47 protein-coding genes and 2 riboswitches (2 of these 49 cut by a window edge) are annotated in these 57,671 nt (G+C 64.9%); of the genes, 25 read left to right on the top strand and 22 right to left on the bottom strand.

Annotated features, from left to right (window positions below; all coding sequences use genetic code 11):
- The 3 genes from ACFZAI_RS03625 to ACFZAI_RS03615 all read left to right on the top strand — a co-directional run.
- On the top strand, positions 1-966 hold the 3' portion of the coding sequence (locus tag ACFZAI_RS03625; RefSeq protein WP_391565625.1) for an amidase. It extends 441 nt beyond the left edge of the window; the window shows 966 of its 1,407 coding nt (coding positions 442-1,407); the start codon falls outside the window, past its left edge; it ends in the stop codon at positions 964-966.
- Between the two features lie 28 nt (positions 967-994).
- Positions 995-2,470: a M81 family metallopeptidase gene (locus ACFZAI_RS03620; protein ID WP_391565623.1), complete on the top strand. Its 1,476-nt coding sequence runs from the start codon at positions 995-997 to the stop codon at positions 2,468-2,470.
- Between the two features lie 244 nt (positions 2,471-2,714).
- Positions 2,715-4,682 carry a DUF945 family protein gene (locus ACFZAI_RS03615; protein WP_391565621.1) on the top strand — a complete coding sequence of 656 codons (1,968 nt, stop codon included), beginning with the start codon at positions 2,715-2,717 and terminating at the stop codon, positions 4,680-4,682.
- A gap of 122 nt (positions 4,683-4,804) precedes the next feature.
- Here the strand turns inward: ACFZAI_RS03615 and gcvP are convergent, their stop codons facing one another.
- The 8 genes from gcvP to ACFZAI_RS03575 all read right to left on the bottom strand — a co-directional run bounded on the left by gcvP (position 4,805) and on the right by ACFZAI_RS03575 (position 15,638).
- Complete coding sequence (gcvP, locus tag ACFZAI_RS03610; protein ID WP_391565620.1) at positions 4,805-7,678, bottom strand: aminomethyl-transferring glycine dehydrogenase; 2,874 nt, start codon at positions 7,676-7,678, stop codon at positions 4,805-4,807.
- Between the two features lie 75 nt (positions 7,679-7,753).
- Complete coding sequence (gene gcvH, locus ACFZAI_RS03605; RefSeq protein ID WP_391565618.1) at positions 7,754-8,131, bottom strand: glycine cleavage system protein GcvH; 378 nt, start codon at positions 8,129-8,131, stop codon at positions 7,754-7,756.
- 100 nt (positions 8,132-8,231) lie between these two features.
- Entirely contained in the window at positions 8,232-9,332 is a 1,101-nt protein-coding gene (gene gcvT, locus ACFZAI_RS03600) for a glycine cleavage system aminomethyltransferase GcvT (protein WP_391565617.1), read from the bottom strand.
- 91 nt (positions 9,333-9,423) lie between these two features.
- A riboswitch (glycine riboswitch) is annotated at positions 9,424-9,546 on the bottom strand.
- Between the two features lie 33 nt (positions 9,547-9,579).
- Positions 9,580-9,679: riboswitch (glycine riboswitch) on the bottom strand.
- A gap of 59 nt (positions 9,680-9,738) precedes the next feature.
- Complete coding sequence (locus ACFZAI_RS03595) at positions 9,739-10,632, bottom strand: ZIP family metal transporter (RefSeq protein WP_391565616.1); 894 nt, start codon at positions 10,630-10,632, stop codon at positions 9,739-9,741.
- Positions 10,633-10,663: 31 nt separating this feature from the next.
- Positions 10,664-11,278 carry a superoxide dismutase gene (locus ACFZAI_RS03590; protein WP_391565615.1) on the bottom strand — a complete coding sequence of 205 codons (615 nt, stop codon included), beginning with the start codon at positions 11,276-11,278 and terminating at the stop codon, positions 10,664-10,666.
- A 179-nt stretch (positions 11,279-11,457) separates the two neighbouring features.
- Positions 11,458-12,660 carry an NAD(P)/FAD-dependent oxidoreductase gene (locus ACFZAI_RS03585; protein WP_391565614.1) on the bottom strand — a complete coding sequence of 401 codons (1,203 nt, stop codon included), beginning with the start codon at positions 12,658-12,660 and terminating at the stop codon, positions 11,458-11,460.
- 23 nt (positions 12,661-12,683) lie between these two features.
- Complete coding sequence (locus ACFZAI_RS03580) at positions 12,684-14,945, bottom strand: Orn/Lys/Arg decarboxylase N-terminal domain-containing protein (RefSeq protein ID WP_391565613.1); 2,262 nt, start codon at positions 14,943-14,945, stop codon at positions 12,684-12,686.
- 240 nt (positions 14,946-15,185) lie between these two features.
- On the bottom strand, positions 15,186-15,638 hold the full coding sequence (locus ACFZAI_RS03575; RefSeq protein ID WP_391565612.1) for a hypothetical protein: 453 nt from the start codon (positions 15,636-15,638) through the stop codon (positions 15,186-15,188).
- Positions 15,639-15,751: 113 nt separating this feature from the next.
- On the opposite strand from ACFZAI_RS03575, the gene ACFZAI_RS03570 reads away from it, so the two are divergent.
- Positions 15,752-16,270 (top strand): GNAT family N-acetyltransferase, encoded by a 519-nt coding sequence (locus tag ACFZAI_RS03570; protein WP_391565611.1) that lies wholly within the window; start codon positions 15,752-15,754, stop codon positions 16,268-16,270.
- Between the two features lie 9 nt (positions 16,271-16,279).
- Here ACFZAI_RS03570 and ACFZAI_RS03565 read toward each other — a convergent pair whose 3' ends face one another.
- A complete protein-coding gene (locus tag ACFZAI_RS03565; RefSeq protein WP_391565610.1) occupies positions 16,280-17,521 on the bottom strand; it encodes a diguanylate cyclase in 1,242 nt (413 codons plus the stop codon).
- Positions 17,522-17,688: 167 nt separating this feature from the next.
- On the opposite strand from ACFZAI_RS03565, the gene ACFZAI_RS03560 reads away from it, so the two are divergent.
- Positions 17,689-18,540 (top strand): GNAT family N-acetyltransferase, encoded by an 852-nt coding sequence (locus tag ACFZAI_RS03560; RefSeq protein ID WP_391565609.1) that lies wholly within the window; start codon positions 17,689-17,691, stop codon positions 18,538-18,540.
- A gap of 4 nt (positions 18,541-18,544) precedes the next feature.
- On the opposite strand, the gene dcd is transcribed toward ACFZAI_RS03560, so the two are convergent.
- The 4 genes from dcd to apbC are packed head-to-tail and all read right to left on the bottom strand — an operon-like array spanning position 18,545 to position 26,107.
- The gene (gene dcd, locus ACFZAI_RS03555) at positions 18,545-19,108 is read right to left on the bottom strand and encodes a dCTP deaminase (RefSeq protein ID WP_054423202.1); all 564 of its coding nucleotides are present in this window, start codon (positions 19,106-19,108) and stop codon (positions 18,545-18,547) included.
- A gap of 43 nt (positions 19,109-19,151) precedes the next feature.
- The gene (locus ACFZAI_RS03550; RefSeq protein ID WP_391565608.1) at positions 19,152-23,123 is read right to left on the bottom strand and encodes a translocation/assembly module TamB domain-containing protein; all 3,972 of its coding nucleotides are present in this window, start codon (positions 23,121-23,123) and stop codon (positions 19,152-19,154) included.
- Positions 23,120-25,015, bottom strand: a complete 1,896-nt coding sequence (locus ACFZAI_RS03545) for an autotransporter assembly complex family protein (protein WP_391565607.1) — start codon at positions 25,013-25,015, stop codon at positions 23,120-23,122. Before ACFZAI_RS03545 ends, ACFZAI_RS03550 begins: the two co-directional genes overlap by 4 nt.
- A 3-nt stretch (positions 25,016-25,018) precedes the next feature.
- Complete coding sequence (gene apbC, locus ACFZAI_RS03540) at positions 25,019-26,107, bottom strand: iron-sulfur cluster carrier protein ApbC (protein WP_391565606.1); 1,089 nt, start codon at positions 26,105-26,107, stop codon at positions 25,019-25,021.
- A 101-nt stretch (positions 26,108-26,208) separates the two neighbouring features.
- Here apbC and ACFZAI_RS03535 point away from each other — a divergent pair, with 101 nt between their 5' ends.
- Positions 26,209-26,484, top strand: a complete 276-nt coding sequence (locus ACFZAI_RS03535; protein ID WP_054423363.1) for a hypothetical protein — start codon at positions 26,209-26,211, stop codon at positions 26,482-26,484.
- Positions 26,485-26,742: 258 nt separating this feature from the next.
- The gene (metG, locus tag ACFZAI_RS03530) at positions 26,743-28,809 is read left to right on the top strand and encodes a methionine--tRNA ligase (protein WP_342066214.1); all 2,067 of its coding nucleotides are present in this window, start codon (positions 26,743-26,745) and stop codon (positions 28,807-28,809) included.
- A gap of 61 nt (positions 28,810-28,870) precedes the next feature.
- On the opposite strand, the gene ACFZAI_RS03525 is transcribed toward metG, so the two are convergent.
- From ACFZAI_RS03525 to ACFZAI_RS03510, 4 genes are all read right to left on the bottom strand, one after another.
- Complete coding sequence (locus tag ACFZAI_RS03525; RefSeq protein ID WP_391565605.1) at positions 28,871-29,317, bottom strand: type II toxin-antitoxin system VapC family toxin; 447 nt, start codon at positions 29,315-29,317, stop codon at positions 28,871-28,873.
- 322 nt (positions 29,318-29,639) lie between these two features.
- Entirely contained in the window at positions 29,640-30,374 is a 735-nt protein-coding gene (locus ACFZAI_RS03520) for a sulfurtransferase (protein ID WP_391565604.1), read from the bottom strand.
- Between the two features lie 85 nt (positions 30,375-30,459).
- The gene (locus ACFZAI_RS03515) at positions 30,460-31,299 is read right to left on the bottom strand and encodes a DUF4377 domain-containing protein (protein ID WP_391565603.1); all 840 of its coding nucleotides are present in this window, start codon (positions 31,297-31,299) and stop codon (positions 30,460-30,462) included.
- A 134-nt stretch (positions 31,300-31,433) separates the two neighbouring features.
- Positions 31,434-31,964 (bottom strand): META domain-containing protein, encoded by a 531-nt coding sequence (locus ACFZAI_RS03510; protein WP_391565602.1) that lies wholly within the window; start codon positions 31,962-31,964, stop codon positions 31,434-31,436.
- Positions 31,965-32,267: 303 nt separating this feature from the next.
- On the opposite strand from ACFZAI_RS03510, the gene ACFZAI_RS03505 reads away from it, so the two are divergent.
- The gene (locus ACFZAI_RS03505) at positions 32,268-33,425 is read left to right on the top strand and encodes an acyltransferase family protein (RefSeq protein ID WP_391565601.1); all 1,158 of its coding nucleotides are present in this window, start codon (positions 32,268-32,270) and stop codon (positions 33,423-33,425) included.
- Here the strand turns inward: ACFZAI_RS03505 and ACFZAI_RS03500 are convergent.
- A complete protein-coding gene (locus ACFZAI_RS03500) occupies positions 33,406-33,804 on the bottom strand; it encodes a helix-turn-helix domain-containing protein (protein WP_391565600.1) in 399 nt (132 codons plus the stop codon). The two genes, ACFZAI_RS03505 and ACFZAI_RS03500, sit on opposite strands and share 20 nt — an antisense overlap.
- Positions 33,805-34,469: 665 nt before the next feature.
- Here ACFZAI_RS03500 and ACFZAI_RS03495 point away from each other — a divergent pair.
- Positions 34,470-35,282, top strand: a complete 813-nt coding sequence (locus ACFZAI_RS03495; protein WP_391565599.1) for a response regulator transcription factor — start codon at positions 34,470-34,472, stop codon at positions 35,280-35,282.
- 486 nt (positions 35,283-35,768) lie between these two features.
- On the top strand, positions 35,769-36,995 hold the full coding sequence (gene kch / locus ACFZAI_RS03490) for a voltage-gated potassium channel protein (protein ID WP_391565598.1): 1,227 nt from the start codon (positions 35,769-35,771) through the stop codon (positions 36,993-36,995).
- A 42-nt stretch (positions 36,996-37,037) separates the two neighbouring features.
- On the opposite strand, the gene ACFZAI_RS03485 is transcribed toward kch, so the two are convergent.
- Together ACFZAI_RS03485 and ACFZAI_RS03480 are read right to left on the bottom strand one after the other, a co-directional pair.
- A complete protein-coding gene (locus ACFZAI_RS03485) occupies positions 37,038-38,594 on the bottom strand; it encodes an EAL domain-containing protein (RefSeq protein ID WP_391566261.1) in 1,557 nt (518 codons plus the stop codon).
- A 261-nt stretch (positions 38,595-38,855) separates the two neighbouring features.
- Entirely contained in the window at positions 38,856-39,470 is a 615-nt protein-coding gene (locus ACFZAI_RS03480; protein WP_391565597.1) for a TetR/AcrR family transcriptional regulator, read from the bottom strand.
- A 191-nt stretch (positions 39,471-39,661) separates the two neighbouring features.
- Between ACFZAI_RS03480 and ACFZAI_RS03475 the strand changes: the two genes are divergently transcribed.
- From ACFZAI_RS03475 to ACFZAI_RS03425, 11 genes are all read left to right on the top strand, one after another.
- Positions 39,662-41,203, top strand: coding sequence for an efflux transporter outer membrane subunit (locus ACFZAI_RS03475; protein ID WP_391565596.1), 1,542 nt, complete (start codon positions 39,662-39,664; stop codon positions 41,201-41,203).
- Positions 41,204-41,217: 14 nt separating this feature from the next.
- Positions 41,218-42,285, top strand: a complete 1,068-nt coding sequence (locus ACFZAI_RS03470; protein ID WP_391565595.1) for an HlyD family secretion protein — start codon at positions 41,218-41,220, stop codon at positions 42,283-42,285.
- Positions 42,285-45,026, top strand: coding sequence for a ribosome-associated ATPase/putative transporter RbbA (rbbA, locus tag ACFZAI_RS03465; protein ID WP_391565594.1), 2,742 nt, complete (start codon positions 42,285-42,287; stop codon positions 45,024-45,026). The genes ACFZAI_RS03470 and rbbA overlap by 1 nt, the downstream gene beginning before the upstream one ends.
- Position 45,027: 1 nt before the next feature.
- Positions 45,028-46,152, top strand: a complete 1,125-nt coding sequence (locus ACFZAI_RS03460) for an ABC transporter permease (protein WP_391565593.1) — start codon at positions 45,028-45,030, stop codon at positions 46,150-46,152.
- 45 nt (positions 46,153-46,197) lie between these two features.
- Positions 46,198-46,665 (top strand): hypothetical protein, encoded by a 468-nt coding sequence (locus tag ACFZAI_RS03455; RefSeq protein ID WP_391565592.1) that lies wholly within the window; start codon positions 46,198-46,200, stop codon positions 46,663-46,665.
- On the top strand, positions 46,655-47,398 hold the full coding sequence (gene phbB, locus ACFZAI_RS03450) for an acetoacetyl-CoA reductase (protein WP_391565591.1): 744 nt from the start codon (positions 46,655-46,657) through the stop codon (positions 47,396-47,398). Before ACFZAI_RS03455 ends, phbB begins: the two co-directional genes overlap by 11 nt.
- A gap of 349 nt (positions 47,399-47,747) precedes the next feature.
- Positions 47,748-48,863, top strand: a complete 1,116-nt coding sequence (locus tag ACFZAI_RS03445) for an ABC transporter substrate-binding protein (protein WP_391565590.1) — start codon at positions 47,748-47,750, stop codon at positions 48,861-48,863.
- 93 nt (positions 48,864-48,956) lie between these two features.
- Positions 48,957-49,850, top strand: coding sequence for a branched-chain amino acid ABC transporter permease (locus tag ACFZAI_RS03440; RefSeq protein ID WP_391565589.1), 894 nt, complete (start codon positions 48,957-48,959; stop codon positions 49,848-49,850).
- Positions 49,843-50,730, top strand: a complete 888-nt coding sequence (locus tag ACFZAI_RS03435; RefSeq protein WP_391565588.1) for a branched-chain amino acid ABC transporter permease — start codon at positions 49,843-49,845, stop codon at positions 50,728-50,730. The genes ACFZAI_RS03440 and ACFZAI_RS03435 overlap by 8 nt, the downstream gene beginning before the upstream one ends.
- Positions 50,727-51,545 carry an ABC transporter ATP-binding protein gene (locus ACFZAI_RS03430; protein WP_391565587.1) on the top strand — a complete coding sequence of 273 codons (819 nt, stop codon included), beginning with the start codon at positions 50,727-50,729 and terminating at the stop codon, positions 51,543-51,545. The genes ACFZAI_RS03435 and ACFZAI_RS03430 overlap by 4 nt, the downstream gene beginning before the upstream one ends.
- Before the next feature lie 11 nt (positions 51,546-51,556).
- Positions 51,557-52,276 (top strand): ABC transporter ATP-binding protein, encoded by a 720-nt coding sequence (locus ACFZAI_RS03425; protein WP_391566260.1) that lies wholly within the window; start codon positions 51,557-51,559, stop codon positions 52,274-52,276.
- 57 nt (positions 52,277-52,333) lie between these two features.
- Here ACFZAI_RS03425 and ACFZAI_RS03420 read toward each other — a convergent pair whose 3' ends face one another.
- Positions 52,334-53,008, bottom strand: coding sequence for a GntR family transcriptional regulator (locus ACFZAI_RS03420; RefSeq protein ID WP_391565586.1), 675 nt, complete (start codon positions 53,006-53,008; stop codon positions 52,334-52,336).
- 350 nt (positions 53,009-53,358) lie between these two features.
- On the opposite strand from ACFZAI_RS03420, the gene ACFZAI_RS03415 reads away from it, so the two are divergent.
- The 4 genes from ACFZAI_RS03415 to ACFZAI_RS03400 all read left to right on the top strand — a co-directional run bounded on the left by ACFZAI_RS03415 (position 53,359) and on the right by ACFZAI_RS03400 (position 57,476).
- Positions 53,359-54,795, top strand: coding sequence for a cytochrome ubiquinol oxidase subunit I (locus ACFZAI_RS03415; protein ID WP_391566259.1), 1,437 nt, complete (start codon positions 53,359-53,361; stop codon positions 54,793-54,795).
- Between the two features lie 4 nt (positions 54,796-54,799).
- On the top strand, positions 54,800-55,807 hold the full coding sequence (gene cydB, locus ACFZAI_RS03410) for a cytochrome d ubiquinol oxidase subunit II (protein WP_391565585.1): 1,008 nt from the start codon (positions 54,800-54,802) through the stop codon (positions 55,805-55,807).
- Positions 55,808-55,911: 104 nt separating this feature from the next.
- Positions 55,912-56,034, top strand: a complete 123-nt coding sequence (locus tag ACFZAI_RS03405; protein WP_391566258.1) for a DUF2474 family protein — start codon at positions 55,912-55,914, stop codon at positions 56,032-56,034.
- Between the two features lie 29 nt (positions 56,035-56,063).
- On the top strand, positions 56,064-57,476 hold the full coding sequence (locus tag ACFZAI_RS03400; RefSeq protein WP_391565584.1) for a PLP-dependent aminotransferase family protein: 1,413 nt from the start codon (positions 56,064-56,066) through the stop codon (positions 57,474-57,476).
- Between the two features lie 84 nt (positions 57,477-57,560).
- On the opposite strand, the gene ACFZAI_RS03395 is transcribed toward ACFZAI_RS03400, so the two are convergent.
- Positions 57,561-57,671, bottom strand: partial view of a Bug family tripartite tricarboxylate transporter substrate binding protein gene (locus ACFZAI_RS03395; protein ID WP_391565583.1) — the final stretch only. It continues 867 nt past the right edge of the window; the window shows 111 of its 978 coding nt (coding positions 868-978); its start codon lies beyond the right edge, outside the window; the stop codon is at positions 57,561-57,563.

The raw sequence follows: 57,671 nt of genomic DNA, 5'->3' as shown, positions 1-57,671 counted from the left end.
AACCCCTGGGACCTGACGAAGAACCCGGGCGGCTCCAGCGCGGGCGCGGGCGCCGCGGCCGCCGCAGGTTACGGCCCGCTGCACATCGGCACCGACATCGGCGGCTCGGTCCGTCTGCCGGCCGCCTGGTGCGGCATCGCCACGCTCAAGCCCAGCCTGGGCCGCATTCCCATCGACCCGCCCTTCATGGGCCGCTGCGCCGGCCCCATGACGCGCACCATCACCGACGCCGCATTGATGATGGGCGTGCTGTCGCAGCCCGACGCGCGCGACCACATGAGCCTGCCCTTCCAGGACTTCGACTGGCTGAACCTGAACCAGGACGTGCGCGGCTTGCGCATCGGCCTGTTGATGGACGCGGGCTGCGGCCTGACGCTGGACCCGGAAGTGCGCGACGCCGTGCAGGCGGCCGCCCGCGCCTTCGAGGCGGCCGGCGCCATCGTGACGCCGATGCTGCCGTGGATGACTCCCGACATGCTCGAAGGCGTTGACCGCTTCTGGCGCACGCGCTCGGCCATCGACCTGGCCGCGCTGCCTGAAGCGCGCCGCGCCAAGATCCTGCCGTTCATCCGCACCTGGGCGGAAAGCGGCGGCGGCCAAAGCGGCGAGGCCGTGTTCCGCAGCTACTACGAAACGCTGAACGTGCGCGCCAAGACGGTTGCCGCCTGCGCGCCCTTCGATTACGTGCTGTCGCCCGTGGCCCCCGTGGTGGCGTACAACGCCGAATGGCCGTCGCCCACCAATGAAGTCGCCACCACCATGCACCACATCGGCTTCACGCTGCCCTTCAACATGAGCGAGCAGCCTGCGGCGTCGGTGAACTGCGGCTACACGAAGGCTGGCCTGCCCATCGGTCTGCAAATCGCCGGCGCCCGCTTTGACGAACTGGGCGTCTTACGCGTGGCGCGCGCCTGGGAACAGATGCGCCCCGCGCAGCACCCGTGGCCGCAGCCGCCCAAGAACTGACTTTCCACAGCAACCCACAGGAATTCCCATGCGTTGGCTATTGGCAATGATCAAGCACGAGACGAATACCTATTCGCCCGTGCCGACCCCGCTTGAACGCTTCTTTCGCGGCAGCCCCGACATCCTGGCTGGCGAACGCGCCATCAAGGCCTACGAGAACACGGACAGCGGACTGGGCGGCTATATCGAAGTGGCCCGCCGCGAGGGCGCAGAAATGGTCGTGCCCGTGGCGGCCGAGTCCTGGCCCAGCGGCCCCACCAGCGCCGAAACGCACGAGCAGCTGTGCAAGCTGGTGCTGGACCAGGTAAAGCTGGGCGGCTTTGACGCCATTCTGCTGGACCTGCACGGCGCCATGGTCGCCGAAGGCGTGGAAGATGCGGAAGGCGACCTCTTGCGCCGCCTGCGCGAAATCGATCCGAAGACGCCTGTCGCCGTCACGCTGGACATGCACGCCAACATCTACGACGACATCGTCAACAACGCCACCGTCATCAGCGGCTTTCACACGTATCCGCACGTGGACATCCGCGAGGCCGGCGTGCGCGCGGCAAACGTTATCGTCCGCACGCTCAAGGGCGAGATCAAACCCGTGATGAGCTGGGCCAACAAGCCGATGCTGCCGCACATCATGTGCCAAGGCACGCATGCCGCACCCAACAAACCCTTGCAGGAACGCTGCAAGGAACTGGAAGCCAACGGCGTGCTGGCGGCGTCCGTCTTCGTGGGCTTTCCGCATGCGGACATACGCGAAGCGGGCTTGAGCGCCGTCGTCTGTACGGACGGCAAGCGGGAAGACGCGCAGAAGTACCGCGACGAACTGCTGGAACGCGCCTGGGCCGGCCGCGCCGATTGGGTGTTTCACCCGGAACCGCTTGCGCCCACCATCGCGCGCGCCAAACAGATCGAGCAAGGCCCGGTTGTGTTGCTGGACCACTTCGATAACACCGGCTCCGGCGGCACCATGGACACCACTGCCGTGCTGGCCGAAGTGCTGCGCCAGGAACTGGAGAACGTGGTGTTCTACGCCATCTGCGACCCGCAAGCCGCGTTGCAGGCGGCGGCCGCGGGCGTCGGCAAGACCATCACCTTGAAGCTGGGCGGCAAGCTACCCATGCCCGCCATCAAGGAACCCAGTGAACCGCTGGACGTGACGGGCCGCGTCAAGCTGGTGTTTGACGGCGTGTATCTCAACCGCGGCCCGATGTACCGGGGCGTGCGTAACGACACGGGGCTTACCGTTGTCATCGATACGGGCCGGGTAGAAATCGTGGTGGTGTCGCGCCACCAGGAACCGTTCGATATCAATTGCCTGCTGTCGGCCGGCATCGACCCGCTGCAAAAGCGTTACGTGGTGCTCAAGAGCCGGGTGCATTGGCGCGCGGGCTTCTCGGAGATGGCTACCGAAGTCATCGAATGCACGGGCGTGGGCGTGACCACGTCCGACTACAGCCAGCTGGATTTCAAGCACGTGCGCCGGCCGATCTACCCGCTGGACCCGCTTTGATATCCGGCTGAATCGGACGGATTGTCGACAATAAGGCCGGCGCCCCACGCCGGCCTTTCATTTTGAAATCTTCGGTAACTGCGCGCACGCTTCCCGGCAGGCGCGCCTCGGTATACTCCGGCGCGGGCCCTTACAGGCCGATGAATAACGTGTATACCGGCAGCCGCCCCTGGCGACCAGGACGCGACGGCGCAATGCCCCGTCTGCCGGATATGACTCGATAATCAACGAAAAAAGCAGAACGATGAAAAAGAGCGTAGCGATCACCCTCGGCGTGGTCATTGTGGGAGCGGGAAGCTGGATAGGCGCCACGTGGTACACCGGCAAACGGATCGAGGAAAGCTCGCAGCGCCATCTGGCCGAAGCGAACGAAAAACTGGCGAAGCTGACGCCGCTGTTCGGTTTGCGCATTGACCAGTTGAAGTACGAGCGCAGCCTTTTCTCGACCCAGGCTCGCTACGGCCTGTCGCTGGTGAAGAACGACAAGAGCCTGGACGCCATGCCGGCCGGCATGATTGAGTTCGACGCCGTCATTGAACACGGCCCGTTCCCCAAGACCGCCTTGTCGCGCGGCGCCGTTGCGCCCAAGCTGGCGTACGTGCACGCCGAAATCGCCAAGACCGACAACCTGAAGGAAGTGTTCGCACTGACCAAAGACATCTCGCCGCTGATCAGCGACGCGATGGTCAGCTACAGCGGCACCACCAGCTCGACGTCGAAGATTGCGCCGGTGTCGACCGCGGTGAAAGACAACACGATCGACTTCAGCGGCATGGTGATCACGGGCACGTTTGACCGTTCGCTGGAAGCCGTCACCGCGCACGCCGTGATGGACAAGCTGGCGATCGACGGCACGAAGAGCTACGACCCGGTCGTGATGGCCATCACCGGCATGACGATGGACGTCAACAGCCGCATGGGCAAGTTCGGCGTGTCGATGGGTGACTCCGACATCAAGATCAAGCGCATCGACGTCACGAAGAAGTCGGATGACATGAAGGTGTCGCTGGACAACTTCGGCTACGGCGTGAAGCTGTCCGAAGACGACAAGTCGATCAACGTGCAAGCCGCCTACCAAACGGGCGACATCACGGTAAACGACGTGCCGCTGGGTAACGGCCAGGCCGTGATCAAGCTGGCCAAGCTGGACGGCCAGGCCGTAAAGACCCTGTCCGACACGTACAACCAGCTGATGCGCCAATACATGGCGCATACCGAAGACGAAGGCCTGAAGGACGAGCAGGTTGAAGCCTTGCTGGACAGCGCCGGCAAGCTGCTGGCGGGCAACCCGTCGTTCAGCATCGACCCCTTGAGCTGGAAGACCGCCAAGGGCGAAAGCAAGCTGAACTTCACGCTGGACCTGGCCAACCCGCCTGACGTCAAGAACCTGACGCCGCAGGAAATTGCGGTCAAGGCCATCAAGCGCATCGACGCCACGCTGATCATTTCCAAGCCGATGGTGCAGGACCTGGTCACGCAATACGCCATCAAGAAGGAAGGCATCGCCGCCGACAAGGCCGCCCAGGAAGCCGACGAAACCGTGCGCCAGATGTCGGGCATGGCCGAGATGTTCAACGTGGGCAAGAACGACGGCGACAACATCGTCGGCAAGTTCACGTTCGCGGACGGCATGGGCAACCTGAACGGCAAGGAAATTCCCGCGGACGAGTTGTTCAGCGGCCTGCTGGGCGCAGCCGGCATGGGCTCGATGGACCACGACGACGAAGACGAATCCGTGCCCGGCATGGGCCAGGACGAGCCGGCCGAAGGCGCCACGCCTGCCCTGCCCGGCGTGATGCAGGACTTCAATCTGGACACCGTCAGCAGCCTGCTGGACGACATGGGCTACACGGTCAACAAGACCGACGGCGACCAAGGCCCCGTGCTGGTGCTGGACGCCGGCACCACCGGCGCCAGCGATCTGCGCCTGGAATTCCTGTGCAACGACTTCACCGAGAAGTGCCTGGACCTGGTGATGACCGCCACGTACAAGACCAAGAAGCCGGTGACGCTGAAGGCCATCAACAGCTGGAATCAGGAATACCGCTGGACGCGCGCGTACCTGGACGACAAGAACCAGGCCGTGCTGCAGATGGACATGAACGCGGAAGGCGGGATCGGCAAGGACAACCTGCAAATCCTGTTGAACACGTTCATCAGCATTGCTGAAGACTTCAACGAAGTCGCCAAGGGCGCAGCAGCAGCCAAGTAAGCCTGCCGCGCCTGGGGAATCACCAGGCGCCGCGCCCGGCCCCAAAGAAAAACCCCCATCTTTCGATGGGGGTTTTTTATTGCCTGACGCGGGCTGAGCGGGTCAGCCCTTGCGCGCCCGGCTTATGCGTACGCTTCGATCGGCAGGCAGGCGCAGACCAGGTTGCGGTCGCCGTAGGCGTTGTCCACACGGCCCACTGGCGGCCAGTACTTGGCCTCGCGCAGCGACGCCACCGGGTAGGCGGCCTGCTGGCGCGGGTAGTCGTGCAGCCATTCTTCGGCCAGCAGCATCTGGGCGGTGTGCGGCGCGTTCTTCAGGACGTTGTCCTCGCGATCGCGTTCGCCACGTTCGACCTGAGCGATTTCCTCGCGGATCGAAATCATCGCGTCGATGAAGCGGTCAAGCTCGGCGACGCCTTCGGATTCCGTGGGTTCGACCATCAAGGTGCCCGCCACCGGGAAGCTCATCGTCGGCGCGTGGAAACCGTAGTCCATCAGGCGCTTGGCGATGTCTTCGGCGCTGATGCCGCTGGTTTCCTTCAACGGGCGCACATCCAGGATGCACTCGTGCGCCACACGGCCGTTACGGCCTGCGTACAAGACCGGGTAGTGGTCACGCAGGCGGGTCGCGATGTAGTTGGCGTTCAGGATGGCGACTTCGGTTGCGCGGCGCAGGCCGTCGGCGCCCATCAGCGCGATGTACACGTACGGAATCGGCAGGATGCCGGCCGAACCGAACGGCGCGGCCGAGACCGGGCCCACCTTCGCGTCGCCGGGCAGCTTGCCCTGCTCGTTCACCACGCCCGGCAGGTACGGCGCCAGGTGGGCGCGCACCGCCACGGGACCCACGCCGGGGCCGCCGCCGCCGTGCGGGATGCAGAAGGTCTTGTGCAGGTTCAGGTGCGACACGTCCGAGCCGAACTTGCCGGGCTGGGCCACGCCGACCATCGCGTTCATGTTGGCGCCGTCCAGGTAAACCTGGCCGCCCGCCTTGTGCACCAGATCGCAGATTTCGGTCACGGCTTCTTCGAACACGCCGTGCGTGGACGGGTACGTGATCATCAGCGCGGCCAGCTTGTCGCCGACCTGTTCGATCTTGGCGCGCAGGTCAGCCAGATCCACGTTGCCGTTGGCATCCGACGCCACCACCACGACGTCCATGCCGGCCAGTTGCGCCGACGCGGGGTTGGTGCCGTGGGCCGACGACGGGATCAGGCAGACGTTGCGCTGATGCTGGCCGTTGGCTTGGTGATAGCCGCGAATGGCCAGCAGGCCGGCGTATTCGCCTTGCGCGCCCGAGTTGGGTTGCAGGCTGATGTTGTCGTAGCCGGTGATTTCGCACAGCGCGGCGGACAGGCGGTCGATCAGCTCGTTGTAGCCCTGGCTTTGCGAGGCGGGCGCGAACGGATGGATCAACGCGAACTCGGGCCACGTGATCGGGATCATCTCGGCCGTGGCGTTCAGCTTCATCGTGCACGAACCCAGCGGGATCATCGTGCGGTCCAGCGCCAGATCCTTATCGGCCAGCTTGCGCAGGTAGCGCAGCATGTCGGTTTCGGATTGCACGCTGGAGAACACCGGGTGCTTCAGGATGGCGCTTTCGCGGGCGACCGATGCGGGGATGCCGCTGGCGGCGGCGGCGTCCAGGGCGTCGATGTCGAGTTCGACATCATCGCGCTCCAGGCCGGCGGCAAACACGTTGACCAGCGCTTGCAGGTCGGCCACGGTCACGGTTTCGTCCAGCGACACCGCCAGGCGCGCGCCGTCAACACGGCGCAGGTTGATGTGTTCGCACTCGGCGGCCGTCAGGATGGCCGGGGTGGCGGGGCCGGTTTCCAGCAGCAGCGTGTCGAAGAACGTGTCGTTCACGACCTTCACGCCCAGCTTCACCAGTTCGGCGCGCAGGATGGCGGTGCTGCGCTGCACGCGCTCGGCAATGCGGCGGATGCCGGCCGGGCCGTGCCACACGGCGTACATGCCGGCCATCACGGCCAGCAGCACTTGGGCCGTGCAGATGTTGGACGTGGCTTTCTCGCGGCGGATGTGCTGTTCGCGCGTTTGCAGCGCCAGACGCATCGCCGGGTTGCCTTGCGCGTCTTTCGACACGCCGACCAGACGGCCGGCCATGTTGCGCTTGAAGGCGTCCTTGCAGGCCATGAAGCCCGCATGCGGGCCGCCGAAACCGAACGGCACGCCAAACCGCTGGGCCGAACCGATGGCGATGTCGGCGCCCCACTCGCCCGGGGCGGCCAACAGGGCCAGCGCCAGCAGGTCGGTGGCGCACGCAACGACCGCGCCTTGCGCGTGCGCGGCGTCCGCCAGCTTGCGGTAGTCAGACACGGAACCGGTGCTGTGCGGGTATTGCAGCAGCACGCCAAAGCACTCGGGCAAGCCTTCGGCTTCGTCGCCGACGGTGATCTCGATGTCCAGGCCTTCGGCGCGCGTACGCACGACTTCAATGGTCTGCGGATGCACATGGCGCGAGATGAAGAACACCGGGCTCTGCGACTTGGCGCCACGGCGGGCCAGCGTCATGGCTTCGGCGGCGGCGGTGCTTTCGTCCAGCAGCGAGGCATTGGAGATGTCCAGCCCGGTCAGGTCGGCGACCATGGTCTGGTAGTTCAGCAGGGCTTCAAGACGGCCCTGCGAGATTTCCGGCTGATACGGCGTGTAGGCCGTGTACCAAGCGGGATTCTCAAGAATATTGCGCAGCACGACGTTGGGCGTCTGCGTGCCGTAGTACCCCTGGCCGATGTAATTGCGGAAGACCTTGTTGCGGCCCGCGATCTGCTTCAGCTCGGCCAGCACGTCGGTTTCGCTGCGCGAGGGCGGCAGCGCCAGCGGGGCCTGGCTGCGGATCTTCGGGGGCACGACTTCTTCGATCAGGGCGTCCAGGCTGGAGCTGCCAATGACCTTGAGCATGGCGGCCTGGTCGGCGTCGGAAGGGCCGATGTGGCGGGGAATGAAGTCGGTATGAGTGTCTAGGGCGCGCGACATGGGGGAATCTCGGGGTGGTGGTGCAGGTTGCGAGGCCGGCGCGCCATACGGGCGGCGGGCCAGCCTCGAAACGGCTTAGCCGTTGGCGACAGCTTCGTAGCCGGCAGCGTCCAGCAGCTTGTCGGCATCAGCGGCGTTGACCGGCTTGATCTTGAAGATCCAGGCGGTGAAGGCCGATTCGTTGATCAGGTTGGGGTTGTTTTCCAGCTCTTCGTTGAAGGCGACGATTTCGCCCTCGACGGGTGCGTAGATGTCGGAGGCGGCCTTGACGGACTCGACCACGCCGGCGGTGTCGCCCGCGTTCAACTTGGCGCCAACCTTCACGTCGCCAACGAAGACCAGATCGCCCAATTGATCTTGGGCGGTGTCGGTGATGCCGACGACGAACACGTCGCCTTCAGCTTTGACCCATTCGTGGGACGAGGTGTACTTGCGATCGGTGGGCAGACTCATGGGAACTCCTGAGGGAATGCGGGTAGATGAATGGTGTTGCGCGCCTCGCGCGGGCGGCGCGTGCCCGGAACGGGCAGGCGGCTCGCGCGAAGCTTCGAGTTTACGAGTGTTCGACGGCTTTGCCGTTACGGACAAAGGGCAGTTTGCAGACCAGGGCGGGCACCCATTTGCCGCGGATGTCGACCTCGACGGTATCGCCCGGACGCACGCCTTGCGGCAGGCGGGCGAAGCCGATCGACACGCCCAGCGTGGGCGACATGGTGCCGCTGGTGAGTTCGCCCATGCCGGCCGGCGTGCGCACAGCCATGTGGGCGCGCATCACGCCGCGCTCTTGCAGCTTCAGGCCGATGAAGGTGGCGGGGGTGGCGAACTGTTCAAGGGCGTCGCGGCCGATGAAACGGCGCTCGGCGTTCTTCAAGGACACGGTCCAGGTCAGGCCGGCCTGATCGGGCTGGGTCAGCTCGTCCATGTCTTGGCCGTACAGGTTCATGCCGGCTTCCAGGCGCAGCGTATCGCGCGCGCCCAGGCCCGCCGGTCGCACGCCTTGCGCCGCCAGGTCGCGCCACAGCTGCACGACTTCAGTCGCGGGCAGAACGATTTCAAAGCCGTCTTCGCCGGTGTAGCCGGTGCGGGCCACAAGCGTGTCGCCGCCAACACGGGCTGCGACGAACGGGGTCAGGGCTTCGGAAGCCGCTTGCCATGCCGGGCGCGCGGCCCAGACCTTGGCGCGGGCGTTGGGGCCTTGCACGGCCACCATGGCCAGATCGCGGCGCGCGGCGATGGTGACGTCGAACTGGCCGGCCTGCTTCACGCGCTGCATCCAGGCGATGTCTTTGTCGGCCGTGCCGGCGTTGACCACCACGCGCCATTCATCGGCAGCGAAGAAATAGATGATCAGGTCGTCGATGACGCCGCCTTGCGGGTTCAGCATGCAGCTGTACAAGGCCTTGCCGGGCACGGTCAGCTTGGACACGTCATTGGCGACCAGGCGTTGCAGGAAGGCGAAGGCGTCGGGGCCGGTGACGTCAACGTTCAGCATGTGCGATACATCGAACATGCCGGCGTCCTGGCGCACCGCGTGGTGCTCCTCGAGCTGCGAGCCGTAGGCCAAGGGCATATCCCAGCCGCCGAAATCGACCATTCGGGCGCCGGAGGCGATATGTTCTTCGGCCAGCGGGGTGCGTTTGAGGGTTGCGGACATGCGCGGAAACTCCGGGACGGCAATCAGTTGCCAGGGTTACGGAATGCCGGTCGTGACAAGCGGACTGCGCCCGCACGGCTACGGCTGAATCTTCCGCCCCTCTGTCCTTTTGCCTGAGAGTTGCCCCGCGTGGCGGGTTTGCACCTTCGGCGCCTGGGCTGCGCGATATGTCCCTTGTTCAGGGCCGGCGCCAGGTCTCTCCAGAGTACTGTTTTGCCGCATCCACACGGTGAAAACCGGGACGGGGCAAGCCTGTGCGGTATCGGTTACCTGAGCGATTCTGGGCGAATTGCGCCTTCGGCGGCGGCTGATTCGTGGAAACAGCCGCTCTCTCCCGCAAACATGCATGACAGCGCCGAAAGCATACAACGAAAGCCCTGCGCCGAAAACCGAAAAATCAAGCGCGCTATCCCAGCGCGGTATCCAGCAGCATCATCAAAACAAAGCCCAGCATCAGCCCGCAGGTGGCGTAGACCTCGTGCCCCTTGCGATGGGATTCGGGAATGATTTCATGGCTGATGACAAACAACATGGCCCCTGCGGCAAAGCCCAGGCCCCACGGCAGCATGGCCGTCGAGAACCCGACGATGGCGGCGCCCAGCACGGCGCCCAGCGGTTCGACCAGCCCGGACAACATGCCCAGCGCCACGGCGAACGCACGTTTGTAGCCGGCCGCCAGCAGCGCCACCGCCACCACCAGCCCTTCGGGAATGTCCTGGATGGCGATACCCGTGGCAAGCGCGGTGCCGCGTACCGGGTCGCTGCCCGCATACCCCACGCCAATGGCCAGCCCTTCGGGCAGGTTATGCAACGTGATCGCAAACACAAACAGCCAGGTGCGGCGCAGCCGATGCGCTTCGATGCCTTCGCGGCCCTTGATGAAGTGTTCGTGCGGCAGGGTGCGGTCCATGATCAGCAGCACGCCCGCGCCCAGCAAGATGGCGGCGCCCACCGTCAGCCCCGCGCCCCACGGCCCCATGCCTTGCGTTTTGGCGGCGGCGATACCGGGGGCCACCAGCGAAAACGCGCTGGCCGCCAGCATCACGCCCGCGCCAAAGCCGAACATGCTGTCCTGGACTTTCTGCGGGATGGTGCGGGCGAAGAGGATGGGCAAGGTGCCCAGCGCGGTCGCGCCTGCGGCGACCAGCCCCCCAAGCAGCGCGTCAGCCACGTGCGGCGCATGCTCGTCCAGATGCACCCAGAGCTGTTGCAGCGCCAGGCAGGACACCATGACGGCCAGCGTCCACACACTGATGCTTGTGGCCGCTGGCCGCACGCGATGACGGCTGAAGGTATTCATAAGGCCGCTGCCCTCCTTCAGAGAGACGGGCTCAGCCCTTTGCGGCCGCGTAGCGGCGAGCCACTTCGGGCCAGTTCACGACATTGTAGAAGGCGCCGATATATTCAGGGCGGCGGTTCTGGTACTTCAGATAGTAGGCGTGTTCCCAGACGTCCAGGCCCAGAATCGGCGTATTGCCGTGCATCAGCGGGCTGTCCTGGTTGGCGCTGCTTTCCACCACCAGCTTGCCGGCGGGCGTCACCGAGAGCCAGGCCCAGCCGCTGCCAAAGCGGGTCAGCGCCGCCTTGGTGAAGGCGTCGCGAAAGGCAGCCAGGCCACCCAATTCCGATTCAATGGCCGCGGCCAGCGCGCCGTCGGGTTCGCCGCCGCCTTCAGGCGACATCACTGACCAGAACAGGCTGTGATTGGCATGGCCACCCCCGTGGTTGCGGACCGCGCCGCGGATAGCTTCGGGCAATTGGTCCAGGCGGGCCACCAGGGCTTCGACGGGTTCGTCGGTGCTGAGTCCGGCGCCATCCAGCGCGGCGTTCAGGCTGGTGACATAGGTTTGATGGTGCTTGCTGTAATGGATCTCCATCGTCATCGCATCGATGTGAGGTTCCAGGGCGTCATACGCGTACGGCAGGGTCGGAAGGGTGTAGGCCATGCATGTCTCCGTCGGACTCGCCCTCCCGATGGAGAGCAGCAGTCAATATCGAAAACATAAATGATATGTATTTTTATTTGATATCACAATGGCATTGTGAAATTCCGACCATGATATGCAGCATGCGGCGGGGCGCCGGGCCTGCCCTTCAAGCCCCTGGCACGCCCCTCGCCCGCTATCTACAGCGCCTTTCCGCAGGCCACGCCCGAGGCCCAGGCCCATTGGAAGTTGTAGCCGCCCAGCCAGCCCGTCACGTCCACCGCTTCGCCGATGAAGTACAGGCCGGGGGTGGTCTTGGCCTGCATGGACTTCTGATCCAGCCCGCGCGTATCCACGCCGCCGCGCATGACTTCGGCCTTCTTGTAGCCGGCGGTGCCGCTGGGCACGAGCGTCCATTGATGAATGTCTTGCGCCAGCGCGCGCAACGTTTTGTCGGGCGCGTCGGCCAGGCGCAATGCCGCCAGGCCGGGCTTGCCGCCCTGCTCCGCCAGATGCAGCCAGCGGTCGGCCAGCCGTTTGGGCCACAGGCCCGCCAGCACGGTATGCACCTGCTGGCGGTTGCCGGATTTTGACGCCAGCAGCTCTTCGGCCAGGTCACGGCCAGGCGCCAGGTCAATCACGATGGGCTCGCCGGGTTTCCAGTAGCTGGAAATCTGCAAGATCGCCGGGCCTGACAAGCCCCGGTGCGTGAACAGCAGGTCTTCCAGGAATTCACCGCGTGTCTTGCCCTGCCCCGTGTGCAGGCCTACTTCCAACGCCACGCCCGATAGTTCGGACATGGGCTGCCACTGCACGGGGTCAAACGTCAGCGGCACCAGCGCTGGCCGGGGCTCGACCACTTTCAGGCCGAACTGGCGCGCAATCTTCAGGCCGAAATCGGTGGCGCCCAATTGCGGAATCGCCATGCCGCCGGTAGCCACCACCAGCTTGGCTGCGCGGATCACGCCCTGGCTCGTGCGCAGCTCGAAGCCCGCTTCGCCCTGGCCGATCTCGGCCACCGAACAGCCCATGCGCCATTGCACATTGCCCGCGTCGCACTCGGCGCGCAGCATGTCGATGATGGATTCGCTGGAATCGTTGCAGAACAGCTGGCCGCGATGCTTCTCGTGCCAGGCGATATGGTGGCGCTTCATCAGCGCCAGAAAGTCCTGCGGCGTGTAGGCCGACAGGGCCGAGCGGCAGAAATGCGGATTGTCGGACAGGAAGTTGGCGGGTCCGGCCCCGATGTTGGTGAAGTTGCAGCGGCCACCGCCGGAAATGCGGATCTTCTCCGCCAGGCGCTCGGCATGGTCGACCAGCACCACGCGCAAGCCGCGCTGGCCGGCGACCGCTGCACACATCATGCCAGCGGCGCCGGCGCCGAGTACGGCTACATCAAACATCGACACTCCAGACCCGCCGGGCCTTATTCTTCAATCAGGCAATCAACGTAGTAGCGCTTCTCGCCATCGGGACCCACTTCATCGGCCAGGCCGTGAATATAGGTTTCGAAGCCCGGGAAGCGCTCGTTGAATTCGCGCGCGAATTGCAGGTACTGCACGATGGTGCGGTTAAAGCGTTCGCCCGGAATCAACAGCGGGATGCCCGGGGGATACGGCGTCAACAGCACGCCCGTCACGCGGCCTTCCAGCTTGTCGATGTCTACGCGTTCCACTTCGCGGTGCGCCATGCGGGCAAAGGCGTCCGACGGCTTCAACGCCGGCACCATGTCGCTCAAGTACATCTCGGTGGTCAGGCGGGCGACGTCGCGCGCACGGTAGGCTTCGTGGATTTCCTGGCACAGATCGCGCAGGCCCATGCGCTCGTAACGGCGATGCACGCGGCAGAAGTCCGGCAGGATGCGCCACAGCGGCTGGTTGCGGTCGTAGTCGTCCTTGAACTGCTGCAACGCGGTCAACAGCGTGTTCCAGCGGCCCTTGGTGATGCCGATGGTGAACAGGATGAAGAACGAATACAGGCCGGTCTTTTCCACCACCACGCCGTGCTCGGTCAGGTACTTGGACACCAGCGCGGCTGGGATGCCGGTTTCGCCGAAGCTGCCCGACATGTCCAGCCCCGGGGTAATGACCGTGGCCTTGATCGGGTCCAGCATGTTGAAGCCTTCGGCCATTTCGCCGAAGCCGTGCCAGTGGTCGTTGGCTTCGAGAATCCATTCGTCGCGGTTGCCGATGCCTTCGGACACCAGACGGTTCGGGCCCCAGACCTTGAACCACCAGTCGTTCTTGCCGAATTCCGATTCCACCTTGCGCATGGCGCGGCGGAAGTCCAGCGCTTCGCGGATGCTTTCCTCGACCAGTGCGGTGCCGCCCGGCGGCTCCATCATGGCGGCGGCCACGTCGCACGACGCGATGATCGCGTACTGCGGCGAGGTCGACGTGTGCATCAGGTACGCCTCGTTGAAGACGTTGCGGTCCAGTTTGCGGGTCTCGGATTCCTGCACGATGATCTGCGAGGCCTGCGAAATACCGGCCAGCAGCTTGTGCGTGGAGTGCGTGGCGAACACCATCGCGTCCTGGCTGCGCGGGCGGTCCTGGCCAATCGCGTGCATGTCCGTGTAGAACTCGTGGAACGACGCGTGCGGCAGCCACGCTTCGTCAAAGTGCAGCGTGTCGACGTAGCTGCCGAGCTGTTCCTTGATCATTTCCACGTTATAGATGACGCCGTCGTACGTGCTTTGCGTCAGCGTCAGGATGCGCGGATTCTTGTTCACCGCTTCGCGCGCGAAGGGGTTGGCTTCGATCTTCTTGCGGATGTTGTCCGGGTGGAACTCTTCCAGCGGAATCGGGCCGATGATGCCCAGGTGGTTGCGCGTCGGGCGCAGGAACACCGGGATTGCGCCCGTCATCGTGATGGCGTGCAGGATCGACTTGTGGCAGTTGCGGTCCACCACCACGACGTCGCCCGCGGCGACGTTGGCGTGCCACACCACCTTGTTCGACGTCGACGTGCCGTTGGTCACGAAGAAGCAGTGGTCGGCGTGGAAGATGCGCGCGGCGTTCAGTTCGGACTCGGCCACGGGGCCGGTGTGGTCCAGCAGCTGGCCCAGTTCGTCCACGGCGTTGCAGACGTCGGCGCGCAGCATGTTTTCACCGAAGAACTGGTGGAACATGCGGCCTACCGGGCTCTTCAGGAACGCGACGCCGCCCGAGTGGCCGGGGCAGTGCCAGGAATACGAACCGTCTTGCGCGTACTTGACGAGCTCGCGGAAGAACGGCGGCGGCAGCGAATCCACGTAGCTGCGGGCTTCGCGAATGATGTGGCGCGCCACGAATTCGGGGGTGTCCTCGAACATGTGGATGAAGCCGTGCAGTTCGCGCAGGATGTCGTTCGGAATGTGCTCCGACGTGCGCGTCTCACCGTACAGATAGATCGGGATATCGGCGTTGCGGAAACGCAGTTCACCGATGAACATGCGCAGGTTCTTGATTGCGCTGGCCACGTCTTCGGGCGAATCCACGTCGAACTCTTCATCGTCGATCGACAGGATGAAGGCGCTGGCGCGGCTTTGCTGTTGCGCGAACGAACTCAGGTCGCCATAGCTGGTCACCCCGATCACCTCGACGCCCTCGGCCTCGATTGCAGCTGACAAGGCACGAATACCCAAACCGGACGCGTTCTCCGAACGGTAGTCCTCGTCGATGATGAAAATGGGGAAGCGGAATTTCATGCAGGCGCTCCTGGGGGCAAGGCGGGATCGGACGCGGTTCGCAGCCCGAATGTACTTCTAGTAAAAATCCGCCTGATGACAGACGGCGCGAGCACCCGCCGGGAAGCGGGAATGGCGGAATTGTAGGGCTGTTTTTCTTACAGTCCTACGGGAAATCCCCAGAAGGCATGCACAGCCGTTGTCATCGCGCCAAAAGCGGGCGCTTTCAGCACAGAGACAACGGCGCCGGGGGGAGCAAACCTAGCGGATGGTGCGGGCTTCGCCGGTCTGCAAGGCGGTGGTGAACTGTTCGAAGTAGGCGGGGATGGACTCGGTGGCGCCGTCCCGGATGCGCCGCTCGACCTTGGCGATGGCGCCAAAACAGACTTCGGAGCCGGGGTCGCCGCACACCAGCACGACCGGGTCTTCGTCGTCGCACACTTCGTACAAGCCGCCATGCGCGCGGCGTCCGACCTCGTACAGGTAGGCGGCGGCGCCAACGGTTTGCATGGGGGTCAGAGGCAAGGTCCCAAGGTGGGCGGCCTCTAGCGCGTCGTCCAGCGCATGGACACTGGACAGGGAGTAGTCCAGTACAGCGCCGGTTGTCCCGGCGGCTTCGACAAAGTCTTGCGCAGCGTCTGCCACTCTGGCGACGAAAGCTTCCTGCACTTCGTCGAGATTGGCGTCCTGGTTTATCTTGAGGAAACCGAACATCGTTGGCTCCTTTGTGAAAACCGCAAGCGGCAATAGGGCCATTATAGGCAAGCACCCCCCGCCTATACTGCCCAAACCGCCCGACCGTTCCGTATTCCCAACACTGTGCAACCATGCCTAAACCGCTTGTCAGACGTCTGACCGCCCCGGATGCCGCGCCCCTGCGTCAATTGCGCCTGGACGCGCTGGTGGAAACGCCCGAATCGTTTGGATCAAGTTACGAAGAGGAACACACGCTGACACTGGAGGACATCCGCGGGTGGATCACGCCGCTAGATGATGGCGCGATGTTTGGCGTGTTCGTCGATGACACGCTGGCTGGCATGGTGGGCGTGGGCCGTCAGCGCAAGCTGAAGATGCGCCACAAGGCGCACATCTGGAGCATGTATGTGGCCCCCGCGCAGCGCGGACGCGGGCTGGGCCGGCTGCTGATGCATGCGGCCATCGCCCATGCCCAGACCATGCGCGGTATCCGCCAGGTGCAGCTGAGCGTCACCGCCAACAACAAGGCGGCGGCGGCGCTGTACGCCAGCCTGGGCTTTGTTGAATACGGGCGCGAACGCGAAGCGCTGTGCGTGAACGACGCGCTCTACGACGAAACCCTGATGGCGCTGGCGCTGGCGGGAAAGTAGGCCAGCCCCTCAGCCCGCCGCCCTGCTGCGGCGCGCGCCATATGCGCACACCTGGTTGCGGCCACCGTCCTTGGCTTTGTACAGCGCCTGGTCAGCCGCCTTGATGACCGCGTCCGGCGCGCGCAAGGCGTCGCCGCGTTCCGCCACGCCAATGCTGACCGTGACCCGCAACGGCCGCGAATTGCGTCCGCCGCGTCCGCCCCGGCGGCGCAGGCCGACCTGGTCCGCCTTGGGGCGCGCGGGTTTGTCGCGCAAGCGCATCTGATAGGCCTCGATGGCGCGCCGCACCGTTTCCAGATGCGGCATGCTTTCGGCGGCGGTCTTGCCCGGGAACACCAGCGTGAACTCTTCGCCGCCATAACGGTAGGCCTGCCCGCCGCCCGGCACACGGCGCAGTTGCGACGCCACCATGCGCAGCACCTGATCGCCCACGTCGTGTCCGTGCGTGTCGTTGAACGCCTTGAAGTGGTCCACGTCGGCCATCGCCAACGTGTAGACGCGGCCCATGCGTTGCAGGCGTTCGTTCAGCGCGCGCCGGCCCGGCAGGCCGGTGAGCTCATCGCGGAACGCCATGTGAAAGCCTTCGTGCGCCAGCGAGATGCACAGCGCCGTCAGCGCCGCGGCCGACATCAACGCCAGTTCAATGGGATGTTCCGCGCCACGCGGCAAGGCCCAGGCCATGCAGACAAAGCCCAGCCATTGCCCCGCCTGCTGCGGGCGGCCATAGCGCAACAGCAGCAGGGTCAGCGTCAGGCCCGTCATCAGCAGCCCCACAAGCGCTTCGACAGGCACGCCCAGGCGCGCAAGCTTGCCCTGCAACGCTATGGTGCCAAACACATCGGTCAGGCCATCCTTGCCGACCAGCGCAATCGCCGCCACGCCCGCCGCCATCAGCGCCACGCGCAGCACCATGTCGAGCCACATGCTGGACCGCTCGGACCAGAGCGCATTGATCGTGTACGCCAACGACCACCAGGCCAGCGCGGGCCCCAAGGCCCACGGCGCTTGCCGCGCGAGCGCGGGCCAGATGGCGGTGGCGGCCAGCACGCATAGCATCAGCGCCATCGTCTGCGAGCGTTGGTACATCAGACAGATCGCCGCGCCGATCAGCGCCATCACCCACGGCACGAACGGCACGATCAGCGTCAACGCGGGCGGCCATTCGCGCCACAGCATAAGGCCGACCGCGGCGGCCACTGGCAGCGCGGGATAGAACAACAGGGGCAGCCAGGGAATATGGGGGTAACGCACGGGGGTCGGGGCCTTGCTCAGCTTGCAGAGATGACGTCGCCAAATCGGCAAACACATATATTCTTTTTACGGTAGCGCCTGGCGGTTTCTTTAGCCGCATCCCCCTGGCGCAGCGCTCGTGATATGTTTTTGTCCCGCCCAAGGAATACTTCCGAAGGAAAGACCCCATGCAGCTCCTGGTCAATATCGATGTGCCTGATCTTGAACACGCCATCGACTTTTACGCCCGCGCATTCGGCTTGACGCTGCATCGGCGGCTGGGGCCGAAGGCGGCGGAAATGCTTGGGGCAAGCGCTCCCATCTATCTGCTGGAAAAAGCCGCAGGCACGCCGGCCGCCAGCGCCACCGGCCAGACGCGCGACTACGCGCGCCACTGGACGCCCGTGCACCTGGACGTGGTGGTGGACGACGTGGACCTTGCGGTCAGCCAGGCCGTGGCCGCCGGCGCCCGCCTGGAAGACCCGGCGTCCACCCACGCCTGGGGCCGCATCGCGCACCTGAGCGACCCCTACGGCCACGGCATCTGCATCCTGCAATTCCTGGGCCGGGGCTATGACGAGCTGGCGGACAACGGCTTGCGGTTCCAAGCGGTATCCCATGCCGATTTCGATGCGCTGGCAGACGTGCGCATCGAGGCCATGCGCGACAGCCTGCAACGGCTGGGCCGCTTTGATCCTGAACGCGCCCGCTCGCGGCTGCGCAGCACCTTCCGGCCCGAACACACCTGGTGGATCGAACGCAGCGGACAACGCGTGGGGTTTTATGCCCTGCGGCCGGACGGCGAGGGCTTGCGGCTGGACCATCTGTACATTACGCCCGCCGCGCAAGGCGCGGGCCTGGGCAGCCAGGTCATGCAAAAGATTCTGCAAGACGCCGACAGCCAGGGGCTGCCGGTGTCGGTAGGCGCGTTGCGCGACAGCGATTCCAACCGCTTCTACCGCCGGCACGGATTCATCCAGACCGGCGAAAGCGAATGGGACATCGATTACCTGCGCCCTGCCCCCGCGCCACGACGCTAAGGACTCAGGTACGCGGCAGCGTGACGCCGCGTTGGCCTTGATACTTGCCGCCACGATCGGCGTAAGACGTCTCGCACACTTCATCGCTTTCCAGGAACAGCATCTGCGCGCAGCCTTCGCCAGCGTAGATCTTGGCGGGCAGCGGCGTGGTGTTCGAGAATTCCAGCGTGACGTGGCCTTCCCATTCGGGTTCCAGCGGCGTCACGTTGACGATGATGCCGCAGCGGGCATAGGTGCTTTTGCCCAGGCAGATCGTCAGGACGCTACGCGGAATGCGGAAGTATTCAACCGTGCGGGCCAGCGCAAACGAGTTCGGCGGGATGATGCAAACATCACCCTTGAAGTCCACGAACGAGCCTTCGTCGAAATTCTTGGGGTCGACGATGGTGGAATTGATGTTCGTGAAAATCTTGAATTCGTCGGCGCAGCGCACGTCGTAGCCGTAGCTGCTGGTGCCGTAGCTAACGATCCGCCCGCCATTGGCCGTGCGGACCTGCCCTGGTTCAAAGGGTTCGATCATGCCGGCTTCGGACTGGCGGCGGATCCAGCGGTCGCTTTTGATGCTCATGGTGGGAATGGTGCTAAAGGGGATGGAATGGGGCCCATTTTACTCAGTTCCCCCAGAAGGTCCGGTAGACCAGCGCAATCCCGTTGACCGAACCGCCCTTCAGGTCGATCGACAGCCCGCGCGCCAGCCGGTAACTGGCGCGGCCGACCGTGTCGCTGCCCGCCAGCGCCTGCTCGACGCTTAGCGTGATGCCGTTGGCGAACGACTTGCTGGCCACCAGGAATTGCGTCGCCAACTGGCTGTCACTGTCCCGGTTTACGTCGCCCGCCACGGTGCGGTCGGGCAGGATGCTGCCCGAACTGCCCAAAGCGCCCGTGCGCACGCTGACGTCGTCCAGCCCGAACTGCTTATAGAACGGCTGGCCGCCGCCCAGCAGCGCGGTGCCCACGGACACCAGCAGGGCGGCATCGCTGCCGCTTTCATCCGGCCCCCGTCCCAGCAGCAGCCACGACAGCTTTTCCACGTCGCTGACATCCGGATAGGACACCAGGTCAATGCGCGGGCGCTGCGCCGTGCCAACCACCTTGACGCCGGCTTCCACCTGTTCGCCGGTGCGCAGGGCCTCGATATCCAGAATCGGATTGTCCAGCCGGCCCTGGAAAGTCAGCGTGCCGCGGCTCAAGCGCAGCTTCTGGCCATAGGCCTCGATGCCGCCGCCCCGGGTCCGCAACTGGCCCACGCCCGTCAGGCGGCCGTCGTTCAGCATGATCTGGATGGACCCCAGCAGCCCCGCATCCAGGCCCATGCCGGTGATGTAGAAGCGCGGCCCCATGTCGAACTTCAGGTTCATGCTGGTTTGCAGGGGCGTGGAGACGGCGGTGGGGTCCTGGCCGGCATGCACGACCTTCACGTCGTCGTCCAGCGACGGCACGCCTTGCAGGATTTCCAGGCTGAACCAGCCCGCGTCGGCCTTCAGGTCACCCACGATTTCGATGCGCGGCATGGCGGCCTTCAGGTCGATCGTGCCGGACACCATGGCGTAGCGGTCCGAGCGCTGCAACGCCGGGAAGCGGTACAGCGTCAGCTTGATGTCGCCGCCGCCATCGATGAAGTTCCACTGGCCCTTGGCTTCGGCGTACCCGCCCTTGGCCTCGGGGTTGGTCGTGATCCATTCCTTGGTGCGCCATTCGGCCGGCATCACCCGCAACGACGCCGGAAAGCGCAGGCTGTCCAGCACCAGGCGGTCGCCATCCAGACGCGCCGACAAGGTGCCGTCAATCAGGCGCACGCCGTCGTCGATGCGCACCACGCGCAGCTTGTCGCCACGGATGGTGCCGGTGGCCGACCACTTGCCGGCCAGCGTGCCTTGGGCTTGCAAGTTGGCTTTGACGGCGCCGCCCACTTCCATCGAATCGCCCACGAACAGGCTGACCCAGGCCAGGTCGGCGATGTCCGCATCCAGATTCGCGCGCAGCGGCTGGCGTTCGTCCAGCGCCATGGCGCCGTTGGCGTCCACCCGCAGCACGGCGGTGCCGGTGCCGTTGATGGTGCCCATTTTGTTGGTCGCCACGTTGAGCTTGGCGTCCAGACGGCTGGCGTTGGCGGAGGTGGGCGTGGCGGTCACGTCCAGCACCAGCGCCTTCAGGCCCAGCGGAATCGGCGGGTCGCCCGGAATCAGCAAATCGCCTTCACGGCGGGTGATGCGGGCCTTGCCCCCCAGCCGGCCGTCGAACTTCAGGTCCCACAGCAGATCCAGCGCGATCCGGCGCTGGCCGTCGGGGATGACGGCGTTCACGCGGCTCGGACCCTTGCCCAGCTTGGCGGCGGCCTCGGGGTCTACCGCGCCGATCACTTGCCGCGCCATGGCTGCGGTGATGACGAGATTGTCCGCCTGCCCTGCGGTTTCCCAGCGCTTGCCGCCGCCACGCGACCCCTGGTGCGCGAGCGTCAGGCGTTCCTTGCCCGGCAGCGTCAGGCTCAATGCGGTCTGGCCGACCTGCCATTGCCATTGGGGCGCAACGGCGGATGGCAGAAAGGCCAATGTCACCGGCCGGTCGACCGACACGGCGAACCCGGCGGTGTCTGCCGTCAGCTTGGAGAAGGCGCCGCGCCAGCCCACCAAGGCGGCGTCGGGCTGCCCGGCCGGGCCTTGACCCCACGCGCCGGTGAACACGATATTGGCCTTGGCCGGCGCCTGCCCCAGCACGCCCGCGCGCGGCTTGGCGGGGGTGTAACCGGCGGCCAGTTCGCCCCGGTGCGCGGCCATCGTGCCGGTAAGCTTGCCCTTTAATTCGGCGCCACCGGGAATGCCAGGCCAGAAAGCGTCCAACTGCGGCGCCTGGGCGTCCAGGTTCACCACGCCATCCCGAGCGTCAATTTCGCCGTTTATCTGAACCCGGTTTCGGCCCAGCTTCAGGTCCACATCCAGACCATGAATGCGCAACCCGGCGAGCGGGTCGATGGCGGTGTTGGTGGCGGGTACGGGGGAGGTCGCGGTGTTGGGTGCGGTGTTGGGTGTGGTGCTGGCTACGGTGCTGGCTGCCGTGCTGGGTGCGGTCCTGGGTGCGGTGGCAGTCGCGGTGCTGGCGGCGGTGCTGGCGGCGGTGCTGGTTGGGGTCGAAGTCCCGGTCGCGGTTGCGACAGCTGCGGCGATATCCACCTGGGCTTTGAGCCCGCCCGTCAGCGCTTGCTTGTTCCAGCGTGTGCCTTCCTCGAAGCGCAGGTCGATAGCGGCGTGCCGCAGCTGGCTCAGGTTTTCGATATCGGCCTGCACATCACCCCGTACGGTCAGGACCGCGGGCGGGATGGCATCCCCCAGCCAGGGCGCCAGATCCAGGCGCTGCGCACTGATGGTGCCGGCGATGCGGTCACGTCCGGCGCCTTGCGCGGCGTCGGATTGCAGATCGAATTGCGCGGTCAGGGTCGACTTATCAGGCAGTTGCGCGTTCGCCCGGGCGCTGCGCAGGACCAGCGCCGTGCGGGGCGCCAGGTCCGCCACCACATCCAGCAGCAGGCCGGAGCCCGCGCCGTCCAGCTTGGCCTGAATGCCATCCATCGACCCCGCCGCGTCAGCGCGCAGCACGACCTGGCAAGCGGGCGCAGGCGGCCCCGCCAGTTCGGACGGCGAGCCGGGCTTGGTTTGAGAAGACGGCTTGGCCTTCGGGCCGGCCTTGGGATCGGCCTTGGGATCGGCCTTGGGATCGGCTTTGGGGCCGGCTTTGGGATCGGCTTTGGTATTAGGATCGCCTTTGCGCTGGGCGTCGGCCCTGGGATCAGCCTTGGCCCTGGGATCAACCTTGGCTTTGGGATCAGCCTTGGCTCTCGGATCAGCCTTGGCGTCCGCGTTCTTGCCCGCCGCCGGACGCGTATCGAACACGCCGCTTAGCTTGTCAGCCTGGCACAGCGGGGAATCGGGGCCTGTGCCGCGCGCCGTCACATCCAGGCGCGCCGCAAACGGCCAGGGGTCGGCCAGCGCCTGCAGCTCGGCCTGGCCCGACACGTCGGCCTGCCCCACTTCGTGTCCCACGCGCAGGTTGGCGATGCGCAATTGCGCGCCCTGCTTCCCCGCTGCGAACGTGGCGCTCAGTGCGCCCAAGGTCACGGGCAAAGGCTGCCCGTCCTGATCCAGCTGGAAATCGCCCAGCGCGATGCGGTCAATGGCGATATCCACCGGCAGCGACGGCAGCGAGAACGGCTCGCCATTTTCTTCGGCGGGCGCGGTCTCGGGCGACGAAGTCAACGCCACATGGACCGACCCTGCCGACACGTCTCGCACGTGCAGCAGGCGGTCGCCCAACGCGCGCCAATGCACGTCCAGATTCAGGTCGGTAATGTCGATGTACGTGCCGCTGACATCCAGGTTCAGCTTGCCGACGCTCACGCCGCGTAGCAACGACCCTTTCACGTCCAGCGCCTGCCCGTTCAGTTGCTGGGCGGCGGTCGTCAGCAGCAGCCGCGTGCCGTTTTGCGAACCCACCAGCCAGAACACGAAGCCGCAGGCCAGCAGCGCCAGCATCGCCAGGCCGGGCAACCACCACACCAGAATCTGGCGCAGGATTTTGCGCAACACGGTCAAAACGCGATCCCCAACGAAAAGTGCAAGCGCAGGTCACGTTCACGCTGGCCGTAGGCCAGGTCCAGGAACAGCGGGCCGGCCGGGGTGCGCACGCGCGCGCCCACGCCGTAGCCCACGGCCATCGACATATCGCCGAACGATTCGGCGGCATCGCCCGCGTCCACGAAGACGCCCATGCCCCAGCGCTCATTGAAATAGTGGTCGTACTCCACACTGCCGACGACGAGCGTGGGCGCACCCACCACCGCGTTGTCGCGCTGCACGCCGATGCTTTGATACTTGTAGCCGCGAATCGAACGTGCGCCCCCGGTGCGGAATCCGAAATCGTCAGGCACCTGCACCTTGCTGTTTGACCACACGCGGCCGACTTCGCCGCGCACGGTCAACACATCGAGCTTGCCAATCGGCCACCACTTCTGGGCGCGCACCCGGGCGCGGGTATAGGGTTCGCCGGTATCCAGCGTCACACCTACGCCGCCGCCCACTGCGATCAGGTTGCCTTCGCGCGGGTCGTACTTGTTATCCACATCGCGGCGCAGCCATTCGGCCGTTGCCGTCAGCGTGGGCAGCGTGTATTCGTCGCCGCCGTCGATCTTCACGTGATCCTGCGCCAGCAGCAGGCCCCAGCGGGTTTCGTATTCGACCCGGCTGTCGCCCGCGCCCTTGCGCTCTTGCAGGCGCGTCGCCCCCAAGGCGTAACGCGTAACTTCCAGCCCCTGGATATCGGAATGGTCAGCCAAAACGCCGAACGAATCCTTGTAGCCGCGCTCGGTGGGCGGCAGCAGGAAGTCGGCGTAGGCGCGCTGGCGCAGCCGGTCGACGCTGAAGCCGGTTTCCATGGTGACGGGCTGGCCGAACACGACGTTCTGCCGGTACAAAGATTCCACACGCACGCCCGCTTCGTCGTCCACGCCAAGTGATGCCGTGAAACGCTTGGGCGGCGCTTCCACCACCCGCACCTGCACGGGCAAAGTCACTTCGCCATCGGAGTCATAGACGGCGGGCGGCGGCGGCACCGCGCCGGACACCGACGGGTCGCCGGCCGGCGTCGCGGCGGCCAGGTCTTTCGAGCCCGGCGCGCGGGCGCGGTCGGAATTCGGTTCTGGGGCTTGCTGCGGCGTGGCGCCGGGTTGCTCCAGCGACACAAAAGCGCCGCGGAAAAACGCGGTGGATTGCAGATCCTGCTGCCAGGTGTCCAACCGGTTCTGGTCGTAGGCGGCGCCCACCGAGTAGCGCACATAGCGCTGCACCAGTTTGTCTGGCACGCGCTTCAAGCCTTCGGTATTGAGCTCACCCATGCGGACCTGCGGGCCGCTGTCGATGGTGACGCGCAAGGCGGCTGTCGCGGTGTCGGCCATGATCTCGGCTTGCGAGGCCGTCATGCGCGCCAGCATGAAATCCCGCGTGGACACTTCGTCCAGCAGGTTCGACTTGGCCTTGTTCCAATCGCTATTGATGAACGGCTGGCCCGCCTTGAGCTGCCAGTCGTCGCGCAGCTTCTGTACGCGTTGCGCGTATTCGGGGCGCGTGATGCGGCCGGTGAAGGTCAGGTCGACGGACGAAACGGTCGTGCGCTTTCCGGCCACGATGCCGATATCCCAGGTTTCCCCGCCGATATCGGTGCCCGCTTCCAGCGTTACCTTGGGCGCGAAATAGCCCTGCGTGGCCAGCGCAGCCAGCGTGGCGTCGCGCGCACGCCGGCGCAGGCGGCTGATTTCACCGCCGTCCTGGTCTTCGGCAAGGCGCGCAATGGCATTCACCGCCTCGGTGATCGCCTGCAACGCGGCCGGTGGCACGCCACCGGGGTCCACGATGATTTCCGGGCGCTTGGCCAACGCCTCGCCCGACACTACGCAAAGTCCTGCCAAAAAGGCGCGGGCTGCCCACCGCATGCTTCAGGTCGGCTGCTGCACAACGATGGACGGGAATTTCCCGGCCATGTCGCGCGGTAGCGCCGCCACGCCCGCTGCCAGCTTTCTTGCAATGCCGCGGTAAAGCGCAGCCGCTTCGCTACCCGCATCGGACACGACCGTCGGCGTGCCAGCGTCCGTTTGTTCGCGGATCGCCAGCGTCAACGGCAGGCTGCCCAGCCACGGCGTCTGATATTGCTCGGCCATGCGCTGGCCGCCGCCCTCGCCAAAGATGTGCTCGGCGTGCCCGCACTGCGAGCAGATATGGATGGCCATGTTTTCCACCACGCCCAGGATCGGCACTTCCACCTTCTGGAACATGCGCAAACCCTTGCGGGCGTCCAGCAGCGCCACGTCTTGCGGCGTGGTGACGATGACCGCCCCCACCACCGGCACTTTCTGCGCCAGCGTCAGGGCCACGTCGCCCGTGCCAGGCGGCATGTCGACGATCAGGTAATCCAGATCGCGCCAATTGGTCTGGCGCAGCAATTGTTCCAGCGCCTGCGTGACCATCGGGCCGCGCCAGATGGCGGGCGAGTCGGCATCAATCAGGAAGCCGATGGAATTGGCCTGCAGGCCGTGGCCCGTCAGCGGTTCCATGCTTTTGTTGTCCAGGCTTTCCGGACGGCCGGAAATGCCCAGCATCGTCGGCACGCTGGGGCCATAGATATCGGCGTCCAGCACCCCGACCTTGGCGCCTTCGGCCGCCAGGGCCAGGGCCAGGTTGACGGCGGTGGTGCTCTTGCCCACGCCGCCCTTGCCGGATGCCACCGCAATAATGTTGCGCACGTTGGGCAGCGGCTTCAGCCCCTTCTGCACGGCGTGCGCGGCCACTTTCCACGTCACGGTGACTTGCGCATCGGCCACGCCGGCTTGGGCCAGCGCGGCGGCGGCAATGCCTTGAATCTGCTCGCGGACGCTGTCCGCGGGATAACCGAGTTCCAGCGTCAGGGCCACGCGAGCGCCCGCCAGCTGAATGTCACGATCTTTTACAGAAACGCCCAGGTCCAAACCCGTGTTCGGGTCTTGCGCGGCGCGCAGCGCAGCGCGGATGTGTTCTATCGTTATACTCATGTCACTATGGTTCCGTAGGCAGCGCGGCTTCTGCGGGCCGCCATCCCCTAAAGGATAGCGGATACGCGGGAACCTTTCGCTGCGTTTTGCATCCGACCTTCATGACCAACACACTTATCCGCTTCTTCCGTGCCGTCCTATTCGCCGCCCTGGCCTTGATCGGTATGGCGATGGCGCTGGTCTTCATGCTTTCCACGGCTCTCGCCGTGGCGATCCTGTATGTGGTCGCCAAGGTGCGCGGCAAACCTTTCGGCGTTCGCGCCTATTGGAGCCAGCGCCAAGGCGCCCGCCCGGGACCGTTCCAGACCGCCACCGCCCCCTTCGCCACGCAACCGCGTGGCGATGTGATCGACGTCGAAGCCCGCGAGATCCGCTAAGCGCGGCATTTCCGTAGCGCTTGCGCCGCCCGCGGCGCAAGCCGGCCATTGCCTGGTAAGCCGCCAGGGCTTATTGCCCCAGCCGCCCGCCGTCTTCGCCTTGGCCGTGCCCCCTTCAACCCGCCTGATTCGCAGCCCTGCGATCGGCGGGTTGTGTCGTTAGCGCAAAGCCTACCCGGACACTCACGCGGGCACGTCTTCGCCGTTGTCCTAAAATGGCCGGCTAATCCCTTTTCCCCTCAACCTCTGTCGACAACCATGTCTCGCACCCTTTTTGTCACCACAGCGCTGCCCTACGCCAACGGATCTTTCCACATCGGCCACATCATGGAGTACATCCAGGCTGATATCTGGGTTCGTTCGATGCGAATGGCGGGCCACACGGTGCACTTTGTGGGCGCGGACGACGCGCACGGCGCGCCGATCATGTTGAAGGCCGAAAAAGAAGGCATCACGCCGCAGGCGCTGGTCGCCCGGTACGCTGCCGAACGACCGCAGTACCTGAACGGCTTCCACATCCGTTTTGATCACTGGCATTCCACGGATTCCGCCGAGAACGTGGCGCTGTCGCACGACATCTACCGTGCCCTGAAAGCCCAGAACCTGATCGAAACCCGCTCCATCGAGCAGTTCTACGACCCGGTCAAGGGCATGTTCCTGGCCGACCGCTACATCAAGGGCGAATGCCCGAAGTGCCACGCGAAAGACCAATACGGCGATTCCTGCGAAGTCTGCGGCGCGGTCTACGCGCCCACCGAGCTCATCAACCCGTACTCGGCGCTGACCGGCGCCACGCCGGTGCTGAAGTCGTCCGACCACTTCTTCTTCAAGCTGTCCGACCCGCGCTGCGTGGAATTCCTGCAGCAATGGACGACGGGTTCCAACGCCAATGGCGGCAAGCACCTGCAACCCGAAATGCTGGCCAAGACCCGCGAATGGCTGGGCGCCGAAGACGGCGAAGCTAAACTCGGCGACTGGGACATCTCGCGCGATGCGCCCTACTTCGGCATCGAAATTCCCGATGCGCCGGGCAAGTACTTCTACGTGTGGCTGGACGCGCCGGTGGGCTACCTGGCGTCGCTGAAGTCGTACTGCGAGGTCAAGGGCCTGGATTTCGACGCGCTGCTCGACCCCAACGGCACCACCGAGCAAGTGCACTTCATCGGCAAGGACATCGTGTACTTCCACGCGCTGTTCTGGCCCGCCATGCTGAAGTTCGCCGGCCGCAAGACGCCGGACGCCGTGAACGTGCACGGTTTCATCACCGTCAGCGGTGAAAAGATGTCCAAGAGCCGCGGCACCGGCATTTCGCCGCTCCGCTACCTGGAAATCGGCATGAACGCCGAATGGATGCGCTATTACATCGCCGCCAAGCTGAACGCCCGGGTCGAAGACATGGACTTCAACCCCGAAGACTTCATCGCCCGCGTCAACAGCGACCTGGTCGGCAAGTACGTCAACATCGCCAGCCGCGCCGCCAGCTTCATCACGAAGCACTTCGACGGCGTGCTGGGCTATTCGGGCGACACCGCCGCTCTGTCGGCGGAATACGCCGAGCAGGCCGAATCCATCCGCGCCGCCTTCGAGGCCCGCGAATACAACCGCGCCATCCGCGAAATCATGGCCTACGCCGACCGCATCAATCAGGCGTTCGACACGGCCCAGCCGTGGGTGCTGGCCAAGGGCATCGCCACCGCGGACGACGCGCAAAAGGCCGCCCTGCAAGACATCTGCTCGCGTTCGCTGGCGGGCTTCAAGGCGCTGTCCGTGATGCTGGCTCCCGTGCTGCCGTCGCTGGCCGAGCGCGTCGCGCTGGAACTCTTTGGCGCGCAAGCCCCGTTCACCTGGGCCGACGCCGCCGTGCTGCCGCAGCGCGTGGCCCCGTTCAAGCACCTGATGCAACGCGTCGAACCGCAAATGCTGGAAGACCTGTTCGAGCCGCCCGCCGCCCCCGTGGTGGTGCCGGGCGGTGAACCGGTAGCCGAGACGATCTCTATCGACGACTTCGCGCGCGTCGACCTGCGCATTGCGCAGATCGTCAACTGCGAACACGTCGAAGGCTCGACCAAGCTGCTGCGCCTGACGCTGGATGTGGGCGAAGGCCGCCATCGCAACGTGTTCTCGGGCATCAAGTCGGCCTACCAGCCGGAAGACCTGATCGGCAAGCTGACCGTCATGGTCGCCAACCTGGCCCCGCGCAAGATGAAGTTCGGCGTGTCCGAAGGCATGGTGCTGGCCGCCAGCCACGCGGACGAAGCGGTCGACGCCGGCATCTACGTACTGGAACCGTTCCCCGGCGCCAAGCCCGGCATGCGCGTGCGCTGATCGCGTACTCCCCGCACGGCCAAAGAGGCCAGCTCGCGCAAGATCCGCGAGCTGGCCTTTTTTATGGCCTGACCGGCACCGGGCTTTCGCCTTGCCACGGGTTGAGGACGTTGACGCCGCAAGGCAGGAAATCAGCAGTGTCTCGTGTGACAACGGTCATGCCGTGGACCAGGGCGGTTGCGGCGATCAGGCCGTCGGACAAGGGCTGGACCGTTGGAACGTGAAGTTGCGCGCCGCGCAGTGCAACCGCGCCATCGACGGGCAGCACCCGGCCATCAAAGGCCGGCAAGACATGACGCTCAAACCATTTTCTAAGCACCGCCCCTTGAAGCGGGTCACGGCGCTCCAGGCGGAGCACGCCGACTTCAAGTTCGTGGACAGTCATCACCGACACATAGAGATCAGAGATATCCACGCTGTCTGCCCACCGCGCGACCGGTGCATAGGCCTTACCCAACGGCACCTTGCGTAGCTCTGACACCACGTTCGTATCCAAGATGAACGTCACACACGACTCGCAGCGTGCGCAGGACGGCGGCGAAATGGAAATTCGAGTTCGATGCCGGCGGCGCCTGGCATCGCGAGCAGATCCACGATTGATCGGCGCCGTATCGCGTTAGGCGGCGTTGCGGCGGCGAGGACGAAGCGTCGCAGATACGCACGGCGACGTGCTTTCGCAGCGACCGTGCGGCATGGAATTCGGGGCGTGGTCATGGTTCCCTCCTGATTGGTCATTACCAGATGGGAACGGTACTGCGCCAGCTTGCGCTAGTGGGCAGGACGGCACGGCAAATCAGACGAAGTGACGTCCGTATCGACCGCAGCAAGCATTACTTGCTAGGCGCCAACCCCGGGTCCAGCGAGTGGCGTTCGTCGAACACGAAGCACTTGCCTTCGTAGCCCGGGCCGCCCGTTTCCTCGAAGTATTTGAGGATGCCGCCGTCCAGTTGGTACACGTTCGGGATGCCGGCTTCGTTCATGTAGATGGCGGCTTTCTCGCAGCGGATGCCGCCGGTGCAAAAGCTGACGACGGTTTTGCCTTCGAGTTCGGCGCGGTGCGCCTGGACGGCGGCGGGGAATTGCGTGAAGCGGTCAATGCGCCAATCGATGGCGTTCTTGAAAGTGCCTTCGTCCACTTCGAACGCGTTGCGGGTGTCGAGCATGACCACGGGGCGTCCGGCGTCGTCCACGCCCTGCTCCAGCCAGCGCGCCACCGTCCGGGCGTCCACGCCCGGCGCGCGGCCCGCTTCGGGGCGGATGGTGGGGTGGTCCATGCGGATGATTTCGCGCTTGATCTTGACGAGCAATTTGCGAAACGGCACGCCTTCGCTATGGCTGAATTTGACTTCCAGATCGGCAAACCGCGCGTCGGCGCGCAGCGCCTGCAAGAAGGTGTCGATGCCAGTGGCCGAGCCGGCCAGGAACAGATTGATGCCTTCTTCGGCCAGCAGGATGGTGCCCTTGAGCGCGCCGTCGCCGGCAAGCGCCAGCAGGTGGGCGCGCAGCTCGGGCAGGGAGTCCAGCGAAACGAATTTGTAGGCGGCGATATTGACGACGGAAGTCATGGCAAAGCAAGAAAATGCGGACGGCGAAGCCCGTAATAGTAATCGCTGGGCGGGCCGCCCCGCCCGGCGCCCGCCTTGATCCTGCTCAACGCGAGACGATTTCCTGCTCGATCACGGCGTCCAGCACCCAGCGCACGGTCGAGGCGCCGGCGGGCGGGTACGGGTCGGCGACTTCGACCACGCGCAGCCGGTAGCGGATGCCCGGCTGGAAATTGAAGCCGGTGATGTCGCCATACCAAAGCTGCCAGGGCTGAGAGGCGCTGTCGCGCACCTGGTAGCACATGGCGCGGCCAGCGCCGGCGCTGCATGGCACGCGCTCGGCGTTCACGTAGACCAGCTTCGTCGGACCCGCGCTGCCGCCCGCCACGGGGTCGGCGCGGCGGCCGAAGTCCAGCGTGTCGCCCGAACTCAGCACCCACGTCATGCGCTGCGGGTTGTTGGTGTTGTCGACCGACGTGGCGGTGATGCGGGTCAGGCCGGCCAGGAAGTCCTGCTCCAGCTTCATGTTCTGCGGCGCGCAGGCCATCATCGTCGCAACCGGGTTCGCCCGCACGATCAACTGGCCATTGGCGACCGTGTACGGCGCGTTGTACTGGTTGCAGCCGGCAAACCCGGACATTCGCGGCGCGCCCTGGTCGTGGACAAAACTGGCGGTCAGCGGCCGGGAGTCGGTGGACGGATGCGGGATGGTGCGCAGGCCGCCGCCCGGCAGCGTCCAGCGGGCCAGATCCCAGCTGGTCTGCGCCAGGATGTCGGACGCCGAGGCCGGCTGGAAGCGGGGGTCCTGTCCGTCCGCCGTCCGCGGCGGTGACGAGGCGCAGGCGGCCAGGCCAACCGACAACACGCAAGGCGCTAGCCAGCGCAGCAAGTTGGAATGGGACGTCCTGGAATGTCCAGGGGCGTAAAGGGAGTCGTTACGAGGCATACGGGGCTTACAGGGCGTAGGGACAGACAGGGCTTCGGCCAAGAACCTAAGTACTTAGGGCCTCAGTACCTAGGGCCTCAGTGCTTAGGGCCTCAGTGCTTAGGGCTTATCAGGACTACGGCGTCTCAATGGCTTTACGGGGTCGGAGGATCTTGGCGGCGCTCAAACTCCAGGACATCGCCACCGCGCAGATTGAACGTCAGGTGCCGCGGGGCGCCGCCATTATCCAAGGTGAACGTGTCGATGGCGGTCAGGCCGCGCAGGTAGTCGGCTTCCAGTTTGGCGCGCTCCGGGGAGGGGCAGGCCATGCGGGTCGTGGCCGGGGCATCAATGAACAGCTTGCCGCTTTCCAGCTTGTACGTGCCCATATAACGGTTGCAGCCCGAAAAGCCGTTGGCGCGGTATTCCTTGCCTTGCGCCAGGAAGGTCAGGCGCACCGGTTCGCCGTTGTCGCCATGCGGTATGTCGCGCAGCGCGCCGCCCTTTTGCGTCCAGCGCACCAGCTCCCAGCTGGTCTGCGCCAGAGAATCCTTGCTGCTTGCGGCATTGGCCGCGGCGGCGCCTTCCGGGCGCGCGCCCCCGGTGGACCCCGCGCAACCCGCCAGCGCCACGGTCAGAAGGCTCAGGCATAGCAGCCGGCAACGCGAAGACATATGGGTAAGCATGGTTGAGACTCCTTTGAATTTCACACCCCCGACTGTAACCGGGGCCGGGCCAGATCGTCCCGCGTTCTCCCCCCTACAGCCGTATCCAAAAGCAGCAATTCCCGTTCCGGCGCTAACGCTGATGATGCAGGGTGCTGCATCGAATGCCGCATGGCGGCGCGCTTCACCGGCGCGCAGAATCAGTGCAGACCACGCATCCGGCCGCCCCTGGCAGCACAGGGATAGAAGCGGATCACAGCAGTTTTGCAGACGCAGGTGTCGGCCCACGAGGCCAAAACGATAAGACTACCGGGAGACACGGCGATGGGCTTTTTAAGAACCTTACTGGCGCTATCAGTGGTGCTGGACCACCTGGGGGGGGGTTACGCCGACCACCTTGTCGGCGGCCGGCTGGCGGTGCAGCTGTTTTATGTGATTTCCGGCTTTTTGATTTCGTATGTGCTGACGGCCACGGACACCTACCAGGGCGCCACGGGCAAGTTCTACGCGAATCGCTTCCTGCGCCTGTTCCCCATCTATCTGGCGGTGGCCGCCATGACGCTTGTCGCCCACGTTGTGTCCGGCGGCGCGTTCTTCCGCTTTTACGACGCCCTGCCCTTTTCCGCTGAACTGTTCCTGGTGCTGTCGAACCTGTTCATCTTCGGCCAGGACTGGCTGATGTTCTTTGGCATCGAGCATTCGGCCCTGTCCTTTACCGGCAGTTTTGCGCATAGCGAGGTGCCGCTGTATCAAGGGCTGCTGGTGCCGCAGGCGTGGACGCTGGGCGTTGAGATGAGCTTCTATCTGGTTGCGCCCTTTGTGCTGAGCTCGCCGCGCCGGCTGCTGGCATTGCTGGCCGCGTCCCTGGCGTTACGCGGCGTGCTCATCGTGACCGGTATTGGCTTGACCGACCCGTGGACCTACCGCTTTTTCCCGACTGAGCTGGCGCTGTTCCTGATGGGCTCGCTGTCCCACCAGGTGCTGCTGCCGCGCTGCAAAGCCTGGACCCGCCGCTTCAACCGGCTGCCTGAACTGGGCACCGCCGTACTCGTCGTCTACTGCATGATTCATTTCTCGATTGGCTTGAACCACACGGTGCGCGACGCCATGGCCGTCCTGCTATTTGCGGCGCTGCTGCCGCTGGCCTTCCTGTTTCAGTCGCGTCACCGGCTGGACAAGGCAATCGGCGAATTGAGCTATCCGATCTATATCTGCCATTCGCTGGTCATCATGTTCTTCAGCTGGCTGCTCAACGACGTTGAAATGCACCAGCCCATGTTGTTTTCAGCGCTGGTGATTGCGGGCTGTATCGGATTTTCGGCCTTGCTGAACGGCTTGATTGCGGACCCGGTGGAACGCTTGCGCAGCCGCCTGCGCAACCGTGGCAAACCGGTCGCCGACGTGCAGACGACGGTGCCGGACGCGCAGCGGCGTCCGCCCAGCGCGGCCCAACCCATCGGGACTATTCGCCGCGCGCCTTGATATACGCTGCCAGCACCAGCTCGATCTGCCGCTTTTCCTGCGAGCTCAAACGCGCATACGTCGCGTACGACACCGACTCGAAAGGCCAGGCGGGCGGTGACTGCACCCCGCTGACGGCAGCGGGCGGCGGCTCGGCATAGCCGGAATTCAGCATCGGCCCTTCGCCGGTGCTCAACCACATCGGGCTGACGCGCAATGCGCGGGTCAGCTTGATGAGCGCATCGCTAGAGGGTTGCAAGCGTTGCCCGCTTTCGTAGTTGCCAATGGCGCTTTGCGACAGGTTGCTTGCGACCGCCAAGTCCTTTTGAGTCCATCCCTGAAGCATTCTTGCGTTGCGCAGACGATGGCTAAACGTGTCCAATCGATCAACCTGAGACATTAATATGAATTTATTTATTTGATTAAAACATCTCAATACTGGCGGCAAATAAACGGATTACACCCGAATTTCCGGGCTAATCCGTCCATCGCAACATTTGCCTGCTTGTCCGCCAGTTTGCGCGTCACGAGCATGCCCATTGCCAGCAGCAGCTTCCCGAAAAAAACCAAGCCTGTCATTGACTTACCGCAGTAAGCCAGCAAAAGCCCGCCGATGCGGGCGTGCGTGCGCGTGCCCTACACGGGCACAAGACCGCACGAAGTTTATGGGTATTGCGAGATAGAAAATAGAAAATAATGTATCGGTAATACATAATAATTTTCCGTCGCAAAGGCGAAAACAAACACTGTTTCATGCGCTTTCCCAGCGGGCTGGGGCAAGCTGAAGTTACCATCAGAAACTACAGAAACGTATCTTCACAAAAAAACACGCCCGTGTTTAAATGAAACACGGGCGTGACTTCCAGGCAGGATCGGGTCACCAGCGGCCTACGGCCCATGCGTCGGAACGGCAATCGTCCGGACCTCTCGCCTCCATACCAACAACACCGCCAGACGGTCTCGTCATGGCGCGGAGCTTAGAGAGGGGCATGGCGGGACTGCTGACGCCGCGCGCTTCCCCCTCAAGCGCCGCCCCCATGCCGCGCCACCTCATTGGAAGCATCAATGAATAACACGCTGGATGTCATTTTCCTCGGAGCCGACGACGCCAGGCATGCCAGGCTCGTGGACGCCCTGTCTCACCTGGGCTTCTGCGTCCGCCGCTGCCTGGACCTGGTAGACGTATACGACCGCTACTCCCGCCGACCCAGCCCGCTGGTGGTGCTGGAGGCCCCTCTTTCAGATATACACAACGCCGCCGTCCGCCTGCGCGCCGTGGACCGCGGGCTGGGCATCGTTGCCATCGCCGCCTTCGCCGACGCCGAAAGCCGAATCCGCACGCTGCTGTGCGGGGCGGATGCCTGCCTGCCGCCCGATGTCACGGGCCTGGAGTTGGCCGCGGTGCTCCAAGCGCTGGTACGCCGCGCGGTCGGCATGGATGGCATGGAAGCGGCCGCGGACGCGCAAGCCGACGAACCCGCTCAGGAAACCTGGCGCTTGGCGAACAAGGGCTGGACGCTGATCAGCCCCACGGGCCGCACGCTGGGCCTGACGACCGGCGAGCGCGATTTCATTTCCCGCTTGGTGACGGCGCCAGACCGCAAGGTCAGCCGCGACGCCTTCTATGCCGATGGCGCAGACGACGCCGACAGCGGCATCACGCGCCGCCGCTTCGTGGATGTGATGATCAGCCGCTTGCGGCGCAAGGCCGCCGCCAATCAGATGACGTTGCCGATTCGCGCGGTGCATGGCTGGGGCTATATGTTCGCCGCAGACATTACGCTGGATCTGGACTATCGGGAGATGGGGGAAGACGGCCGGCTGGACGCGCTGGAAGATTGGCGCCGCGAAACCGCGGATGCCGGCGCGGCGGACTGAAGCGGCCGCGCCGCGATGCGGGACATGCGCATCGTATAGGCGAAAAAACAGGCGAAAAAACAGGCGAAAAAAACAGGCGAAAAAAACGCGGCGCTGCCCCCGAGAGGTAAGACGCCGCGCTAAAACAACACGTGAACCCGGAGTCATCAGCCGGCACTGATGCCTTCTACCTGGATCACGCGATTCCAACATTCGTGCCTCATACTGCTCACGCACGGTCCAACCGTGAACCTGTGCGGGGTCTCTAGTCCCCATACAAGCTGCAACGTGATCAACGCCCGGGCGTCACACCATCCAATGAAGACTGGTTGGCTTACCGCCCGTATCAGCGGTTTTCCGTTTGGATAGCCGCGTGATGAAGGAAGTTTAGGACTTGCCGCCCGATTCCAGTAATTCTTTGTTGATAGCCTTCTATACCTATTTGGCATAGCAAAGCCCGTTGCGCAACGTCCTAAAATACGGACAAAAGGACACGCTCCCACACTGATGCCCACCACAACCCACTCCCTCAAACAGCGCCTGCGCAAAGCGCTATCGCTGTTTCCGCCGAATTGGTGCCTGGCGATTCTTGTTGCGCTGGACGGCTATGCGTTCATGCACCCGGTGCTGCGCGAAGTGCGCGCGCGCGAATACTCATTCTGGCTGGCGCTGGATAACTGGCACGAAGTCATGCGGGTGGTGGGCCTGCTGGAGATTCCGCGCCTGGTGCTCGGCGTAGGGTTGCAGGTCATTGCGATCGGCCTGATCCTGAAAGCGCGCATCGCGTGGGCGTTCTCGCTGGTGCTGCTGATTGGCATCGGCTCATTCGCGATTCTGGGTGACGCTGGCCGCGCGGGGCTGGGCATCTACACGCTGGTGCTGGTGATTGCGCTGATCGCATACTGGCGCCGCTTTGACCGCGCAAGCGTTACCGCAGGCTCGCTGTTCGCGCTGGTCAGTGTGTTGTCGCTGCTGATCTACGCCATCTTCGGCACGCTCTACCTGGGCAACGAATTCAATCCGCCTGTGCTGGATGCCGGCACTGCGTTCTACTTTTCCATCGTGTCGATGTCCACCGTGGGCTATGGCGACATCACGCCGCACAGCACCACCGCCAGGCTGTTCACCGCGTCGATTATCATCCTTGGCATTACGGTGTTCGCCACCTCCATCAGCGCCATCGCCGGGCCGGTGATCGGCGGCAATCTGAAACGGCTGGTCAAAGGCAGGTTCTCTACCGCCATGAGAAAAAACCACATCATCATCGCAGGCGCGACGCCGTTGGCGCTCAGCGTCTACAACGGGCTGCGCCAACGCAGCGAGGAAGTGACCGTCATCGTGCCCGTTGGCACGCCGCACGAATACCCCGCCGCCACCGACCTGATTGAAGGCGACCCCTCCAGCGTGGAAATCCTGCGCAATGCGGGCGTGACGCGCGCGCGCTATGTGCTGGCGCTGCGCGATGACGATGCCGAAAATGCGTTCATCGTGCTGGCGGCCAAGGAAGCCACGGGCGAAGGCGGCGCGAAGACGGTGGCGCTGGTCAACACCAGCAAGCATCTGGAGAAGATCCGGCGCGTGCATCCTGACATGGTGTTCTCGGTGCAGTTGCTGGGCGCCGAACTGCTGACGCGCGCCATCAATGGCGAACCGATGGACAGCCAGGCCATCACGGATCTGTTCTTCGCCAAGTCGGCGACGCCGCCCGTGACACCGCCCGTGACGCCGTCCTGAGCCGCATCCGGGGCGCTCGTCAAGCCGCGTCCGGAAGGATCGTCAAGCCGCGGTAGGAGCATCCGTGACCGGGCGCTGCGCCGCGGCGGCAACCGCCCCGGGCGGCGAATGCCCGACATACCACCGCACGAAATCTGCGGACGGCATGGGCCGCGCAAACAGGTACCCCTGAATGAACGCCACGCCGCGCGCCGTCAGGTAATCAAACTGCACCTGCGTTTCGACGCCCTCCGCCACCACCGCCAGATTCAACCGATGCGACAGCGTGATGATCACATCCAGCACCGGCGCTTCTTCGCCCGTGGGCAAGATGGCGTGCACGAAGCCCTTGTCGATCTTCAGGTAGTCCACCGGAAACTTCTGCAAATACGATAGCGAGCAATGGCCCGTGCCGAAATCATCGATGGCGACGCGCACGCCATCGGCGCGCAGCGCATCGATATTGCGGCGCGCCTGGCCGTTGTCCGCAATCAGGCTGCGTTCGGTAATTTCCAGCACGATCAGCGGCTTGCGCGCGGCGACATTCGCGCGGAAAGCCTGGATGTCAGACACCAGCGTCGTGCCAGACAGATGTTCGGGCGCAATGTTCACGCCAATGTGAAAGTCAGGCGGCGTGTCCCACGTTTGCAGATCCCGTTCGATCAGCCGCAACAGATGCTGGGTCAGCGGAATGATCATGCCCTCGGCCTCGGCCGCCGCAATGAAGATGTCGGGCCGCACGAAGCCCACGCCGGGGCGGTTCCAGCGCATCAGCGCCTCGACCCCTTCGCACTGCCCCGTCAGTTGCCCATACACCGGCTGGTAGTAAACCTGGAACTCGTTGGCGCGCATGGCGCGGCGCAGCTGTTCTTTGAATGACAGGCGATTGACCTGCAAGCGGTACGCGGCAAACGCCAGCCCGGCGCCGATCAGCAGCGCAACCGGCAGATAGCTCAGCAGCAGTTGCTGCCACGCGGTCACCAAGCCTTCAGCCGGGGCGCGGACATTGATGGTGAGCGCAACGCGCCCGTTGTTCCGGGTGACTTCGTCGTAGACGAGCTCCACGCCCTTGCTGGACGCCTTCCAGGATTCGCTGCGGATGGGCGCGCCCTTGCCCACGATCAGCTCCAGCCCATAGTGACCCCGCGAGGCGACCGCATTGAGCAGGTCCAGAACGTACCGGCCGTCCAGCGCCACCGCGCCGCTATAGCCCGGGGCGCCTGGCTTGCCCAGCAGGATCGCGGGGCGGTCCGGCGCCAGCGGCGTTCCCGCTACCGAGAACAACCAGCGGTCAGGTGAGGCGTCGATGGGCCAGTTGCGGAAATCGCCCACCGAGAAGTCCACGGCGCCAATCACCGATGAGCAATAGATGTGATCGCTGCTGGCGAGAATCAGCGCGCGGAAATAGGGGTTCAGCGCGCTCCAGCGTTGCAGCAAGGGCAGCACGTCAGCGCAAGGCTGCGGCGTCAACTCGGCCACCCGGTCCAGCACCGACCACGCTTGCGAAAGAATGGTCTCCACCTGCACACGAACAATCTGCGCGGCGGCTTCGGCCTCGTTGCGGCGTTCGTTTTTGGCATGCACCCAAGACCAGGCCACGCACAACACAACGGGGAGCATCAACGCAAATGCCACTGGCAAATACCGCCAGGACGGCACACGAACCGTCATTCCTGATGTCGTCAAAGCCGCCTCGCTGGAAATTCAGTCAATGTGCAAAACCATCCTGAAAGGGATAGGACACCAAGCGCGGCGCAGCGTCAAGAAGCGATTACGCAGCGCCTTGCCTGCCCCGTCGCCGATTCACGCCGGGGATTCACGCCGTGGGGTCACGCCGCAGATTCAAGCCGCAGACTCATGCCGCAGACTGAAGCCGCAAAATTATGCCGCCGATTCAAGCAAGCGCTGGATCAACGCTATGTGCGCCCGCCGGCGGACGGCCAGGTTCATCTTTTCTTCGGGCCCCATCAGCGCCGACATGACCAGCGTATGCACAATCGGCGACAGCAGCAGCCAGGGATGTTCCACCGCCAGACACGTGCCGCACAGGCCCCGCTTGCGCGCCCGCGCCAGCACCTGCGCAATGTCTGACTGATACGCATCAGCGGTTTCGCGCCGCCAACGAGAGGCCAGGTGCGGCACGCGCCCGCTTTCCGCCAGCAGCAGGCGCATGGTGCCGGCCATGGCCGGGTCGCTCAAAGACGCGTACAGGTGGTTCACGATGCGCTCGGCCAGATGGCGCGGCGAAGACGCCCCGTCCACCACCGCGTCCACGTCCAGCCGGGCCGGGTTCAGATGGCGCGCGAGCAACGCTTCGAAGACGCCTTCCTTACTGGTGAAGTGCGCGTATAGCCCCCCTTTGGACAGGCCGGCGCGCACGGCGATGTCTTCCATCCTGGCGCCGGCATAGCCCGCGCGTGAAAACTCCTGCAACGCCGCGTCCAGGATGTGCCCAACGCGCACGGCAGGAGGCAGACGACAGCGTTGCACGCTCATAGCGAATTCCCCTGCAAGTCCCGGATATTAAAAACCGACTGGTCAGTCGATAACTTGACCCACATCAAGGAACGCGTCGCGCACGCTGGGCACAATGGATGCATGACCCTGGCATCGGGTCCGTCCGAACGCCAAGCCACAAGCCGCGCCGCCCCGGACGCACCCGGCGCCCTCGCGCTGGAGACCCTTGCATGACTCGCCGCCCGTATCCGGCCAAGACCCTGAGCGCCTTGCGCGCCGCCCCCGCCGCTTTATGCGTGCTGCTGGCGGGCTGCGTGTCCATGGCGCCGCCCTACACCCGCCCTGCTCTGCCCGTGCCCGCCGCTTACGCGGAGTCCACGGCGTCCGGCGCCGCCACGCAAGCCACGCAGGCCGCGGCATCTCAAGCCACCCCGCAAGCCACCCCCCAAGCTGCTTCCGACCCCGCGCCACATGGCAACGCCGCCGCGCACATCGCCTGGCAAACCTATTTCTCCGACCCCGTCCTGCACGGCCTGATCGACAGCGCGCTGGCGAACAACCGCGACCTGCGCACCGCCTTGCTGCGCGTTGAAGAAGCCCGCGCGCTGTATGGCATTCAACGCGCGGATCAATTCCCCACCATCGGCGTCCAGGCCGACGGCACGCGCAGCCGCGTGCCGGGGGATCTGAACCTGACGGGCCAGCCGCAGATCAGCAGCCAGTATCAAGCAGGCGTTGGCATGGCCACCTGGGAGCTGGATTTCTGGGGCCGCGTGCGCAGCCTGAAAGACGCCGCATTACAGAACTACCTGGCGTCCGACGCCGCGGCGCGAGCCGCCACGCTCAGCCTCATCACGCAGGTGGCCGACAGCTACCTGACGCTGCGCGAACTGGATGAACGGCTGGCGCTCACGCGCGAAACCATCGCCTCGCGCGCGGAGTCATTGCGCATCTTCCGCCGCCGTTTCGAAGTGGGCGCGATATCAAAACTTGACCTGACCCAAGTCGAGACCTTGTGGCAGCAAGCGCGCGCATTGGGCGCCGACCTGGAACAGACCCGCGCCGCGCAGGCCCACGCGCTGGAACTGCTGGTGGGCGCACCGTTGCATCTGCCCGCGCACATCACGCAACTGGACGACAACGCCGTCATGCGCGAACTGCCCGCAGGGCTGCCGTCGGACCTGCTGGTCAGCCGGCCAGACATCGTCGCCGCCGAACATCAACTGCAAGCCGCCAACGCCAACATCGGCGCCGCACGCGCAGCCTTCTTGCCCAGCATCACGCTGACTGGCGCATTCGGCACCGCCAGCGCCGAGCTGGATGGCTTGTTTTCTGGCGGCAGCCGCGCCTGGAATTTCGCGCCCAGCATCAGCCTGCCGATCTTCGACGCCGGCCGCCGCCAGTCCACGCTGGATCTGACCGAGGTGCGGCGGGACCAAGCCATCGCCACCTACGAGAAGAGCATCCAGAGCGCGTTTCGCGACGTGTCCGACGCCTTGACCGCGCGCCATTGGCTGGCCGAACAAGTGGAGGTGCTGCGCGCCACCGTCGCCGCGCAAAGCGAACGCGCGCGGCTGGCGCAACTGCGCTATGAGCACGGCGCGTCTCCGTATCTGGAAGTGCTGGACGCGCAGCGCGACCTGCTCGCCGCGCAGCAGACCCTGGTGCAACGGCGGCGTGCGCTGTTGTCCAGCCGGGTCGGCCTGTACGCCGCGCTGGGCGGCGGCACCCAAGCCGCGGGGCTCGCCACCGCTGCCTCTACCCCCGAATAATCCAGGAACCCGTCATGCCTTTGCCCACCCGAAAACTGATTCCCGTGTTGATTGTTCTGGCGATCGCTGCCGCGGGGTACGCCGGCTGGCGGCTGCTGGCCGACACCGGACCGGGAGCAGGCTTCATCAGCGGCAACGGCCGCATCGAAGCCACCGAGATCGACGTCGCCACCAAACTGGCCGGCCGCGTGAGCGATGTGCTGGTGATTGAAGGCGACTTCGTCAAAGCCGGCCAGCCGCTAGCCCGCATGCAGATCGATACGCTGAATGCCCAGCGCGAAGAAGCGCGCGCACAGCATCAGCAAGCCATCAACAGCGCGGCCAGCGCCGCGGCGCAGGTCGCGCAGCGTGAAAGCGACAAGCTGGCCGCCGAAGCCGTCGTGGTGCAACGCGACAGCGAAGCCGACGCCGCGCGCCGCCGCCTGGCGCGCTCGGAAACGCTGTCCAAGGAAGGCGCGTCGTCGATTCAGGAACTGGACGATGACCGCGCCCGCGTGCGCAGCGCGCAGGCCGCCGCCCAGGCCGCCCGCGCTCAAGTCAAGGCCGCCGCGGCCGCAATCGACGCCGCACGCGCCGCGCAGGTGGGCGCGCAATCCGCCATCGCCGCTGCGCAAGCCACCATTGCCCGCATCGACGCCGACATCGCCGACAGCGAGCTGCGCGCCCCGCGCGATGGCCGCGTGCAGTACCGCGTTGCGCAACCGGGCGAAGTGCTGGGCGCTGGCGGCAAAGTGCTGAACATGGTCGACCTGTCTGACGTCTACATGACGTTCTTCCTGCCCGAACAGGCTGCCGGCCGCGTGGCGCTGGGCCAAGACGTGCGCATCATTCTGGACGCCGCACCGCAATACGTGATTCCGGCCAAGGTGTCGTTCGTGGCCAGCACGGCGCAGTTCACGCCCAAGACCGTGGAAACCGCCAGCGAACGGCAAAAGCTGATGTTTCGCGTCAAGGCGCAGATCAGCCCCGCGCTGCTGCAACAACATCTGACGCAGGTGAAGACGGGCCTGCCGGGCATCGCCTGGCTGAAGCTGGATGCCGACGCCGCCTGGCCCGCCAATCTTGAAGTCCGGGTGCCCTGATGGACGCCCCTGCCGCCGCCCCCGTCGTCCGGCTATCCGATGTGCGCCTGCGCTACGGCAGCACCGTGGCGCTGGACGGCATCACGCTGGATATTCCACCCGGCCGCATGGTGGGCCTGATCGGCCCCGATGGCGTGGGCAAGTCCAGCTTGCTGGCGTTGGTGGCGGGCGCGCGCGCCGTGCAGGAAGGCCGCGTCGAGGCATTGGGCGGCGACATGGCCAACCCCCGGCACCGCGACGACGTCTGCCCACGCATCGCCTACATGCCGCAAGGCCTGGGCAAGAATCTGTACCCCACGCTGTCGGTGGAGGAGAACCTGCAATTCTTCGGCCGCCTGTTCGGCCACGACGAGGCCGAGCGCCGCCGCCGCATCGACAGCCTGACGCGCAGCACCGGCATGTCGGCCTTTCTGTCGCGCCCCGCCGGCAAGCTGTCGGGTGGCATGAAGCAGAAGCTGGGCCTGTGCTGCGCGCTGATCCACGACCCTGACCTGCTGATTCTGGATGAGCCCACCACCGGCGTCGACCCGCTGGCGCGTGCGCAGTTCTGGGACTTGATCAACGAGATACGCCGCGAACGCCCGGGCATGAGCGTGATGGTTGCCACGGCGTATATGGACGAAGCGCAGCGTTTTGACTGGCTCATCGCCATGGACGACGGCCGCGTGCTGGCCACCGGCACGCCGCTTGAGCTGACGCAGCGCACCGGCGCGGATTCTCTGGAAGCCGCCTTCATCGCACTGCTGCCCGAAGCCAAACGCCGGGGCCACAAGCCGGTGGAAATTGTGCCGCTGGCATTGGACGACAATGCCGAAATCGCCATCGAGGCGCGCGATCTGACCATGCGCTTTGGCGACTTCGTGGCGGTCGACCACGTGAACTTCCGCATCCGCCGTGGCGAAATCTTCGGCTTCCTGGGATCGAACGGTTGCGGCAAATCCACCACCATGAAAATGCTGACGGGCCTGCTGCCCGCAAGCGAAGGCCAGGCCTGGCTGTTCGGCCAGGAGGTCGATCCGCGCAACATCGATACCCGCCGCCGCGTGGGTTATATGTCGCAGGCATTTTCGCTGTATGGCGAGCTGACCGTGCGTCAGAACCTGGTGCTGCATGCGCGCCTGTTCCATCTGCCAGAAGCTGATATCGCCGCGCGCGTGGACGATATGGTCGCGCGATTCGAGTTGGGCGATGTGCTGGACACCTTGCCGGAAAGCCTGCCCATGGGCGTGCGCCAGCGCTTATCGCTGGCGGTGGCCATGGTGCACAAACCCGAGCTGCTAATCCTGGACGAACCGACCTCTGGCGTGGACCCTGTTGCGCGCGATGCGTTCTGGCGCTTGCTGATTGCGCTGGCCCGGCAGGACCAGGTCACGATTTTCATCTCGACGCACTTCATGAACGAAGCGCAGCGCTGCGACCGGATGTCGTTGATGCATGCGGGCAAGGTGCTGGTCAGCGCGTCGCCTGCCGAGATCACGCGGATGCGCGGCGCGAAGACGCTGGAAGAAGCGTTCATTGCGTATCTGATCGATGCGGGGGCCGGCACCGCGGCAAGCGCCGCACCGCAAGACGCCGCCCCTGCCCCGCAGCCCGACCCGCTGCCTGCCCCCCGCCATGGCTTCAGCCTGCAACGCGCACTGAGCTACATGTGGCGCGAAACGCTGGAACTGCGCCGCGACCCGGTGCGCGCCACCTTGGCGCTGGCGGGCTCCTTGCTGCTGATGTTCGTGATGGGTTACGGCATCAGCCTGGATGTGGAAGACCTGCGCTATGCCGTCATGGACCGCGACCAAACCAGCCTTAGCCACAACTACAGCTTGAATCTTTCTGGCTCGCGGTACTTCATCGAACAGCCGCCCATCGCGGACTACAACGAGATGGACGCGCGCATGCGCAGCGGAGAACTATCGTTGGCGATCGAGATTCCGCAAGGCTTTGCACGCGACGTCGCGCGCGGCAAGGCCGTACAGATCGGCGTGTGGATCGACGGCGCCATGCCGCAGCGCGCGGAAACCATACGCGGCTATGTGCAGGGCATGCATCAAGGCTGGCTGATGCAGCAGGCGCGCGAACGGCTGGGCGCCAGCGCGCAACAAGCCGTCAGCATCGAAACGCGTTTTCGCTATAACCCAGACGTGCGCAGCCTGCCCGCCATGGTGCCGGCCGTGATTCCGCTGTTGCTGCTGATGATGCCGGCCATGCTGACGGCGCTTGCCGTCGTGCGCGAAAAAGAACTGGGGTCCATCATCAACCTGTACGTCACGCCGGTGACGCGGCTGGAATTCCTGCTGGGCAAGCAGGCGCCGTATGTGGCGCTGGCCATGTTGAATTTTCTGTTGATGACCTTGCTGGCCGTGACGCTGTTCGGGGTGCCCATCACCGGAAGCTTTATGACGCTGCTGGCGGCCGCGCTGATCTATAACGTGGTGGCCACCGCGATCGGCCTGCTGGCGTCCACCTTCACACGCAGCCAGATCGCGGCGCTGTTCTTCACGATGATCGGCACGCTGGTGCCCGCAGTGCAATTCGCGGGGCTGCTGAACCCGGTGTCGTCCTTGGAAGGCATGGGGCGGCTGATCGGGCAGGTCTATCCGGCCACACACATGCTGACGATCAGCCGCGGCGTGTTCAGCAAGGCGCTGGGGTTTACAGATCTACAAACCTCGTTCTGGCCGCTGCTGGCCGCCATACCGGTCATTCTGGGCGCGTCGGTGCTGTTGCTGAAAAAGCAGGAGGCCTGAAATGCGGCATCTGGCCAACATCTACCGTCTGGGCGTGAAAGAGCTGTGGAGCCTGGCGCGCGACCCGATGATGCTGATCCTGATCGGCGTGTCGTTCACGCTGATGATCTACACCGCCGCCACCGCTGTGCCGGAAACGCTGCACAACGCCCCCATCGCGGTGGTGGACGAAGATGCCTCGCCTTTATCGGCGCGCATCACGTCGGCGTTTTATCCGCCGCATTTCACGCCGCCGGATACCATCACGTCAGCGCAGGCGGACGCCGGCATGGACGCGGGCCGCTATACGTTTTCGGTCAACATTCCGCCCAACTTTCAACGCGACGTATTGGCCGGTCGGCCCGCCGAAATTCAGCTGAACGTGGACGCCACCCGCATGAGCCAGGCGTTCACCGGCAGCAGCTATATCCAGCAGATCGTCACCGACGAGATCAATGAATTCGTCAAGCGCTACCGCGCGCCCACGGCGCTGCCCGTCGAGTTGGCCGTGCGCATGCGGTTCAACCCCAATCTGACGCAGGCCTGGTTTGGCGCGATGATGGAAATCATCAACAACGTCACGATGTTGTCCATCATATTGACCGGCGCCGCGCTGATCCGCGAGCGGGAACACGGCACCATCGAACACCTTTTGGTCATGCCCGTGACGCCCACCGAAATCATGGTGGCGAAGGTGTGGTCCATGGGGCTGGTGGTTTTGGTGTCGGCTGGGCTATCGTTGACGTTCGTCGTGCGTGGCTTATTGCACGTGCCGATCGAAGGATCGGTGGCGCTGTTCCTGGTGGGCGCCGCGTTGCACTTGTTCGCGACCACTTCCATGGGCATCTTCATGGCCACGCTTGCACGCAGCATGCCGCAGTTCGGAATGCTGCTCGTGCTGGTGCTGCTGCCACTGCAAATGCTGTCGGGCGGCACCACCCCGCGCGAGAGCATGCCGGACTTCGTGCAGAACATCATGTTGGCCGCACCCACGACCCACTTCGTGGAGCTGGGCCAGGCCATTCTTTATCGCGGCGCGGGATTCAGCGTCGTGTGGCAACCCTTCCTGGCGCTGACGCTGATTGGCGCCGTTCTATTCGCGTTCTCTCTGGCGCGTTTTCGCAAGACCCTGAGCCAGATGGCTTGAGGGACTGATTCGTTTCCCCTTACCACTTCTATAAAAGGACGGATGATGAATAAGACTACTGCTCCCGCCCCCCAAGGCATCGCCGGCGCCAACGCCGCCTATTGCCAACGGCTGGCCAAACTTGCGCAAGAGAGCCAGCAACGCTGGATGGAACTGGGCCGGCGCCTGACCGATGATCACGCCGCGCAATACCTGTCTACGCTGGGCCCGCTGGCTCATGGCGGCGACTGGCAGCAGATTGCCCCCGCGCTGGGCGAAGTGACGCGCAAGCGATGGCAAAGCCAGCTGGAAGCCAGCCAGGCGATCACGCACGCCGCGCTTGAGGAACAAGCCGCATTGGCGGCCGGCGTCGGCGAAGCCATGAGCACCTGGTTCAAAACCGCCACGGGCGCCGGCATGGCCGTTGGCGCGTCGCCGCTGACCCAGATGTGGTCGACGATGTCCAACCAGATGGCCGCGGCATGCTCGGCCCTGCGCGACGCCAGCCAGCCGGGAGGCCATCATGACGGCTAAACGCACGGCGCTCGTGACGGGCGGCGGCGGCCTGGGGCGGGCCATCGCGCTGGCGCTGCACGAAGCGGGCCACGACGTCATAGTGACTTACCACGCCAGCGAGGCCGCCACCCGCGCCTGGGCCGACGAAGAAGCGGCCCAAGGGCGGCGCTTCGATATCTATCAGGTGGATGTGGGCGACTACGCGTCGTGCCAGGCATTGATGGCCCGCCTGGAACGCGACGGCCGCCAGATCGACATCCTGATCAACAACGCGGGCATCACGCGCGATGCCCGGCTGCGCAAAATGAGCTTCGAGAATTGGTCCGAAGTCATGCACAGCAATCTGGATTCGATGTTCAACATGACCCAACCCTTGTGCGGCGGCATGGCCGACCGCGGCTGGGGCCGCATCGTGAACATCTCGTCCGTGAATGGCAGCAAGGGTGCGTTCGGGCAAACCAACTACGCCGCATCAAAAGCCGGCATACACGGCTTCACGAAGTCGCTGGCGCTGGAGCTGGCCAGCCGCGGCGTCACCGTTAACACCGTGTCGCCCGGCTATCTGGACACGCGCATGGTGCAGGCGGTGCCCGAGGAGGTGTTGAAGGAAAAGATACTGCCGCAGATTCCCGTGGGCCGGCTTGGGCTGCCCGAGGAAGTGGCGGCGCTGGTGGCGTTCATTTGCAGCGACGCCGCCGGGTTCATGACGGGCAGCAACGTGGCCATGAACGGCGGCCAGCATATGTACTGATTCCCTGCCCCTGATTCCCTGCCCCCGGGTTCCCTGCCCCAGATTCCCCTTCACTGCGCCCGCCACCGGAAACGTTGGCGGGCGCTGTTGTTTCAACCGGGGGACAAAGGTGCAACCCGCAAATCAAAACGTCGTTTGAAACAGCAAGTAACGGGTTAACCCCATATTGTTGTGACGCGAGCCGCCTCGTATATTTGCATCCACTTGAGCAGGATTGGATGCAATCTGTTGTTTTGGTATCCACAACCTGCCCTCGTCTGTGGGCCGGGGGCACTGCCCCTGGCTTTCCAAGCACCGCCGGCCGCATGCGCATCAGACGCTGGCCAGGCAATCCTTCGAGGGGAACACCATGCAATTCAATGTCCGCCCGCTGCTGGGCGCTACCTGCCTCATGTTGTCGCTGGCCGGCGCCGGCGCGCAGGCGCAGGAAACGGTGAAGATGGGCGCCGTGCTGTCGCTGACCGGCGCCAACGCCACCGTGGGTGAAGACGTGCGCCGCGCCGTGGATCTGGCCGTCGACAAGGTCAACGCCGACGGCGGCGTGCTGGGCAAGAAGTTCGCGGTGGTCATCGAAGACTCGGGCGGCAACCCCACCACGGCGCTGAACGCCGCGCGCAAGCTGGTCAGCGTGGACAAGGTGCCGGTGGTGATCGGCGAATACTCGTCGGGCATCTCCATCCCGCTGGGCCAATACCTGGTGAAGGAAGGCGTGACGCACATCAACATCGCCAGCACCAGCGTCAAGATCCGCGACCTGGGCGCCACGTCCTTCAACCTGATCGGCCTGGAAGACAAGGGCAACCGCTTTTCCGCCAAAGACACCTGGGACCAGGGCTACCGCAACGTCGCCATCATTGCGCCCAACAACGCCTACGGCCAGGGCGTGGCGCACGGCTACAAGGAAGAGTTTGAAAAGCTGGGCGGCAAGATCGTGACCGAAGTGCTGTACACGGCCGGCCAATCCACCTACCGCCGCGAATTGCAGCAGATGTCGCGCAGCAACCCCGACGCGTACATCTACACCGCCTACGGCCAGGAATCGGCCGTAATCAACCGCGAAGCCTTTGAACTGGGCCTGCGCAAGACGCCGTGGTACGGCATTTTGCTGAGCATGTGCCTGAGCGACACGCCAGCCGATATCGCACAAGGCCAGATCGGCATGGAAGTGGGTTCGGTGCTGGGCCCCAAGGGCCGCGAATACGCCGAAGCGTTCAAGGCCCGCTACAAGGACGGCTTCAAGACGTCATACACCGGCTACGCCTATGACGCCGTGCTGCTGACCGCGGCCGCCATGAACCAGGCCAAGTCCACCGCCCCGGCCGATGTGCAGGCCGCGCTGACCCAGCTGGGCCAGAAGGGCTACGAAGGCGTCACCGGCTTCATCAAGTTCGACAGCGACCGCCAGCGCGTGGACCCGCCGTACGCCAAGCTGAAGTCCGATCAGGGCAAGATCGTCACGCGTTGATAAGGGCTTGGCCGGAGCCGCCGGGGAGCGGCTCCGGCTTTTTTTCCGGCCGCATTGCTTGCGGCATTTCCTGCGGTCTTTCGAGTCAACAAGATGATCCAGATTCTCGTCGACACGCTCCTACGCTGCTCGGATCTGGCGCTGATCGCGCTGGGCCTGAGCATGGTGTATGGGCTGGTCAAATTTCCAAACATCGCCCACGTGCAATACGCCATGGTGGGCGCGTACCTGACCTATGCGCTCAGCACGCTGGGCCTGCCCTTGCCGCTGGCGCTGCTGGCCGCAAGCGCCTTGACGGGCGCGCTGGCGCTGGCGTTTCACCTGCTGGTGTTCCAGCGGCTGCTGCGCGCCGGCCCCGCCATCACCATGATCGGGTCGCTGGCGTTGTCCATGCTGCTGATCGCGTTCTGCCAGGGCATTGCGGGCTCGTTTCCGCTGATGTTCAAACTGCCGCTGGCATCCCCCATTCGCCTGGGTGACGCCAGCATCACCGTGACGCAAATTGCCGCCGTGTCCACTACCGCCGTACTGCTCGCGGGTTTTACGCTGCTGCTGTTTTACACGCGCGCCGGCCGCGCCATGCGCGCGCTGTCGTGCAACCCCGCCTTGGCCGATGCCAGCGGGCTGAACGCCTCGCGCATCACCTGCCAGGTGGCGTTTTGCAGCGGCGCGCTGGCCGGGCTGGGCGGCGGGCTGCTGGCCTTGTCCACCGGCGCGCACATCAACCTGGGTTCTGACCTGCTGCTGCCCGTGTTCGCCGCCGCCATCCTGGGCGGCCTGGGCAACCCGCTGGGCGCAGTGGCCGGCGCATTCCTGATTGCGTTCACCGAAACGTTGGTGACCAACCTGAACTTCGGCTGGCTCTACGCCAAGCCGGTGGCCTTCCTGCCTGTGGCTTACATCAGCGCGGCATCGTTTTTGATTCTGCTGTTGGCGCTGCTGTTCAAGCCTTACGGCCTGTTTGACCGCGAGGTGCGCCGTGTTTGATTTTCTGGTGTCTTCCCTGACCTTCGGCGCCATCTTTGCCTTGATGGCGCTGGGGCTGAACTTGCAGGCGGGCCTGGCCGGCTTGCTGAACTTTGGCCACATCGCGTTCGCCGGCATTGGCGCGTACGGCACCGGTATTGCCGTGCATGCCGGCTGGCATCCGGCGCTGGGCGCGGTGGCCGGCGTGGCCGTCGCCATGGCCCTGGGCTGGGGCATCGCCCGGCTGGGCAAGCAATTGGCCGCCGACTACTGGGGCATCGCCACCTTGGCCATCGCCGAAATCATCCGCACCATCGCCACCAACGAACTGTGGCTGACCAATGGCGCGCAGGGCATCAGCGGCATCCCGGCCGTGTTCGGCGGCATGGACGGCAAGCGCGGCGCGCTGGCGTTCCTGGGTTTGGTGCTGGTGCTGGCGGCGGCCGCCGCCGTGCTGTTGCGCCGCTTGGCGGTCAGCCGCTATGGCCGCGCGCTGCGCGTGATGCGCGAAGAGCCCAAGCTTGCCGCCTGCATGGGTTACGACCTGATGTCGTTGAAGTCGCGCGCTGTCATGGCGGGCGCGGCAGTCACGGCGCTGGCGGGTTCGCTCTACGCGCACTACATGAGCTTTGTCGGCCCCGACTATCTGCTGGCCTCCGAAACCTTTTTGCTTTGGACCATGCTGATGATTGGCGGCATCGGCAACGTATCGGGCGTGGTGCTGGGCGTGGTGCTGGTGCAAACCGCCTACACGCTCGTGCCGTTCGCCAAGGACGCATTCGGCTTTGGCTCCGACATTGCCGGCGCGCTGCGCCTGGGCCTGATCGGATTCATTTTGCTGGGATGCCTGTTGTGGCGCAGCGAAGGGCTGCTGCCGGAAAAGATGAGGAAGATGCCATGACCACCCCTTATGCATTGCAGGTCGATTCGGTGGCCAAGGCGTTTGGCGGCAATCGCGTGCTGGAAAAAGTGGGCTTCTCGATACGCCCTGGCGAAATCGTGGGCCTGTTGGGGCCGAACGGCTCGGGCAAGAGCACCTTGCTAAATACCATTACCGGCTTTGAATCCATCGACGCGGGCAGCGTCACGTTCGAAGGCCAACGCATCGACACGTTGAGCGCGCACCGCATCGTGCAAGCCGGTATCGCCCGCACGTTCCAGCTGCCGTCGATGCCGCGCAAGATGTCGGTGGCCGAGGTGGCGATGGCGGCCTCGACCGCCCACCACGGCGTGTGGGAAAACCTGTTCGGCTCGCGCAGCGCGCGCCAGGCGGAAGCGCGGGCGCGGGCACTAGCCGATGCGCTGCTTGACCAGCTGCTGCTGACCCCGGTGCGCGATTTGTCGGCCGCCGCCATTTCGGGCGGACAGAAGAAGCTGCTGGGCATCGTCTGCGCGCTGATGGCGCATCCGCGCATGCTGATGCTGGACGAGCCCACCGCGGGCGTGCATCCGAATCTGCGCAGCGACATCGTCGGCGCCTTGCAGCGCTTGAACGAAGCGGGCATGACGATCGTGATCGTCGAACACGACATGCATTTCATCCGCGAAGTCTGCCACCGCTGCATCGTGCTGGACCGTGGCCACATCGTGGCGGACTGCCGGCCCGATGAACTGGCATCCAACGAACGTGTGCTGGAAGCGTATCTGGGCGGCGCCGCAGCCAAGCCTGCCGCCGGCGCCACGGCTGCGCCCGTGCTGCGCATGGGAGTCGCGTGATGAGCGAAAAAATGATTGAAGTCGATAGCGTCGTCGCCGGCTACACGCGCGACGTGGACATCCTGCGCGGCATTTCGCTGTACGCGAACAAGGCCGAAATCGTGACCTTGCTGGGGCCGAACGGCTGCGGTAAATCCACGCTGTTGAAGACCATCGCGGGTTATCTGAAGCCACGCACCGGCCGCGTGATGCTGGGCGACAAGGACATCTCGCGCTTTCCCGTGCACGAAAAAATCCTGCACCATGGCTTGGGCTTCGTGCCGCAAACCGAGAACGTGTTTACCGCGTTGTCGGTGCACGAGAACCTGCTGGTGGGCGGCAATGCGCTGGACAAAAGCCAGTGCGAGGCGCGCGTGCGCACCTTGTGCGAGCACTACCCCGTACTGCAACGCAAACTGAATGCGCCGGCGGCGTCCTTGTCGGGCGGAGAACGTCAGATTCTGGCGCTGGCGCGCGCGCTGATGCCCTCGCCCGGCTTGCTGCTGCTGGATGAACCCTCGGCCGGGCTGTCGCCCAAGACGCTGGGCGAAGTGTTCGAAGCCATCCAACGCATCCGCGCCAAGGAAAACGTGACGATTCTGATGGTGGAGCAAAACGCCATGGAAGCGCTGCGAATTTCGGATCGCGCGTATGTGCTGTCGATGGGCACGGTCGCCATCACGGGTGACGCCCACGCGTTGATGCACGACGAGCAGGTGCGCGAGCTGTATCTGGGAGGCCGCGCGGCCTAAGCGCTTGCCTGCCGGCGGTTGGTGCGGGCCTGCCGGGCGTATTGGCCCGGCGGGCGTTCAGCCGTCTTGGCGCATGCGGTGCATGGCGACCAGGTTCTTCTTGGTTTCCAGGATGTGTTCTTCCACCAAGCGCGCGGCCAACGCGCCGTCCTGCTGTCTACAGGCTTCCAGGATGCGGTAGTGGTCCGATTGCGGGCCTTCCTTGCCAGTCGCCTGCGACATCATCTCGTGCGTGTAGCGGTCAGTGTTCAGGCCGTATTCCTCGATCAGCCGGCGCAGGCGCGTGTTGTTTGCGGGCGCGCACAAGGCCAGATGGAAACGGCGGTTCAGCTCCGCCCATTGCGAAACGGAATCGGCCTCGTCGTAGGCTTTCAGTATGGCTTCCAGCGTATCGAGATCGGCCCGCGCCATGTTCGGCACAGCCGCGCGCACGGCGTAGCCTTCCAGCGCGATGCGGATGTCGAGCAGCTCGCAGATCTGGTCCACGTCCATGCGGATGACCACCGCGCCCCGGTTCAGGTGATACGCCACCAGCCCTTCCGTTTCCAGCTGGCGCAGCGCTTCGCGCACGGGAATGCGGCTGGCCTGAAAGCGCGTGGCCAAGGCGTCTTGCTTGAGCGGCGTGCCTGCGGGCAAGGCGCCCGTCAGGATTTCGTAGCGCAACTGGTCGCGGATGCGGTGCGGCAAGGCCTGGGCTTTACTGGACGTGCCCTTCGTTTTGGTAATGCTCATGACTATCGGGGTATCTCTGCGGCGAAGGACTGCGGCCTGCGGCAAACGTCGGGGGTTCCAACGGCGGGCTCCCATCGTAGCCGAATGGCCCGTCCTCGTGAACCGGGCGCAGGCTTAGCCCCACTCATAGCCCCTTTTCCCTGGCCTGCACCCATCTGTGCTGTTTTTTCATATCAAATCGGCGCGGGACAAAATCAGATAGCACAGCGTCCTGCCCTGTATACGCCGGGAATTCAGGGTCGTTCCCCATCAACTGATCTGCTTTTTTAACGGCTTTCTGAATCTGTACTACAACGCGCGGCGGATCTACTGTCGCAGGGGTAGGACACTTGTTCATCAGGAAGACCGTTATGCATGGCGACGCGCTATTGCTTGCCCGAATTCAGTTCGGTTTCACCATTTCTTTTCACATCATTTTTCCCGCGATCACCATTGGGCTGGCCAGCTATCTGGCCGTGCTGGAAGGCCTGTGGCTGCGCACGCGCAAGACCGTGTATCGCGACCTCTATCACTTCTGGACGAAGATCTTCGCCGTCAACTTCGGCATGGGCGTCGTGTCCGGCCTGGTGATGGCGTACCAGTTCGGCACCAACTGGAGCTTCTTTTCCGATTTCGCCGGCAGCGTGACCGGGCCGCTATTGGCCTATGAAGTGCTGACCGCCTTCTTTCTGGAAGCCGGCTTCCTGGGCGTGATGCTGTTTGGCTGGTCGCGCGTGGGGCCGGGCCTGCACTTCTTTTCCACCATCATGGTGGCGCTGGGCACGCTGGTGTCGGCCACCTGGATTCTGGCGTCCAACAGCTGGATGCAGACGCCAGCCGGCTACGAAATTCTGGATGGCCGCGTGGTGCCCACCGACTGGCTGGCCGTGATCTTCAACCCGTCGTTTCCGTACCGGCTGGCGCACATGGGCATCGCCGCGTTCCTGGCGACGGCGCTGCTGGTGGGCGCGTCCGGCGCGTGGCATCTGCTGCGCGGTGACCGCAGCCCCGCCGTGAAGAAGATGTTTGCAATGGCCATGGGCATGCTGCTGCTGGTAGCGCCGCTGCAAGCGGTGGTGGGCGACTTCCATGGCCTGAACACGCTGAAGCACCAGCCCGCGAAGATCGCCGCCATCGAAGGCCATTGGGAAAACGAGCCGGGCGCGGGCGTGCCGCTGACGCTGTTCGGCATTCCCGACATGGAGCGCGAAACCACCCGCTTTGCGCTGAACGTGCCGCGCTTGGGCAGCCTGATCCTGACGCACAGCTGGGATGGCCAGTTCCCCGGGCTGAAGTCGTATCCGCCCGAAGACCGCCCCAACGCGACCATCGTGTTCTGGTCGTTCCGCATCATGGCGGGGCTGGGCATGCTGATGATTCTGCTGGCCGGCTGGGCGCTGTGGACGCGCTGGCGCGGGCGGCTGTATGACTCGCGCGCGCTGCAACGCTTCGCGCTGTGGATGGGGCCGTCGGGCGTCATCGCGATGCTGGCCGGCTGGTACGTGACGGAGATTGGCCGTCAGCCGTGGATCGTCTACGGCGTGATGCGCACCGCCGACGCCGCCACGCCGCATGGCGTGGGTGAACTGACGCTGACGCTCGCGCTCTTCGTGGTGGTGTACCTGCTGGTGTTTGGCGCCGGCGTGTCGTACATGCTGCGCCTGATCCGCATGGGGCCGGCTCCTGCGCCGGGGCATGCGCCCCTGTCCGGCGGCCCCGGCGAGCCGCGCCAGCCGTCGCGCCCGCTGTCCGCGGCGTCCACCCTTGCTGGCGTTGAGCCGGCGCCCCGCACGCATACCGGAGTCTGACGCCATGGGCATCGACCTTGCATTGATATGGGCCGTCATCATCCTGTTCGGCGTGATGATGTACGTGATCATGGATGGCTTTGATCTAGGCATCGGCATCCTGTTTCCGCTGATCCGCGACCGCGACGAACGCGACGTCATGGTCAACACCGTCGCCCCCGTGTGGGACGGCAACGAGACCTGGCTGGTGCTGGGCGGCGCGGGCCTGATGGCGGCGTTTCCCTTGGCATACTCCGTCATCTTGAGCGCGCTGCACCTGCCGCTGGTCTTCATGCTGCTGGGGCTGATCTTTCGCGGCGTGGCGTTCGAATTCCGCTTCAAGGCCGACGAACACCACCGCCCGCTGTGGGACCGCGCGTTCGTCTTCGGCTCGGTGTGCGCGACCTTCTTCCAGGGCGTGACCTTGGGCGCGTACATCGAAGGCATCCCCGTTGTGGGCCGCGCCTACGCGGGCGGGGCCTGGGACTGGATCAGCCCGTTCTCGATGTTCACGGGCCTGGGCCTGGTCGCGGGTTATGCGCTGCTGGGCTGCACGTGGCTGATCATGAAGACCGAAGGGCGGCTGCACCGCCACATGTGCCGCATCGCGCAGCCGTTGACGCTGGCGCTGCTGGCCGTCATCGCGGTGCTTAGCGCCTGGACGCCGCTTGCGCAGCCGCACATCGCGCAGCGCTGGTTCAGCTTGCCGAACATGTTCTGGTTCATCCCGGTGCCGGTGCTGGTGGCCGCTGCGGGCTTTGATCTGATCCGCCGCGTGCGCGGCGCGCCGTCCGCCGGCCCGTTCCTCTTGTCGCTGGCGCTGGTGTTCCTGGCGTACAGCGGCCTGGGCATCAGCATCTGGCCCGCCATCATTCCGCCAGATATCTCTATCTGGACGGCGGCTGCGCCAACGCAAAGCCTGGGCTTCGCATTGGTGGGAGCCTTGCTGATCATTCCGATTATCCTGATGTACACCGCCTGGTCGTACTACGTGTTCCGCGGCAAGGTCCGCGTTGGCGAGGAGTTCCACTGATGGCCCCCCTAACTGCTTCCGTTTCTACTTCTGCTGCTTCCGTTTCCACCTCTGCTGCGGCTTCTGCTTTTGCTTCCGATTCCGCCTCCCCGCATCCGGCCGCGCTGCCTTCATGGCGCAGCCGCCTGCTGTGGCTGGCCATGATCTGGGCGGCCAGCGTCGCCGCGCTGGGGGCCGCCGCCTATGCGCTGCGCCTGGTCATGCGCGCCATCGGCATGTCGGCCTGACCGCGCTGTCTACCCCTCACGGAACCGCCATGAAGCGCTATGAACGCTTGACCGAAGACATCACCGCATCGATCCGATCGGGCCTGCTGCAAGTGGGCGACCGCCTGCCCTCGGTGCGGCAAACCAGCACCAGCCGCGGGGTCAGCCCGTCCACCGTGTTCAAGGCCTATTACCTGTTGGAAGCGCGCGGCCTGATCCGTGCGCGCGACCGCTCCGGCTACTACGTGCTGCGCGCGCCGCACACGGCGCTGCCCGAGCTGGATGCCGTGTCCAGCGCCAGCGCGGGCCGCCATCCGGTGGACGTCAGCGACAACGTGCTGCAAGTGCTCAACGCCACCTTGCGGCGCGACATGACGCCGTTTGGCTCCGCCTTTCCCAGCCCGTCGCTGCTGCCCTACGGGCGGCTGGCCAAGTTCATGGCGTCCACCGTGCAACGGCTGGACCCGTGGGGTTCGATCGACGACTTGAGCCCCGGCGACGCCGCGCTGCGCCGCGCCATCGCGCTGCGCTATCTGGCCGACGGCCTATCGGTGCCGGTAGACGACATCATCATCACCAACGGCGCGCTGGACGCGCTGAACCTGTGCCTGACCGCCGTCACGCAGCCGGGCGACGCCGTGATCGTGGAGTCGCCCACGTTCTACGCCGCGCTGCAATCGTTGGAACGCAACCAGCTGCACGCCATCGAAGTGGCGACGCATCCGCGCGAAGGCATCGACCTGCAAGCGCTGGAACAGGCCATCCTGCAACACCGCCCGCGCGCCTGCTGGCTGATGACCACGTTTCAGAATCCGCTGGGCAGCTTGATGCCCGACGCCAAGAAAGAAGCGTTGGTCAAGCTGCTGACGCGGCACGGCGTGGCGCTGATTGAAGACGACGTATACGGCGAGCTCTACTTCGGCGACACGCGCCCGCGCCCGGCCAAGGCGTTCGACAAGGAAGGCATCGTGATGCACTGCTCGTCGTTTTCAAAGACGCTTGCGCCCGGCTACCGGGTGGGCTGGGTGGCGGCCGGGCGCTACACGCGGCAGATCATGCGCAACAAGCTCACCACAAGCTTGGCGACTGCCGCGCCCACCCAAGCCGCCATCGCGGCATATCTGGAAAAAGGCGGCTTTGACCGCCACCTGCGGCAATTCCGGCAAGCGCTGGCGGTACAGCAGGGCGAGCTGCTGCAAGCAGTGGCGCGCCACTTTCCCAAAGGCACCCGCGCCACGCGGCCCACCGGCGGCTACTTCGTGTGGGTGGAGTTGCCCGCGCACATCGACACCCTGAAGGTGCACCGCGCCGCGCTCGACCACGGCATCAGCATTGCGCCGGGGCCGCTGTTTTCAGCGTCAGGCGCATTCGCGAATTACCTGCGCCTGAACCATGGGCATCCATGGAACGACGACATGGAGCAAGGGATGGCGACGCTGGGCAAGCTGATGGCGAACGGGTAATGGCTAACGGCTAAAGGCTAAGACCTAAGGGCTAAGCGCTAAGCGCTAAGCGCTAAAGGGTAAGCGCGGCGCTCACCGCGCGCGTCAGTTCGCCGTCGCCCCCGAGTCCTTTACGGCTTTCGCCCAGGCCGCGATCTCGGCCTGGATGAACGTGCCGAATGCGGCCGTGTTCAAGTTGGAGGCGGCCGCGCCCTC

The organism is Achromobacter sp. NPDC008082 (assembly GCF_042957345.1).
GTDB classification, from domain to species: Bacteria; Pseudomonadota; Gammaproteobacteria; order Burkholderiales; family Burkholderiaceae_B; genus Achromobacter; species Achromobacter kerstersii_A.
Note: the sequence above shows the minus strand (reverse complement) of the source record. Positions and strands in the feature narration are given on the sequence as shown.

Excerpts from the sequence above, each read along its gene's own strand:
- ACFZAI_RS03595 (WP_391565616.1), bottom strand. The coding sequence starts at position 10,632 with ATGAATACCTTCAGCCGTCATCGCGTGCGGCCAGCGGCCACAAGCATC.
- ACFZAI_RS03475 (WP_391565596.1), top strand. The coding sequence starts at position 39,662 with ATGACTCGCCGCCCGTATCCGGCCAAGACCCTGAGCGCCTTGCGCGCC.
- kch (WP_391565598.1), top strand. The coding sequence starts at position 35,769 with ATGCCCACCACAACCCACTCCCTCAAACAGCGCCTGCGCAAAGCGCTA.
- ACFZAI_RS03585 (WP_391565614.1), bottom strand. The coding sequence starts at position 12,660 with ATGTTTGATGTAGCCGTACTCGGCGCCGGCGCCGCTGGCATGATGTGT.
- ACFZAI_RS03415 (WP_391566259.1), top strand. The coding sequence starts at position 53,359 with ATGCATGGCGACGCGCTATTGCTTGCCCGAATTCAGTTCGGTTTCACC.
- ACFZAI_RS03400 (WP_391565584.1), top strand. The coding sequence starts at position 56,064 with ATGAAGCGCTATGAACGCTTGACCGAAGACATCACCGCATCGATCCGA.
- ACFZAI_RS03460 (WP_391565593.1), top strand. The coding sequence starts at position 45,028 with ATGCGGCATCTGGCCAACATCTACCGTCTGGGCGTGAAAGAGCTGTGG.
- ACFZAI_RS03510 (WP_391565602.1), bottom strand. The coding sequence starts at position 31,964 with ATGCTTACCCATATGTCTTCGCGTTGCCGGCTGCTATGCCTGAGCCTT.
- ACFZAI_RS03615 (WP_391565621.1), top strand. The coding sequence starts at position 2,715 with ATGAAAAAGAGCGTAGCGATCACCCTCGGCGTGGTCATTGTGGGAGCG.
- ACFZAI_RS03575 (WP_391565612.1), bottom strand. The coding sequence starts at position 15,638 with ATGTTCGGTTTCCTCAAGATAAACCAGGACGCCAATCTCGACGAAGTG.
- cydB (WP_391565585.1), top strand. The coding sequence starts at position 54,800 with ATGGGCATCGACCTTGCATTGATATGGGCCGTCATCATCCTGTTCGGC.
- gcvT (WP_391565617.1), bottom strand. The coding sequence starts at position 9,332 with ATGTCCGCAACCCTCAAACGCACCCCGCTGGCCGAAGAACATATCGCC.
- rbbA (WP_391565594.1), top strand. The coding sequence starts at position 42,285 with ATGGACGCCCCTGCCGCCGCCCCCGTCGTCCGGCTATCCGATGTGCGC.
- ACFZAI_RS03515 (WP_391565603.1), bottom strand. The coding sequence starts at position 31,299 with ATGCCTCGTAACGACTCCCTTTACGCCCCTGGACATTCCAGGACGTCC.
- ACFZAI_RS03545 (WP_391565607.1), bottom strand. The coding sequence starts at position 25,015 with ATGCGGTGGGCAGCCCGCGCCTTTTTGGCAGGACTTTGCGTAGTGTCG.
- ACFZAI_RS03440 (WP_391565589.1), top strand. The coding sequence starts at position 48,957 with ATGATCCAGATTCTCGTCGACACGCTCCTACGCTGCTCGGATCTGGCG.
- ACFZAI_RS03420 (WP_391565586.1), bottom strand. The coding sequence starts at position 53,008 with ATGAGCATTACCAAAACGAAGGGCACGTCCAGTAAAGCCCAGGCCTTG.
- ACFZAI_RS03535 (WP_054423363.1), top strand. The coding sequence starts at position 26,209 with ATGACCAACACACTTATCCGCTTCTTCCGTGCCGTCCTATTCGCCGCC.
- ACFZAI_RS03470 (WP_391565595.1), top strand. The coding sequence starts at position 41,218 with ATGCCTTTGCCCACCCGAAAACTGATTCCCGTGTTGATTGTTCTGGCG.
- ACFZAI_RS03505 (WP_391565601.1), top strand. The coding sequence starts at position 32,268 with ATGGGCTTTTTAAGAACCTTACTGGCGCTATCAGTGGTGCTGGACCAC.
- ACFZAI_RS03560 (WP_391565609.1), top strand. The coding sequence starts at position 17,689 with ATGCAGCTCCTGGTCAATATCGATGTGCCTGATCTTGAACACGCCATC.
- ACFZAI_RS03425 (WP_391566260.1), top strand. The coding sequence starts at position 51,557 with ATGATTGAAGTCGATAGCGTCGTCGCCGGCTACACGCGCGACGTGGAC.
- ACFZAI_RS03500 (WP_391565600.1), bottom strand. The coding sequence starts at position 33,804 with ATGTCTCAGGTTGATCGATTGGACACGTTTAGCCATCGTCTGCGCAAC.
- ACFZAI_RS03455 (WP_391565592.1), top strand. The coding sequence starts at position 46,198 with ATGAATAAGACTACTGCTCCCGCCCCCCAAGGCATCGCCGGCGCCAAC.
- ACFZAI_RS03580 (WP_391565613.1), bottom strand. The coding sequence starts at position 14,945 with ATGAAATTCCGCTTCCCCATTTTCATCATCGACGAGGACTACCGTTCG.
- ACFZAI_RS03445 (WP_391565590.1), top strand. The coding sequence starts at position 47,748 with ATGCAATTCAATGTCCGCCCGCTGCTGGGCGCTACCTGCCTCATGTTG.
- ACFZAI_RS03570 (WP_391565611.1), top strand. The coding sequence starts at position 15,752 with ATGCCTAAACCGCTTGTCAGACGTCTGACCGCCCCGGATGCCGCGCCC.
- ACFZAI_RS03520 (WP_391565604.1), bottom strand. The coding sequence starts at position 30,374 with ATGACTTCCGTCGTCAATATCGCCGCCTACAAATTCGTTTCGCTGGAC.
- gcvH (WP_391565618.1), bottom strand. The coding sequence starts at position 8,131 with ATGAGTCTGCCCACCGATCGCAAGTACACCTCGTCCCACGAATGGGTC.
- ACFZAI_RS03480 (WP_391565597.1), bottom strand. The coding sequence starts at position 39,470 with ATGAGCGTGCAACGCTGTCGTCTGCCTCCTGCCGTGCGCGTTGGGCAC.
- gcvP (WP_391565620.1), bottom strand. The coding sequence starts at position 7,678 with ATGTCGCGCGCCCTAGACACTCATACCGACTTCATTCCCCGCCACATC.
- phbB (WP_391565591.1), top strand. The coding sequence starts at position 46,655 with ATGACGGCTAAACGCACGGCGCTCGTGACGGGCGGCGGCGGCCTGGGG.
- apbC (WP_391565606.1), bottom strand. The coding sequence starts at position 26,107 with ATGAGTATAACGATAGAACACATCCGCGCTGCGCTGCGCGCCGCGCAA.
- ACFZAI_RS03485 (WP_391566261.1), bottom strand. The coding sequence starts at position 38,594 with ATGCTCCCCGTTGTGTTGTGCGTGGCCTGGTCTTGGGTGCATGCCAAA.
- ACFZAI_RS03620 (WP_391565623.1), top strand. The coding sequence starts at position 995 with ATGCGTTGGCTATTGGCAATGATCAAGCACGAGACGAATACCTATTCG.
- dcd (WP_054423202.1), bottom strand. The coding sequence starts at position 19,108 with ATGAGCATCAAAAGCGACCGCTGGATCCGCCGCCAGTCCGAAGCCGGC.
- ACFZAI_RS03590 (WP_391565615.1), bottom strand. The coding sequence starts at position 11,278 with ATGGCCTACACCCTTCCGACCCTGCCGTACGCGTATGACGCCCTGGAA.
- ACFZAI_RS03430 (WP_391565587.1), top strand. The coding sequence starts at position 50,727 with ATGACCACCCCTTATGCATTGCAGGTCGATTCGGTGGCCAAGGCGTTT.
- metG (WP_342066214.1), top strand. The coding sequence starts at position 26,743 with ATGTCTCGCACCCTTTTTGTCACCACAGCGCTGCCCTACGCCAACGGA.
- ACFZAI_RS03495 (WP_391565599.1), top strand. The coding sequence starts at position 34,470 with ATGAATAACACGCTGGATGTCATTTTCCTCGGAGCCGACGACGCCAGG.